A 56,446-nucleotide genomic window follows, 5' to 3' on the forward strand; every position below is an offset into this window, starting at 1 on the left:
CAGCGAGTGCGCAGACGCCTCCTCAGCGCATCGTTGCGCACGAGCATGTCGACGAGGTGGAGGATCGTCACTGAGCCGATGGGTTCGTTCGGGTGCACGCCGCCGACGATGAGCCCGTTCACCGGCTCACCGTTCACGGGTTCAGCGGCCGCTGAGGAGTCCTGGACTGGGTCGACGGAGACGGTGTAGACGAGAATGTCCTCGCCCAGGCGCGAGGTCCCGATTCGTTCGACAGCGACCAGGTCCGGGTGGCGTAGGCGAATCTCGTCGAGGCCGGCGATCAGCTCATCGAGGTCCGGGAAATGCCGCCAAGTCGGCAGATCCGAGCTCAGTTCGAGCACCTCGGCGTCGCTGAGTACGGAGTCGTCGCGGTCATCGGCGATCGAGGACACGTTCACCTTCTCATCTCTGGTCTCGGCCCGGGGCAGATCCGGCCCACTCCCGGCCCAGCCTAGCCGGGCCGAGCAGTCGTCAGCCCATGACCCCCGACACCGACTCGATGACTTGCAAGGCGGCGAGGAAGCCGAAAAGACCGAGACAGATGGTGAGCAGAACGTTCGACCACCAGGTGTTGCGCAGCTGGAGCGGAACCGAATCGCGGTTGAGGATGACAAGCAGCGCAAGAGCGAGAATCGGAAGGATGAAGGCGCTGATCGCCGCATAGACGAGAACGAGTGTGACAGGCTTGCCCATGCTCATGATCACCACCGTCGCGATGGAGAGGTAGACGAGGACTCCGCGGAACTCGATCGAAGTCGCCGACATCTCGTGCTTCACCTCATCCTGGCGCGGGTAGCGTCGGAGCACCCGCAGACAGTCGGCAGTGACGTAGGCGATGCCGGAGAACCCGCCCAGCACACTCGTATAGACCACGGCGAGGAAACTGATGAGGAACACCAACCGCCCGGTCTCACCGATCCGGCCCACCAGGTCATCGGCGATGGCGAACAGCGCATCATTGTCCGAAATCGTGAAGCCCTGCCCGTAGAGGATGAATGCTCCCACGGCGCTCATCGCCACGGCGAAGACGAAGACGAGGCCGTAGCTGATGAACAGGTCGAGGCGGACAACCGGCTTCCAGTCAGGGGTCCGCCACGCCTTCTCACGGATCCAGAACGAGTACGCGAGGATGCCGGTCGCTCCCCCGACCCCGCCGATGAGCGACATCACCGTGATGATCGAAGTGTTCGGGAACGTCGGCACGACCGTCTCTGCGGCGACCGTTTGAGCGTCTTGCCCTTGGAACACAGAGATCGCCAGGGCCAGGATGCCGAAGAACATAATGATTCCGAAACCCATCATGGCCTTTTCGACGATCCCGTACCGGCCGATGCCGACAAGCACTGCAGCAGAGAGCAGCACGACGATGGCGGTCGGCCAGAACGGGAGGACGGGGAAGATCGCCTGCAGAATCGTCGTCGTCACTGCGACGACTCCGGCTCCGAAGAACAGCCCGACGAGCAGCTCCGCGATGAGGAAGAGGATCGGGAACGTCCGCCCGCCGAATCGAGTGAGATGGGAGATCAGGGACCGGTCGCCGCTCATCTGCAGCCGCGACACCGCCTCGGAGAGGACGAACTTGAGGATGATGCCGACCATGAACACCCAGATGAGCGCCAGACCGTATTCGGCACCGGAGTTCATCGTCGTGATCATGTCCGAAGCGCCGACGCTGGCCAGCGCCAACACGATCCCTGGGCCGATGAGGCGGAGGCGTCCAGCCCATGATGTCGGCGCCGAGGCGGCGTTCTTCGTCTGCGATGTCGTTTCGGCGGACATTGGCGGGGTGGGCTCCTTCACGTGGGTTCATCGACACCACCGGAACCGTTCGCACGGGGCATCGTTCGCAAAGGAGAGTATGGCCGAGGTCATCACATTCCGGGACGGAAGTCTCAACACCCGGGAAGGGACTCTGTCTCAATCCGTGCCGCAGCGCTCCGCATCAACCGCTCAAGACCCATTCCAGTCGCTCACTCAGAGGCCGATCCGCAGTCTTCGAGCGTATATTCGACGCCATGGCTGACGCACGCGATGAGGGACCCTTCTTCCATGGCACCCGTGCCGAACTCGCACCGGGAGACTTGCTGACCGCAGGCTTCGCTTCGAACTACCGACCCGAAGTGACGATGAACCACATATACTTCACGGCCCTGCCCGATGGGGCACGATTAGCCGCCGAAGTGGCAGCCCTCGACGGCGGACAACCGCACGTCTACGAGGTCGAACCCCTCGGCGACTATTTCGACGACCCGAACGTCACGGACAAGAAGTTCCCCGGAAACCCCACACGCTCCTTTCGCAGCACCGAACCCCTGCGCATCGTCCGCGAGGCCACCGTCTGGAAACGACTGAGCAAGCAGGACCTGCAGATGTGGCGCGAACGCCTCGCGGCCATCCGCGAGGACGACGACAAAGAGATCATCAACTGACACCGCCGAGGCGACACAGCACATCCCACTGCGCCTGAGAGGAGTCAACCTCGCTTCGCTCCGAAGCCCGCGTGGACTCAGTCCCGCTCGGCCCCGAACACCGGGTGGTCGCTGGCGATGGAGATGCGGTTGAAGGCGTTGATGAGGATGGTCGACCATTCGATCGCTGAGATCTGCTCGGTCGTCAGGTGTTGAGCCACCTCGGCGGCGATCGCATCGCGGTCAGCTGTTTTGTCGAGCACGGTCAGGGATTCGGCCAGGGTCAGCGCCGCGAACTCCTCATCGGTGAAGATCTCCGCCTCATGCCAGCTGGGCAGCACATCGAGCTTGAGCTGGGAGACCCCGGCCTTCCTCGCGGCCGGGGCATGGATGCTCAGGCAGGTGCGGCAGCCGTTGATCTGTGAGACCCGCGTGTTGACGAGTTCGATGAGCCCGTCATCCAGACCCGCAGTGCGTGACGCCTTTCGCGAGGCCGCGGCCGCCTGGGCCAGCGCCTTGTAGTTCTCGGGGTGGATCTTGTCGATGAAGGGTCGACTCGCGTTGCTCATACCCTCACTCACGCCTGTCGCTTGACGATGTCGAAATCTTCACCTGTCGCGCTGCGGAACCTGCCGCCCTGCGCGGCATAGTCATCGCCGGTCTCCTGCAGCTTCTTGACGAAGAGCGGGCACACGGGCACAACCGTCACCCCCCGCTCAAGCGAGTCCTCGAGCGCCTCGGCGACGAGGATCTTCGACAGTCCACGACCGCCGAAATCCTCGTCGACGACCGTGTGGAAGAAGATGCGTTCGGTCTCCGTGTCCGGGCCGGGCAGGAAATAGGCATGGCCGGCGACCGTCCCGTCGTCGACCGAGATGACGTAGGAATGTCCCTGTTCGTCGAGTTCCACGCGCACGGGCGCGCCGGTGGAGTCCTGCAGTTCTTCGCTCATCGTTCTCTCCTCTGTGGTCAGCGGTGCTCAGTGTTGGTCAGTGGTGGTCAGCTGCCGACGATGGCCTCAGCGGTCTTCGGGTCCGCCCTGGACCCGTGGGGGCGGGTTTCTCCGCGCTTTGATCGTGACGTCGGGCAGCCTCGGCGCGGGGAGTCGTCCCATGCCGTCGGCATTGCGTCCGGGTCCGCCATTGCCGACGTACCCGTCGACGACGCCGAAGCGGTCGCCCTCGGCCTGCCATTCCTCTCGGAACTGTGCGATCTCCTCATGGCTGCGACCGACGAAGTTCCACCACATGACGATCTCCTCGCCGAAGGGGACCCCGCCGAGAAGGACGAGTCGTGCCGCGGTGTCGGCACGGTTGCCGATGCGCATCTCGCGCAGTCCGACGCCGGTGTAGCCGATGGCGCCGACGGGCAGCTCGACGTTCTCCACGGTGATGTCACCGGAGTCGACGAGCACGCCGTGTTCGAAGGTCTCGTCGACGGGCAGGTTGATGGTCGCACCCGGATCGAGGCGGATCTCCGCGCCGAGGAGGGGCGAATGCGTCGTCACCGGGGAAGAGGCTCCCCACAGGTGGCCGAGGAAGACGAGCATCTCGCCGCCGTCGAAGCTCGTCACCTCGGGGGCGTAGTGCTCGAACTCGCGTTCGGGCTGGTGACGGGTGGTCTCCGGCAGGGCCAGCCAGAGTTGGACGCCGTGGAGGTTCGTCGTGTCCTCGGTCGAGACCTCGGAGTGGCAGATGCCGGCCCCGGCGGTCATGAGGTTGACCTCCCCGGGCAGGACGAGGCCGGCGTTGCCGCCGGAGTCGATGTGCTGAATGGCGCCGTCGAAGAGCCAGCTCACGGTCTGCAGTCCGGTGTGCGGGTGCGGGGCGACGTCCATGCCGCCGGTGACGGAGACGTCGGCAGGTCCGTAGTGGTCGACGAAGCACCAGGGTCCGATGAGGGAGCGCTGCCGCTGCGGCAGTGTGCGCCGCACCGTCATCGCGCGCGGTCCGCCGAGCGGGACGTCGCGGGCGGTGATGATCTCCACCGGGGCCCTGCCCTGCTGGTCGCAGTTCGGGTCCGGCAGTCCGCCGGGTCGGCAGACGATCTGATCCGGTTTCGTGTCGACGTTGCTCATGCCGGTAGCGTACCCCCGTGTGCAGCAGCCGCCTCGGACGCGGCCTGCGGTCGACGCGGATTGATCTTCGAGACCAAGTCGAACAGCTCCTCCGATTCTCCCTCGCCCAGGCCGGCGAAGGCGGAGAGGATGATCTCGCCGTTCGTCTGCTCGGCCGCGCTGCGCACGGACTCTCCGTCCTCGGTGAGGCTGACGCACACCCCGCGCTGATCATCGGTATCGGCGGACTGCTCGATCAGCCCCCGTGCTTCGAGACGTCCGAGAAGTCGGCTCAGCGCACTGCGGCTGACCACCATGTTCCTCAGCAGGTCGCGGTGGCGCATTCGCTGCCCGGGCGGGATGTTGATGATCGCATCGAATTCGTTGAGAGTCAGTCCATGTCGCTCCCGGAACGCCCGTTCGAACTCCGCCAGCATGGCCGCGTGCTTCTCGAGCATCAGCCTCCACGTGGCGATCTCGATCGGTCCGAGGCGTCGGAGGATGCTGCTGACCGGAGGTGCTTCGCTCATGCTTCGCCTCCACCGGCACCGGCACGACCGTCTCGGCGAGCGCATCCGCCTGGACGAGAGGAGGTGGACAGGGATGAAATACGGGATGAAATACGCGACGGACGAATCCTCACAGTTTGTTGCTTCGACAACATTTTCATAGTATGAATGATCATACCCGGAGACTCATAGACTCCGGGCGCCTCCTCGAGGCCCGGATGCAACCGCGCATCATCCCCGCCGAACCGGCGATGCGGCATCCACGGGCGGACAGCGATGTCCGCCCGGCCCGAGGTCTCGACGGACCGAGGCTCAGGGACACTGAGGCACCGGCCCCTATTTCCCCGCCTTGTCGAGTTCGACCTTGAGCGGGAAGTACCAGTTCATGATCTCCCGGAGGTTGTCGGAGTCCGGACGTGCCCAATTGCGCATGAGCTCGCTTGCGAAGGAGATCGCCGTGATCGGCGACGCGCCGGCGGCGGTCATCCGCTCGAGCGCCCACCGGTGGGAGTCGGGACTGATGCCGCCGACGGCGCCCGCAACCGGGTAGACCTCGAAGCCCTCGGCGAGCATGTCGAGGGTCGGGAAGGCCAGACAGACCTCGGTCCACAGTCCGGCCATGACGATCTTGCGTCGGCCCGTGGCACGCACCGCGGCGCGGAAGTCGGGGTCCTCCCACGAGTTCACTCCGGTGCGGTCGACCTCCTCGACTCCCGGCAGCTCCTTCCGAATCTCCTCGGCGGTTCCGGTGTTGACCCCGAGGTCGACGCCGACGGTCGAGAGGACCACGGGCACCTCGTACTTCGTCGCAGCCTTGCACAGCGCGATGACATTGAGGTCGATGCGCTCCTTCGTCGTCGACTGCACGGTCCGATACTGCTCCGGCTGGTAGTCGATGATGGCCACTGCGCAGTTCTGCGGCGTGAGCAGACGGTCGGACTCGGGATCGCGAATCGATTCAGGCTGTGTCTTGGACATGGTCGGCGCTCCTTGGGAGATGGGATCGGCACCCGCTTTGTTGCATCATCAACAATTCCATAGTTGGATGGACGTGTCCATAGGCTGCCGCGGATGCCGTCCGGCGTCCTCACGGACCGCGAGACCCGAGGAGGGCCGACCCCATGCGCACCCCGATCCCCGACTACCTCACCGAGATCCAGGATTCCCTGCGCGACGACGACCAGGGGGCGGTCGCCGACTACATCCCCGCCCTCGCCGAGGCGGATCCCGACCTCTTCGCGATCGCGCTGACCACAGTCGCCGGCCGTACCTACACCGCCGGGGACTGCGACGTGGAGTTCTCCATCCAGTCGATGTCGAAGCCCTTCGCCTATGCAGCGGCGCTGACGGACCGGGGCGAGGAGTTCGTCGGCGGACGGGTCGGGGTCGAACCCTCGGGCGAGGCCTTCAATGAGCTCTCCCTCGAATCCGACTCCCACCGTCCGAAGAACCCGATGATCAACGCCGGTGCGATCACGACCCATCAGCTGCTCGTCGGCTCGGGAGCGAAACCCGCCGAACGCGTCGAGCGGGCACTCGATCTCTTCTCCGCACTGGCCGGCCGGAGGCTTGCCATCGACGAAGCGGTCCGGGACTCCGAGCTGGAAACCGCCGACCGGAACCTCGCGATCGCCCACATGCTGCGCAACTACGGCATCCTCGAGGACGATCCGCACGAGGTCGTCGCCGGCTACACCGCTCAGTGCTCGATCAGGGTGAGTGTCCGTGATATCGCGGTCATGGCCGCGACCCTGGCCTCCGGCGGGATCCAGCCGGTGACCGGTGAGCAGGTCCTCGACCGGGCCACTGCCCGGAAGACGCTGTCGGTGATGGCCTCGGCCGGTATGTACGACGCTGCGGGGTCCTGGTTCAACGACGTCGGGATCCCCGCAAAGAGCGGCGTCGCCGGCGGCCTCCTCGGTGCCCTGCCCGGTCAGGTGGGGATCGGGTCGTTCTCTCCGCGCCTCGACGCGCACGGCAACAGCGTCCGCGGGATCGAGGTCTTCCGGCGGCTCTCGACCGACATGGGCCTGCACCTCATGGACACGGAGTCCTTCGGCTCTCACGCGCTGCGCGACATCCGCGTCGATGCGGACACCACGTACCTCAGTCTGCAGGGGATCATCGACTTCAACGGCGCCGAGGTCGTCCTCCACCGACTCGACGAAGCGCCGCCGGAGACGCCGACGGTCATCGTCGATGCCAGCCGGGTCGAGCGCTTCAGCGACGTGGGGCGACGCATGGTCATCGAGGGGATGCGGCGCCTCAGCCTCGACGGCATCACCGTCGGCCTCGCCGATCCCGAGGAACGGCTGCCGGACCCCGGCCTCGGCGACGGGACCATGCCGTTCATCGTGCCGGCGCAGCGCACCGAGTCCTAGAGCACCGAGGTGCAGCGGTTCGAGGTACTGCGCCTCTGGGTGCGGGACGCGTCCCCTGCCTGACCGACGGATCCCGGCTAACCGACAGGCCAGAAGCCGCCCGGCCCTTCAGTCCTTCGGGATCTTCCCCTGCCACGGCCACCAGACCGACCGTCCGATGTCGTGGACGAGCGCCGGGACGACCAGCGACCTCACGAGGATCGCGTCGAGCAGCACCCCGAAGGTGACGATGAAGGCGAGCTGAACGAGGAACATCACCGGAATCACCGACAGGGCCGCGAAGGTCGCGGCGAGCACGATCCCGGCCGAGGTGATCACCCCGCCCGTGGCCACGAGTCCCTTGAGCACGCCGGCCCGTGTGCCGGCCCTGAGCGATTCCTCGCGCACCCTGGAAATGAGGAAGATATTGTAGTCGATGCCGAGCGCGACGAGGAAGACGAAGGCGTAGAGCGGCACCGAGGGATCGGCCCCGGGGAAGCCGATGATGTGATTGAACACCAGCGCCGAGACTCCCAACGCGGTGCCGAAGGACAGCACGGTCAGGGCCACGAGCAGCAGCGGCGCGAACAGGGAGCGCAGCAGCAGGATGAGGATGACCGTGATGACGAGCAGGATGATCGGGATCGCCAGACTCCGGTCCGCCTCGGCGGTGGTGTTAGTGTCGAGGTCGACCGCGGTCTCCCCGCCGACGAGCGCATCGGGGTCGACGTCGTGGACGGCATCGCGGATGTCGGTGACGGTCTTCTCCGCGGCCAGGGAATCGGCGGCGTCGTCAAGGGTCAGTTCGAGGAGGACCTGACCGTCCACCTCGGTGGGTTCGATCGTCGCCGATCCGCCGGCACCATCGGACGCACCGCTCGGGCCGCCCTGCGGGGGCTGGAGCTTCCCGTCCTCGTCGATGCCGATCGTTCCGCTCGGGGAATCCTCGGCCGCCACGGTCATCGATCCGACACCGCCGAGGCGGCCGACCGCCTCGGCGGCTGTGCTCAGCTCATCCGCGTCGATCACCACCTGGGTCGGGGTCCCGGACCCACCGGGGTAATGCTCGGCCAGGACGTCCTGACCGTCGCGGGCCTCCGAGTCACCGAGCACGAATTCGCTCTGCGCCACCCCGGAAGCCTTGAACTGCGGGACCGCGATGAGCGGCAGTGCCAAGAGGACGACGAGACCGACCCAGATGAGCCGCGGACGGGCGGCGATCACCTCGGCGATGCGGACCCACAGGCCCTTCTTCATGCTCGCCGAGGCGGTCCCCACCTGAGGTCGGAACGGCCAGAACACGGCGCGACCGATGATGATGAGTGCGGCGGGCAGGAAGGTCAGGGCCGCGAGCATGGCGACGGCGATGCCGATGGCCGCGACCGGCCCGAGCGCACGTGTCGAGGCGAGGTCGGTGAGGAGGAGGACGAGGAGGCCGGCGATGACGGTGCCTCCGGAGGCGGCGATCGGTTCGGCCACGCCCTTGAGCGCGGCGAGCCCGGCGCGCACACGGTCGGGCTCGGTTGTCAGGGCGTCGCGGAAGCGGGCGACGACGAGGAGGGAGTAGTCCGTGGTGGCGCCGACGACGAGGATGAAGAGGATGCCCTGGACTTGGCCGTTGATGAGGAGGATCCCGGCGTCGGCGAGGTGCCAGATAACGAAGATCGACGCGGACAGCGCGGCCACGGAGGTGAAGAGGACGATGACCGGCAGCAGCGGTGAGCGGTAGACGATGACGAGGATGACGAAGACCGCGATGAGGGCGACGAGCAGGAGGATCCCGTCGATGCCGGCGAAGGCTTCGGAGAGGTCAGCCGCGAATCCTGCCGGGCCGGTGACATAGACATCGGCAACCGTGGCCGGGGTCGGGACGTTGCCGGACTCGTCCGGGGTGGCATCGGCGGCGTTGGCGGTCGGGAAGGCGCTGCTGATGAAGTCTCTGATCTTCTCGACGTCATCGCCTGTGGTCTCCGAGGAGACGGGGAGGATGATCTGGAGGGCGTCGCCGTCCTCGGCGGGGATGACCGGTGAGGCGTCGGCGGCGAGCAGACCGTCGTCATCGAGCTTCTTCGCCACCTCGTCGAGGGCTATGGAATCGTCTTCGGTGACGCCGTCGGTGTTATCGAGGACGACGATGGCGGGGACGTAGTCATCGTCGCTGAAGCGGTCGATGATCTCCTGGGCGCGGGTGGATTCGGCGGATTCGGGGAGGAACGAGGAACGGTCGTTCGTGGCCACCTCGGAGATCTTGCCGAAGTAGGGGCCACCGACTCCGGCGATGCCGACCCAGGCGACGAGCAGGATCGCGAAGAGGGTGATGAGGCTGCGGCGGGCGGGGACGGGGGCACGGTGGGTGGGGGCACTTGCCGAGGGGCCTGCAGTTCGATCGTCGTCGGGGCGAGGGGGCTGGGGTGTACGGGTCAGCAGGAAGTGCGGCATGAGTCCAGCCTACGCGGCGGATCGCGGCGCGGGAGAGGAAAACCGGGCGCCGTTCCTGCAGACACCACCTCGCCCCGTTCCGGCTGCCTCTGACCAGGGCGAACACGTAGGACTACGAGCATGAGCTCCTTCGTTCTTCCTGCCTTCGTGGCCGTCCTCGTCGGCTGCGGCATCGCCGTGCTCGCGTTCGTGCCGTTCGTCGCGATCAGCTATCGTCGCCGAGGCGGACTGACGTTCTGGCGCACGCTGATATGGCTGGCCGCCGCGATCTACGCGATGGCGCTTTGGACGTACACGCTGCTGCCGGTCCCACCGGCCGATGAGGTCACCTGCGCGGCCGTGCAGCTGGTCCCGTTCCAGTTCGTCACCGACATCCTCAGCTTCGACACCGGCAGCGTCCGCGCCATGATGACCAACCCTGCGGTCCTGCAGGTGGCCCTCAACGTCATCCTCTTCGTCCCGCTCGGCTGGTTCGTCAGACAGCTCGCCGGACGCGGCATCGTCGTGGCGACGATCACGGGACTGGCCGCCTCGGCGCTCATCGAGGTCACCCAGATCACCGGGATCTGGGGCATCTACTCCTGCGCCTACCGGGTCTTCGACGTCGACGACCTCATGATGAACACGTTCGGTGCATTCCTCGGCTCCTTGGCGAGCCTGCTCCTCCTCCGCAGGCAGGAGGGCCTGCAGGCACCCGATGCTCCCCGACCGCTCACGCTGATCCGTCGGCTGACCGGCATCCTCTGCGACCTGCTCATCTGGGGGCTGTTCGGCTGGACGGTCGCCCTCGCCGTCGGAGTCATCGCGGCCGTCCTCGGCGACGGGACGATCACCGAACCGGGGCAGATCGTCACATTCATCGGCTTCGCCCTGCCCTTCGCCGCGCAGCTTTTCTCCGTCCTCAGCCGGGGAGCCACCCTCGGCGAACGGCTCGTCCTCATCGCGGCCGTGCACGTGCGGGCCCCGGTTGCGGTCGGTCGGGTCCTGCGGTTCCTCTTCGGCATCGGCGGTTACATGCTGCTGTCGCAATGGACGTTCCCGCTGTCCGGACTGCTCCTCTTCTTCCTCGTCGTGGTCTCGGCCGTCATGGTGTTCACCACCCGCCGCCACCGCGGACTGGCATGCGTGGTGTCGGGGACCGAGATCGACGACGTCAGGGCGACGGCCGCATCGGCACCGTGAGGCCGACCTTCGCGGCGTCCATGACGACCTGGGTGCTGAAGCGGCGAATACTGTCGTTGCCGAAGAAGAGCTGCCGGGTCAGCTCCGTGTATTCGGCCATGTCCGTGACAAGGAGGATGAGCACGAAGTCCCATTCGCCGGCCACGTAGTAGCACTGCTGGACCTCCTGACGTTCGACGAGCGAGGCGCGGACCGCATCGAGCCTGTCCAGCTGTTCGCTCTCGACGGCGAGCTGGGCGATGACCCTCACCGGGCGACCGAGGAGTTCCGGGGCCAAGGTCAGAGTGCTGCCGAGGATGATGCCCGCCTCGGTCAGCCGTTTGAGACGCCGGTTGACCGCCGCCGTCGAGAGGCCGACGCGCGAACCCAGCGCGGATTGAGGCAGACGCGCATCGGCCTGCAGGGCTTCGAGCAGTCTCAGGTCGATCTCGTCGAGAGTGGCATCCACTCCCTCAGTCTCAGCGATCCGCGCACTCCACGCAATATTTTTGCGTAAGACCCGGCTGAAACCGACCACTTTGTCAGTCTCAGTTGAACGACTTCACGCCTCTGCAGGAGTCTGAGGACATGACAGCAGACCACATCGACCTCGCCACCCAGTGGCGCAGACACCTCCACCAGATTCCGGGCACCGAATTCGACGTCGCCGAGGCCGCCGACTTCGTCGCCCGCACCTGCACCGACCTCGGCTGGGAGGTCACCACCGGAATCGGCGGCAGCGGCCTCGTCGCCTCCCTCACCCGCGGCACGAGTCCGCGGACGATCGCCCTGCGCGCGGACATGGACGGGCTGCCGATCGAAGAGCGCACCGGCGTGCCTTACTCGTCGAAGAACGTCGGCGCCATGCACGCCTGCGGGCACGACGGGCACATGGCGATGGTGCTCGGAGCCGCCTCGGTGCTGGCGAAGGACATCAGCTTCGACGGAACCGTGCGTCTGTTCTTCCAGCCGGCGGAGGAGCCGGGCACCGGCGCCGAGGCGATGATCGCCGACGGACTCTTCGACCGCTTCCCCACCGACGAGGTCTACGGGCTGCACAACATTCCGGGCCTGCCGGCCGGCGAGGTCCACACCTGCCCCGGACCGCTCATGGCCGCCGAGGACAACTTCGAGATCCGCATCGCCGGCCGCGGCGGGCATGCCTCGGCCCCGCAGCACGTCATCGACCCCATGGTCGTCGGCGCCGAGGTCGTCCTGTCCCTGCAGACGATCGTCGCCCGCAGCGTCGATCCGCTCGACTCGGTCGTCGTCTCCTGCACGGAGCTGACCACCGACGGCGCGCGCAACGCCATCCCTGATCAGGTGGTCATCCGCGGGGATGCGCGGACTTTCACCGATGCCGACAGCGCCCTGGTCGAGACCCGTATCCGGGAGATCGCCGAGGGTGCCGCACTGGCGCATCGTGCTTCGAGCGAGGTCATCTACACCCGCGTGTTCCGCCCGACGATCAACGACGCCGACTGCGTCGCCTATGCCGCCGCCGCGGCCGAGTCCTCGCTCGGAACCGACAAGGTCGACGCCGTCTGCCGCCCGATCACCGCCAGCGAGGACTTCGCCGCCTATGCCCGCGCGGTACCGGCCTGCTTCGCCTTCCTCGGCGCCGGCGAGATCACCGACGGCGGCGCGGCCGGCGGCGGCAATGTCGGAAGTGGCACTGTCGGTGGCGGTACGGCCCCGCTGCACAGCCGCGACTTCGACTTCAACGACGCGATCCTCGGCGCGGGGATCGACTTCTATACCGCACTCGTCACCGCCCGCCTGCCCGAAGGGAACCGCTCATGACCACCACCACCGCCGCCTGGACCGCCAATGACCGTGACCGCTCCTGGTCGGGTCCCGACCAGGACGATGCGGCCCTGGACTTCCACCGCAGCCTGGCCGGGTACGAGCCCACCGCGCTCACCCCGCTGCCGGAGCTCGCCCGCGAGCTCGGGGTCGCCGCGGTCTTCGCCAAGGACGAATCGACCAGGCTGGGCATGCCCGCATTCAAGGCACTCGGTGCCTCGTGGGCGGTTCACCGTGCCCTTGAGGCTGCGCACGCAGACACCGACGCCGAGGTGGTCACCGCCACCGATGGCAACCACGGTCGAGCCGTGGATCGGTTCGACCGGGAGGCGGGACACCCGGCCCGTATCTTCGTGCCGGCTGGCGGCATCCACCCGAGCGCCATTGCCGCGATCCGCAGTGAAGGTGCCGAAGTCGTCGAGCTCGAGGCCAACTACGACCAGACCGTCACAGCGGCCGCCGACTACGCGGCCGCCAACGGCGGGGTGCTCGTCCAGGACACCGCGTGGGAGGGCTACGAAGAGGTCCCCGGATGGATCGTCGACGGCTACTCGACGCTGTTCCGTGAGATCGACGCTCAGCTGAGAGAGGCCGGCCATCACGCGCCCGATCTGGTGTGCGTGCCGACCGGGGTCGGCTCCCTGCTGCAGGCCGCGCTCGCGCACTACCGGCGGGCGAACGCCGGCGGCGATACGGCTGTCGTGTCCGTCGAGACGGAAGCCGCGGCGTGCATGGGGCCGAGTCTCGAATCAGGTCACCCCGTGACGGTGGAGACCGGGAAGACGATCATGTCCGGGCTCAACTGCGGAATCCCCTCCTCGCTGGCGTGGCCCGTGATTCGCAACGGCCTCGACGCCGCGGTGACGGTCGGCGACGCCGCCGCGATCGATGCCGCCCACCGGCTCGCCGATCTCGGGGTGGCCGCGGGACCCTGCGGAGCCGCCTCGTTGGCAGGGGCCCGGGAAGCACTCATCGGCGCGGACGCGGAAACCCGTCGTCGGCACCTGAGGGTGGACGCCGACAGCGTCATCGTCCTCACCATCACGGAGGGGTCCGAAGCCAACCCGGTGCCCGACGCCTGAGGCTCGAAGCCTGAAGTCTGTCGCCTGAGTCGCGCCGGCACCGGGGAGGCTTCGCCGCGATCAGCTCGTCACTGGTCCTCGTCGTCTCGCTCGGAGACCGAGGATCAGATCGATGATGAGGAACACCACGAGGCTGCTTCCCACCATCGGCAGGAACACACCGATGCCGATCGCGGCGAGAACGACCGCCCCGAGTCCCCACCACGGCGCGCCTCGCAGTGCTCCTTGGGGTGGGAGGACCCCGAAGCGCCTCGACGGGTCGTGCTTCGGGCGGCGCTGCCACCACATGAGGTAGCCCCAGACCACCATCGAGGCGATGCCGATGGCGAGGACGAAGAGCACGATCTGGTTGGCCAGTCCGAACAGGGAGCCCATATGCAGGTCGATGCCCCAGCGGGCGAGCTTCGCCGCGATGCCGTAGTCGGCGAAGTCGACGCGATCGGCGACCTCCATCGTTCTCGGGTCGAAGGCGACTGCGTCGACCTTCGTGGGGAAGCTGCGCTGGATCTCATGGACCACCCACGCCGAGTTCGCTTCCGCGGGCGGCAGAATCTCGACCTGACCGGTGTCGATGTTGACCCCGTGCGCCATGGACAGCATCATGTCGAAATCGGCGGGATCGACCTCGGACGCTGCCGACGCAGCGCCGGGTCCCGTGCCGTCCATGTGCCCCTCATGGCCTTCGTGACCGGAATGGCCTTCGTAGCCTTCGTGGCCGGATTGGTCAACGGCACTGCCGGCATCAGCCGAACCCGTAGCCGACTCCCCCGCGAGCTCCGTCGAGACCGCCGGCGTCTCCCAGCTCAGTGCCGCACGCAGCTGCGTGACGTTCTCGCCGCCGAGCTGGGACCAGGTGATTCCGGTAGCGGAGAGGAACAGCATCCCGATCGCCGCCCAGATGCCGACCGAGGCGTGCCAGGAGAAGGTGCGTCGCAGGCCCGTATGCTTTCGGCTCGGGCGCAGCATCTGTCCTGGTCGGCGGGTTCGTCTTGCCCGTTGGATCCAGAGCACGAGACCCGCGGCTGCGACGATCCCCAGCCATGAAGCGGCCAGTTCGCTGTAGAGACGTCCGACATCGCCGAGGTGGAGGCTGCGGTGCAGCTGGTCGATCCACGTCCGCAGCGGCAGGGCTCCCGAGGTTCCATACACGGTGAGGTCACCGACCACCTCGGCGGTGGAAGGGTCGACGAAGATCGCCCGGGATTCGCTCTCCCCCAGGCTGGGGTCGGCGTACATCACCCGGGTGGTGTCTCCGGGCTCGGGGGCCGGGCGCACCGCCGAGGGCTCGGCACCGCCGCCGATCGTCGCGTTCGCGGACTCGATCTGCGCGGCCAGCGGAAGCGGGTGATCGGTCGGGGGAACGCTCAGCTGGTCGGCGTAGACCACCTTTTCCAGTTGCGGACTGATCGCGTAGGCCGCCCCGCTGAGCGCAGCGATGAGGATGAACGGGCCGATGAGGATGCCCGCGTAGAAGTGGAGGCGGCGCAGGAGCGGGCCGAACCATGGAGCGGAGCGCCGGTCCGATTGTCGTTCGTTCCGGCCGTCGGTGAAGGCTTGGCCCGAGTTTTCGGGCATGGTGTCAGAGGGTGTTGTCATGTTGATGCTTTCTGTCGGATCTGCGCTGAGGCAGACCCAGGCGACCAGGGCAGACCTGATCGACCGGGTGCGGTCAGCAGAGATCGCATCGGCTCACGGGAGCCGATGTACGGATGTGATGGGTGTCAGAAAGCAGGCTGTGGTGGGCCCCGCTGCAGTACCGGGGACCGGAGCACGCCGAGGCTGCGCGGCACCACCGGTTCGACGCTGACCTGCGCACGTGGTCCGGATATCGGTGTCCGCAGGAGGATGAGTCGCGGGATGATCGCCCCGATGATGAGGCGGGCGAACTCGCCGAGCATGACCGGCAGCCGCTCGGCCCAGTAGATCATCGCGATCGTCACGATCCCGGCGATGCAGTGGGACAGGAGCATGGCGGGTGAGGCGTGGGAATGCATCGCGTGCTCGGTGGCCATGGTTGTGTCCGTGGTCGGCACTGACGCGTGCGCGGCGTGAGCTCCCTGCATCGAGTGAGCTCCGGGCATCGCCCGACCAACAGCGAGATGGGCCGAATGGCTGCCGAGGAGGCCGCTCAGCCAGCTGCCGGCCCCGGTCGCACCGGTCTGGGCGAACAGGGAGAAGAGCAGGTGGAACAGGGCTTGGCTGACCCCGACCGAAACCGCCAGTCGCGGCAGCGAGAGTCGCCGTCCGGCGAGGAGGACGCAGACGAGACTCGACAGCGCCAGCGGCACGATGATGCCCATCGCAGTCGGGAGGGCTCCCCCGCCGAGCAGGTGCGAGGTCAGCGCGACGAAGGTCGCCGCTGCCGCGGCCAGGATGCCGCGTAGTGTGCGCCGGTGCCTGGCTCTCATCTCCACCGGTTCATTGTCACACAGCGGGCCGTGCACACTCGTTTCCTTTGCCGTGCCGGCTGGACCCTTCCCGGTTGAAAAGGCTCACCCCTCCAGCAGGCCCTTGATGTCCGCGGCCGAGATCACCTCGCTGAACGCGCTGCCCTCGTCCATGAGCGCGGTGAACAGTTCGGCCTTCTTCGTCTGCAGCGCGAGCACCTTCTCTTCGATCGTGTTCTCGGCGACGAGTCGATAGACCATGACCTGCCGGGTCTGTCCGATGCGGTGCGTCCGGTCGACGGCCTGATTCTCGGCCGCGGGATTCCACCACGGGTCGAGCAGGAACACGTAGTCAGCCTCGGTGAGGGTGAGTCCGAATCCGCCGGCCTTGAGGCTGATGAGGAACACGGGAGCGCTGCCCTCACGGAAGGCTTCGATGACCTTCGTCCGATCCGTCGTGGACCCGTCGAGGTAGACGTAGTCGATCCCGTTGTCCTCGAGTTCGGCCGCCACCGCACGTAGGTAGCTCGTGAACTGACTGAACACGAGCGCCCGGTGGCCCTCGTCGCCGACCTCGCGAAGATGGCTCATGAGCACACCGAGTTTACTCGAGGCGATCCCGGAGTCCGCATGCTCGGCGACGATCCCCGGATCGAGCGCGAGCATCCGCAGCAGGGTCAGCGACCGGAAGATCGCGAACCGGTTCTTCTCGAAGTCGCCGAGGAGGCCGAGCACCTGCTTGCGTTCGCGCTGCAGCACCGTGTCGTAGAGTCGCCGGTGCGCGGGTTCGAGTTCGACCGTGAGCACCTGTTCCTGCTTCTCCGGCAGGTCTGCGGCGACGAGGTCCTTGGTCCGGCGCAGCATGAAGGGTCGCAGCCGCGACCGCAGCCGATCCATCCGGCCCGGGGCCTCGCCCGATTCGATCGGCCGGACGAAGTCGTCTCTGAAGCGCTTCGCGTTCGGAAACAGTCCCGGCGAGGTGATCGCGGTCAGCGACCACACATCGGTGAGCGAATTCTCCATCGGCGTGCCCGTGATCGCCAGCCGGAACGGGGCCTCGAGCTGCCGGGCCGCTCGGTGCGTCTTCGCCTGGTGGTTCTTCATGAATTGGGCTTCGTCGAAGATGACGCCTGCCCAGTCGAGGTCGGCGAATTCGTCGATGTCGAGCCTCATCACCGCGTACGAGGTGACGACGATATCTGCGCCGGCGACCGCCTCGGTGACGGGGCTCTTCCGCTTCTTCGCGGTCGCCCCGACCTCGGTCACGCTCAGGTGCGGGGTGAACTTGCGCGCCTCGAGCACCCAGTTCGCCACCACCGAGGTGGGAGCGACGACGAGGAACGGAGCCCGGGTCTCGCGTTCGATCCGATCGTGGTCGATGAGGGCGAGTGTCTGCAGGGTCTTGCCCAGACCCATATCGTCGGCGAGGATCCCGCCGAGGTGGTGCTGACGGAGGAATGCCAACCACCGGAATCCCTCCACCTGGTACGGCCGCAGCTGCGCGTTCACGGTGTCGGGTACGGCCACCTCGGCGATGGTGTCGAGATTGCGCAGCCCGTCGATGAGTTCGGACCACCGAGGATCGTCGGCGACGTCATCGGCGAGGTCCTCGAGCTCGTCGTACAGGGCGGTCTGATAGCGGCTGATCTGCGGGTTCTCCGGCGAGAAGCCGTCGAGGGCGTTCGCCTCGGCGAGCAGTTCGCGCAGTCGGTCGAAGGCGGGGTTGTCCAGGGAGAAGAACGATCCGTCCTCGAGGATGAGGTGCGACTGCTCCTGCGCGAGTGCCGTGAACAGGTCGACGAAGGGGATCTCGCAGCCGTCGACGGAGACGTCGATACCGAGGTCGAACCAGTCCGAGTCATCGGTCGCCTCCGTGCGGACGCTCACCTGCGGGGTCGCATCGAGTTCGCGGAAGTCGGGGGCGTTGTCGCTGTCTGCGTAGGTGACGGTGACGTCGTCGAGCTCGTGGAATCGGGGCAGGACCCGGGTGCTGTAGGTGGCGGCATCGATCCCGGTCAGGGTGGTCGATTCGGTTCGGGCGGCGTCGGGGTCGATGGCGCGCAGCCGGCGGAGCACTGCGTGTTCGAACTTCTGGTCGCGGCCGCGCACTTGGTCGGACAGTTCGCTGTGGTGGGGCACCAAGGGGAACGTCCGTTGCGGCGAATAGTAGGTCCATGACCAGGTCAGACGCATTGTCGGAGTGGCTGGGCTCTGGCCGCGGCCGCGCTTGTCGGAGCCGCGTGTGGCTGGGTCGCGCTTGTCGGGGCCTTCGTAGCTGATGTGGAGATTGAGATGCGGGGACTTCTCGACGGGCAGGTCGACGGATCCGTCGCTGCTGATGACCCGCTGGCCGCCGGAACCGGTGCCGGCTCGGCGATCGTCATTTCCCGGACTCTTGCTCGCCTCGCCCGCCCGGGGACGCCTGCCGCTCTCGCCGCGCCGGTCTGGTGGTGTCCGCAGCAGCGGGAGGACCCGGTCGACGAACTCACTGTGACCTTCCGCCGGGATTCTCGTCGAGGCGGGACCCTCCAGAAGAGTGCGCTGTGCCTCGGTCATCGGTTCGGTCAGCGGTGCGAGCGTGACCACGGCCTTCGACGTGCCCGCCATCTCCAGGCTGTACACGCCGCCGAGCCCGATGGGTCGGACATCGCTGTCCTGCACGGGTTGTCCGTCGATGGCGACGTCGGTTCTCAGGACGAGGCCATCGTCGCTGCGTGTGACGTCGAGGTGGAATTCGGCCCATTGCGCCAGTCGAACCGTGATCTGCTTGTCGGCACTGACGAGGGGAATATCGAGGTCAGCAGCCTGGCCGAGAAGCTCCCACAGGAACGGCGAGCCGAAGTCGTCGAGTCGGATCGTTGCGGCCGACTGCGCATGTCCGAACCCGCCGAGGCCGTCGTCGAGGGTGACCAATCGATAGAACCATTCGAATTGGTCGGGTTCGAATCGAGAGGCATTGATCCGCGATGCGAACCAGTGCCATCCCGCCTGCCCCTTGATCCAGTTGTTCTTCGCGCCTGGAATGAGTGGCCGGATGTGCAGCTGCGGATCGGCTTCGGCGGGAATGTCGGCGGCTTTGATCCTCGATGGTTCCCTGTTGAAATAGCTGCGTTGCGGGGGACGGTGGAGTTCGAAGCCGAGTGCCATGGTCTCGGGCTGCGCGCTCGTCCGTTGCGCGGCCTCAACGATGCGGTCGAGTCGCTGCCTCCACTCCGGCTTCTGGGAACGACGAGCCGGTGGTCGCCCACCGCCGATGATCGCCGAGGTCCGCTGTTCGAGCATCTTCTGATTGTTCACGAGCAGCACGGCGACGCAGTGTTTGCAGTCATCGCCGACCGGGCAGGTGCAGACGGTATCAACGATCTCGCCGGGTTCGTCATCGTCAAAATCGTCAAACGTGATCGTGGTTTCATAGAGCCCGGTCGAGCCCGCGACATCGGCGACGAGCTGCCGGTCGAGTTCGTGCCAGACGATCCGCAGCACCTGGCCCTTCCGCGCGTAGTCGCTGCCACGGGCGAAGGTGCCGGGGTCGACGAGGCTCTTCAGCACTTCTCTCGGGACGACTGTCATGGCGCGATCCATGGCTCCAGTCTTCCATCCGCAGCTGACGCTGAGTTGCCCGGTCCGGCACGTTCGGGCCCAACCGTTCTCAGAAGACGACGTTGATCAGCAGGCGCACCGACAGCGCGCACACCGAGACCACTCCGATAATGCCGAAGACGTTCTGCCACCACTTGTTGCGCAGGTTCTTCATCAGGCTTCTGTCATTGGCCATATAGACGATGAAAATCGCAAGGATCGGGGCCACAAGGACGGTGAGTGCCTGTGCCAGCACGATGAGCTGGACCGGCGACCCCTGGAACAGCATGGCGATCGCCAGCCCGAATGCTAGGACACATCCGCTGGTAATCCGCGCCGTCGTCGTCCCCGCCGAAGCACCCTTTCCGAAAGCGTCGGAGAGCATCGTACCTCCGGCGATCGCATTGGGAATCATGGAGGAGATCGCCGAGCCGCAGAAGCCGAGTGCGAAGATGAATCCGCCGACCGGTCCGGCCAGAGGCTCGAAGACTTTGGCCAGTCCCGCGAAGGAATCGAGTTGGCTGCCGGTCTCGCCGAGCACGGCGGCTGCGACCACGATGACGAGGATGGTCATGATGCCGGGGGCCACGATCCCGGGAATCGTATCGACGGCGGTGACGGTCCTGTACTCTTCAGCGGTCCGCTTCCTCTCCTTAGTCGCATACGAGGCGTAGAAGGCGGCGTTGATCGAGAAGTTCGTTCCGACCAGCGCGATGACGAGGATCCACGCACCGCTCGGCACCGTGGGAATGAGCGAGGACGCCGCCTGGGCCCAATCGGCACCGGAGACGAACGCACTGATCACGAAGCAGATCGCCATGATGGCGATCATCACCACGAGAACCTTCTCTACGACGGCGTACGTGCTCCTGATGAACAGAATCGCTGCAACGAACAGCGTGCAGATGAGCGACCACATCACCGGAGCCGTGCCCGGCACCAGCAGAGACAGCCCGAGTCCTGCGCCGACTGCATTGCCGACGGAGAAGCAGAGTGTGATGAGGAAGACGCCGATGCCGGCGATCATTCCCATTGTCGTACCCAGCCGCTCCTTGATCGAAGTGATCAAGGAGACGGGAGATTGGATTCCGAGGCGCACACTCATATCAGTCAGAAAGATCATGAGGATGGTCGAAACGATGATCACCCAGATGAGGGTGTACTGATAGGCACTGCCGGCCTGCACCGCAGAGGCGAGATTGCCAGGCCCGAACTGCCAAGCCCCCGCAACGAAGGCAGGACCGATCAGTGCAATGGTCTGCCACACAGAGCGTGGTTGCATAGCTGCGGGTGGAGTCTCGGCGGCCATTGTCGGGACGGTGCCCTTCCGGACGGCTTTCTGGGTCATTGCACGCTCCTCCTTTGGAGCAGGACTTCATTGTCTCAACATTCACGTATGTTCAATGACGCCGTCGCCACGGCGCCGGAGTGTTCTCGACGACGACTGCTCGAGAATCACTGCGTTGGGAAGCAGGGCCTGGTGCCAGCGGACCGGTGCCCACCGTCGGCAGACACCGATCCGCTGAAATCGCCGAAGCTCCGAATACTGACGGGAGACCCTCAGGCAGGAACGGCGGCGCGGCCGAGTCCGGCCGAGGCGAATGCCGCAGCGATCTCCTTGTCTGCGCCGTCTTGGAGCGGCAGGAGGGGCTCACGCACCGTGGCGTGATCGAGGATGCCGCGTGCCACGAGCCCCCACTTGAGAGCAACTGTTCCTTCCATGTGCGAACCACGGTGGTAGACATTCTTCGTCACCGGAAGAAGCTTCTCGTGGATGGCATGTGCCCGATCGTAGTCATGCGCCTTTCCTGCCTCGATGAGTTCGACGAGGAGCTCAGGGGCGATGTTGCCGTATCCGACAAGCAGGCCGTCGACGTCGAACATCGTCGGCAGCAGGTACTCGTCGTGGCATGACAGGACCTGGAGTTCAGGATAGGCGGCACGCAGTGCAGGGATCTCCGTGTACCAGCGGCGCATGTTGCGTACGCCGTTCTTCGTCGCGAAGACACCTTCCTGCCCGGCGATGTCGAGCTGGGTGTCCAGATCGTAGGTGGCCTTCGTGTTGTCGGGGTACTGGAAGAGGATCATCGGCAGGCCGCTCTCCTCGTAGATCGCGCGGTAGCGTGTCTGCGGCGCGCCCTGCTGATAGCCGAATCGCAGCCAGCCGTGAGAGGGGTAGATGAGACCGGCGCTGGCACCAGCATCGACGGCTCGCTTGGCCTCTTCGGCGGCGACGGCGTTGCCCTCCTGAGTGATGCCCGCGATGATCGGGATCTCTCTATTCACGGAATCCCGGAAGGCCGTGATGACGTCCGCCTGCTCCTTCTGTGTCAGGAACGTTCCCTCGCCCGCATGTCCGAGAACGACGAGACTTTTGACTCCGTCAATGGAGCCGAGCCATCCGCCGAGGCGCTTGATGGCCGCGAAATCGATCTCGCCGTCTTCGGTGAACGGGGTGACGGGTGCAGGGCTCAGTCCGCGCAGATCCAGTGACATTTCATCCTCCTTGATTGATGTTGCAAACGTTCGCGGGAACGTTTGCAGGAACGATTTCAAGTATGCTGTGGGAGCGAAGAAGATGTCAAGCATCACTTTTTTGGATCGTCGTGATCGTCGCCTCCGCTGAGGCCGATCGCAGGTCCCGGATCGGAGCCCCACATGAGTGCGAATGACCCGTCGGTCGTGACTCTGCGTGACGTGGCAGAGCGTGCGGGAGTCAGCGTGTCAACGGTCAGTCGAGCCTTGGACGAGAGGATGCCGTCGTCGAAGTCTGCCTCTGCATCGAGGATCCGTGAGATCGCGCAGGAGATCGGCTATCGACGCAATGCCTTCGCATCGGGCCTGCGTCGTGGGCAGACAGCGATGCTCGGGGTCGTAGTGCCTCGACTGACCGATGCCGTGATGGCCCTCATGTTCGAAGCCATCGAGCGTGCATCACGCAAGCGGGGGCACTATGCGGTGGTCGCGACCAGCGGGGACGCACCTGATGACGAGCGGCTCGCGGTAGAGCGGCTGCTCGATCGCAATGTCGATGGGCTTATCCTGGCCAATGCGCGAATCGATGATTCGCTGCCCGCAATGCTCAGGACGCAGAAGGTCCGGCATTCGCTTGTCCTGCGCACCGACGGGGTGAGCCCGAGCTCTCTGGGAGATGACGTCCAGGGCGGGTACTTCGCCGTTCGCCACCTCATCGACCTCGGACATCGCGAGATCGCAGTCGTCACCGGCCCGGATTTCACCTCGAGCGCCAACGACCGTGCGTCCGGAGCACGCAGCGCGGCCGCCGAGGCAGGAATCGAGCTGACCGAGGAACGTGTCATATTCGCCGGCTACGGCATCGATGCCGGCATCGCCAGTGGTCGGCGACTACTCGAATCGGAGGTCCCTCCCACCGCGATCTTCGCCGCCAACGATAACCTCGCCATCGGCATATCCACGATCGCCGCGCATGCGGGTCAGATCATCGGACGCGACCTCTCCATCGTCGGCTACAACGACATTCCCCTGGCAGAGAAGCTGCCGGTTCCCCTGACGACGGTGAGGGTACCGTTCGATCAGATCGCCGAGGCAGGTGTCGGGCTCCTGTTCGACGAGAGCTCAGGTGCCGAGATCCGCAAAGCGCTGCCCGTTCTGATACCACGTAGGTCGACTGCCCCGCCGGTTCGCTGAGTCGCCTACCCGGAAGGTCTGCCGCGGTGCCGCCTCAGCCTCACATCTCTTCGTGCGTGAGCGGGTCCCGGTCCTTCATCCGACCGCGCTCGAGTCCGGAGATCGCGGCCACCTCGGCGGGGGTGAGGGAGAACTCGAAGACGTCGGCGTTGTACCGCTGGCGTTCGAAGTTCGCCGACTTCGGGATCGGGATGGAGCCGACCTCGATATGCCAGCGCAGGACCACCTGTGCGGGGGTGACATCGTGGGCGGCGGCCGCCTCGGCGATGGGGGTTTCGTCGAAAAGCCCCTGGTCACGGTAGAGCGGGGACCAGCTCTCGGTCTGCACACCGATGGAGCGGTGGAAGGCGATGAGATCGGCCTGTGGGAAGTACGGGTGGAGTTCGACCTGATTGACGGCGGGGGTGACCCCGGTTGCGTCGATGAGCTCGGTGAGCATGGCCTCGGTGAAGTTCGAGACGCCGATGGACTTCACGAGCCCGCGTTCGCGCAGTTCGATGAGCCCGCGCCACGTGTCGACGTACTTGCCGACGCTGGGATTGGGCCAGTGGATGAGGTGGAGGTCGAGGTAGTCGAGGCCGAGCCGGGCCAGGGATTCCTCGGTGCTCGCGATCGCCTCGTCGAAGCCGTGGTGGCGGCCGGGGATCTTGCTCGTGACGAACAGGTCCTCGCGTGGGGCGCCGGTGTTGACGATGGCTTGGCCGACCTCGCGCTCGTTCTCGTAGTTCACCGCGGTGTCGAGGAGGGTGTAGCCGTTGTCGATGCCCGATTCAATCGCGTCGACGCCCTCCTCGCCCTTCATCGCGTAGATGCCGAGCCCGAGCTGCGGGATCGCGCGCCCGTCGTTGAGGTCGAGGGTGGGGATGATGGCTGGGGTGGTGTAGTCAAAGGAGTTGGCCATGGTTCCACCCTATGTCCGCCGAGGTGGCGCTGACCAGGGTGGTCATGACCGGATTGTGTCTCCTGCGGGTGGATCCACCGCGATATCGACGCCGAATTCGAGATGGATCCACCCGCAGGAGACACCCGGAACAGACTTCCGACAACCGGTCTTGGGATAGCGTGGAGATATGGAGACAACAGCACGAGCTGCGGAGCGGGGGTTCCTTCGCCGTATTCGCAGGCTTTCGCGGTGGCAGGTGGCCTTTCTGCTGCCGAGCGCCGGACTGGTGGTCGCCGCGCTTCTCCACGCTGCCCAGTGGGCGACGTCGTGGGTTTCGACGTCGGTCGCCCACTCGCGGCGTGCCGCCGAGACCTGCTCTGATCTTGTCGACGATTTCGGCGTCGACCCCGATTCGATCACCATCGGCGATCGCACACCATTCGGATTCGCCTGCCAGGCCAAGACCTACGACAGCGGCTCCGCGGTGGTCGAGCACTCCGGAGCCACCTCGGCGCTGTTCATGTTCTCATTGGCAATCGCCGCGGTCTGCGTCGCGGCGCTCCTCGGTGTGCTGATCGCGTTCATGGTGACCCGGTTGCTCGGGCTGTACCGGTCGCCGCTGGCCGAACCGCGTCGAGATCGATGGCCGCTGCTGCTCGTCGGGATCGGGTTTTTCGTTCTGCCGTTGATGATGTTCGGCCAGTACCTGCAGTGGTACTCGAAATCGGACGGCTTTGGAATCTGCCCGGGATCCGTCGGCGGCAACGATGTGCTGGGGTTCTCCGTCACCGCCAGCTACCTGCCGCCGAGCCTGACCTGCAGCGGGGACTCCGTCACTGGTCAGGAGTTCTCGGTCACGCAGTACGGATTCCCCTTCTACGGGTTCCTGGCGGGAGTGATCGTCGCCGTAGTGGGGCTGGTTGTGCTCATCTTTGTGAGGGCGCGGGACCGACGGCGCTGAAACTCAGGCGTCGAGCGCCTTGATCAATCTCGCCGAGGCGGTGTTGCGGTAGGAATCGACGAGCAGTTCTCGGATCTCTCCGTCGTCGAGGTCGGCGAATTCGAGGCCGACCCAACCGGAGGGTCCGAGGTACATGGGGACGAAGCTTCCAGGACGTTCGAGGAGCACCTCGGCGTCGAGGGGGTTGGGTTTGATAATCATCGCGTGGGGCCGTTGTTCCATCTCCTTCGGGCCGATCTTCAGTGTTCCGCCGAAGATGGCGAAGGTCTTCTTCGTGAAGAAGGTGGGCCGTCCGTGGGAGATCTTTTCGGCGGCTTCCGGCAGTGTCAGCGCGATCGTGCGGAACCGCTGCAGCGCCGGATCGTCGTCTTCGAACATCTGTGGGTGCGCCATAGATCCACGGTACTGCCTGTCTCACCTCCGCGGAACCGCACACCTTGGGTGCGCGGATTGCTTCACCCACGGCGTACTGTGCATTCTGTGAGTGAAACGCCATCCCTCCGACTGCGTCAGCGCGGGGTCCGCGCGGTGGCCCTGGTCCTCGCGATCGCGGCTGTCATCGTCGTGGCCGCAGGAGGCCTGACATGGGCTGAACTCGGCGAGCTGTCGACGACCACGGTGCCGGTGCTCGCGTTCGTCCTGGCGATGACCATCGTGGCGGAGCTGGCGAGCGTCGCGGGCGTCTTCACGGTCCTGTCCGGACATCTCGCACTGTGGGGTCGCGGACGCGTGGCGATGCTGTGGGTTCTCGTCCTCGTCATGACCGTGGTCATCACTGCGTTCATGTCCTTGGACACCACGGCGGTCCTCGTCACCCCGATCGTCGTTGTCTTGGCCCGCCGAGTCGGCCTGTCGCCCCTGCCCTTCGCCCTGGCCACCGTGTGGCTGGCGAACACGGCCTCCCTGTTCCTTCCGGTGTCCAATCTGACGAACCTCATCGCCGCCGATACCTTCGGGCCGCACCCGAGTGACTTCATCACCGCCCTGTGGGTGCCGGCCCTGACTGCCGTGCTCATCACCGTCGCTGCGCTATCGATCATCTACCGCCGATCACTGAGAGGTCGGTACCGGTTCGACACCCCCGCCGAGGTGGCCGACCGCCCCCTGCTCATCGTCGCCATGATCGTTGTGGGCCTGCTCGTGCCGCTGCTCGTGTCCGGAATCCCGGTCGCCATCGTTGCCGGTGGGGGCGCCGTGGTGCTGCTCATCGCCTTCGCGGTCCGCAATCGCGGTGAGCTGAGATTCGGCATTGTGCCCTGGCGGACTCTGGTGTTCGCGACGAGCCTCTTCGTCCTCGTCGAGGCCGCCCACGTCCACGGGCTCGGGTCGCTGTTGGCCTCGACCAGCGGCACCGGCAAGGACCTCGGCAGCCTGCTGCAGGTGGCGGCGGTCGGCGCCTTGGGTGCGAATGCGGTGAACAATCTGCCGGCGTTCCTTGCCCTCACCCCAATCGCCGAGTCCCCGTTGCGCATGGCCGCCCTGCTCATCGGGGTCAACCTGGCCCCGCTGATCTCACCGTGGGCGTCCCTTGCGACTCTGCTGTGGCATCAGCGGTTGACGAGTCTCGATGTGGAGATCTCCTGGCGTCGCTATGCCGTGTCAGGGCTGCTTCTCGTCATCATCCTCGTTCCCGTGTGTGTGCTCGCCCTGTGGGTGAGCTGAATTCACTCGGGTTCGAGCGAGGTCACCCGTTCGCCCCCGCCGCCCTGCTAGGGCCTGACTGGCCAGCCACCTCGGCACGCAAGAGGTCTGGGCCGCGGTTGTCCCCGCGTCTGCGGCGAGCAGCCATGACCAAGAGCGCCCCGATCAGCCGGAGTGCCACCGCCAGGAAGACGAGCATTGCCGAGCTGGTCCCGGTTCGCGGCAGGTCTCCGCTCGCTTCGTGGCCTTCGTCGGAACCATTCGATCCGGGGTTCGCCGAGGACCCCACCCTCTCGGCCGAAACGACTCCGATGCTGTCCGCACCGGCCTGGTCGCCCGCATCCTCGGCTGAGCCTTCGGCGCCGTCAGACGGGTCGTCGGAGCCGGCCGGTTCGTCAGCAGCATTGCCGTCAGGCTCTTCTGTCGGCGCAGCAGCGTCGAGAACGATCGAGGCAGAGAAGCGAGAGGATTCGGGATCTTCTACGTGTCCATCGAGGCTCCCGTCGTCATCCACCATCGGGCATTCTCTCCGACCCCGATGGGCTCACCGACGTATTTGGTGTCGTCGGTCCGGAAGCTGATGACGATGCTCTTCGACCAGTCATCACGCAGAGTCGGCTGAACGAGCACATGCACCTCGCCGAGTTCGCTGTCATAGGCCAGGCCCGCAGGACGCCCGCCGATATCTTCGCCGTCGATGACGTGCTTGCCCACAGGCACCGCGAGTGTGTCGATCCACTTTCCGGCGATGGTGCTGTAGCCGGTGATGACGCTCTTGCGTCCCTCCGCGATCCGGATCGTATGATTCGTCGAATCGTAGATCGCACCTTTGACGAGCGGGTAGGCTTCGTCACTGACCGGAATGGTGTCGGAGTTTTCGGTTGTGTCCGGGTCGACGGCGACGAGGCCGTCGTTTGCATTCCGCTGCCAATTCGCAGGCAACCCTCGCTCCCGTCCTGGCTTCGGGCCGGGCGCGTGAACTCCTCGACTCACTGGGAGCATTGATCGATACGACGACAATCGCCCAAGCGGCGGTCCGACTGCGAGTCCATCGCAACACTGTTCGGGCGCACCGCGAGGAGCTCGAAGGGCTCCTGGGGCTCGACCTCGGCAACGGTGCTGACCGCAGCCTATGCGCTCTTGCCCTGGCAGCATCGGGCCGCTGAACTCTTCGCCGGAGGACGAGCGAAGGATGGTGACTGCACACTCGCGCGTCGGGGCACAGTAGTGGCCCTGCCCACCCGGTTCGGGGAGCAGGGCCACGGTCACACGGCAGCAGGCCGCTTCACCTCACCAGGCAGGGTTTCTTCGCGTCGAAGGTCCAGCCCGGGACCAAGTACTGCATGGCCGCCGAATCGTCACGTGAGCCGAGGCCGTGTTCGATGTAGAGTTCGTTGGCCGCGGCCAAGCGGTCTTCGTCGATCGTCACACCGAGACCCGGGGCCCGCGGCACGGCGATCTGCCCGTCGACGATCTGCAACGGATCGGTCGTGAGCTCCTGGCCGTCCTGCCAGATCCAGTGGGTGTCAAGTGCGGTGATCTCACCGGGCGCGGCCGCACCGACGTGAGTGAACATCGCCAGAGAGATGTCAAAATGGTTGTTCGAGTGCGAGCCCCAGGTCAGACCGAAGTCGTGACACATCTGCGAGACTCGGTGGGAACCCGACATCGTCCAGAAGTGCGGGTCGGCCAGCGGAATGTCGACGGAAGCTTCGCGGATTGCGTGGGCCATTTCCCGCCAGTCGGTGGCGATCATGTTCGTCGCGGTCCGCAGACCCGTGGTGCGACGGAACTCGGCCATGACCTCACGCCCGGAGAATCGCCCTTCAGCACCGACGGGATCCTCGGCATAGGCGACGACTCCGTGCATCGCCTTGCCGTATTCGACCGCGTCTTCGAGCAGCCATCCGCCGTTCGGGTCGAGGGTGATCCTCGCGTCCGGGAACGCCGCGGCGAGCGCCGTGACGGTCTCGACCTCGGCCTCGCCGGCGAGGACGCCGCCCTTGAGCTTGAAGTCCTTGAACCCGTACTTCGCCGAGGCGGCGCGCGCCAGTTCGACGATCGACTCCGGCGTCAGGGCCTCCTCCCGGCGCAGCCGATCCCACCCATCCGTCGAGGGCTCGCGCAGGTAGTCGAGATCCGTGGCATCGGGATTGCCGACATAGAAGAGGTACCCGAGCATCGGCACGGCGTCCCTCTGCTGGCCCGCGGCCAGGAGGTCGGCCACAGGCAGACCGAGGAACTGGCCATGCAGATCGAGCAGAGCCGATTCGATCGCGGCAGTCGCATGAACACCGACCCGCAGATCGAAGGTCTGGTTGCCTCGCCCACCGGCATCGACGGCGGCGAACCGCTGGTGCAGTTCGGAGACGATGCGATTGACCTGGGCGACGCGGCGCCCGGCGAGCTCACGACCAGCCTCTTCGATGGCGACTTTGATGTTCTCGCCACCAGGCACTTCACCGAGGCCGGTCCGCCCGTCGCTGTCGGTGACGAGGACGATGTTGCGGGTGAAGTAGGGCCCGTGCGCGCCGGAGAGGTTGAGCAGCATCGAATCACGCCCGGCGACCGGCACGACGCGGATGGCTTCAATGCGTGGAGTCCTCGCGTCACTCATTTCTTCAGTCCTTCGATCGTGCCGTCGATGCGGCGATTGAGACCCCAGGGGTTAGAGTCCTGCAACGGTGCAGGAAGCAGCTCTTCGAAGAAGCTCTGGTAGGCGACCGGACGGAGGAAACGGTCGATCGCCAGACTTCCCACCGAGGTGGTCGCCCCATTCGTCGTCGCCGGGAACGGCCCGCCGTGGACCATCGCGTGGCCGACTTCGACTCCGGTGGGCCACCCTCCGATGAGAATGCGGCCGACCTTGAGCTCGAGCTCCCGCACGAGGGCCCGAGCAACCTCGTCGTCTCCCTCACCCAGTTGGATCGTACCGGTGAGCTGACCTTCCAATGCCGCCGTCGCCGATACGAGCTCTTCGGTCGAGTCGTAGCGGACGACGAGCGAGAATGCACCGAAGACCTCTTCCCCGAGTTCCTCATTGGCCGAGAAATTCGCGATGGTGGTGGTGAGCAGCGTCGGCTCCGGAGCGTTTTCAGTCTCCCCTACTGTGCCCGATGCGAGCGGCTCGACACCCTGCTGCCGTGCGACGGAGGCCTTTCCCTCTGCCCACGACTGTGCGATTCCGGGAGTGAGCATGGTCTGCCCGGCTGCCTCGGCGAAGGACTTCCGCACCTGCTCGATGAAGGCGTCGCCTGCCTCACCGGTCGGGACGAAGATCAGTCCCGGAGCCGTGCAGAGCTGCCCGGATGAGCCTGTAACGGAACCGAGGAACCCTTCGGCAAGTGCCTGTGTGTCCCCGGCGAGTGCGCCGGGAAGGACGAAGACCGGGTTGATAGCACTCATCTCGGCATACACAGGAATCGGGATTCGCCGCTTCGCCGCCGTGTCCTGCAGTGACAGGCCGGCAGTCCGCGAACCGGTGAAGCCGATGGCTGCTATGCGCGGATCAGAGGCGAGCTGCTGCCCGATCTCCGATCCCCGCCCGTAGACGATCGAAAAGACGCCCGGATCGACGTCTGAGGCTGAGATCGCTCGAGTGATCGCCTGCCCGACGAGTCGCCCGGTTCCCGGGTGAGCATTGTGCGCCTTGAAGACCACCGTGCAACCCGCCGCCAGCGCCGAGGCGGTGTCACCACCGGCGGTAGAGAACGCGAGCGGGAAGTTACTCGCTCCGAATACGGCAACAGGGCCCAACGGGACCTGCCGCTGACGGATGTCGGCCCTCGGCGCCGGGGTGCGATCCGGCAGAGCCGGATCGATGCGGACCCCGTTGAAGTCTCCCTGACGAACCACGTTCGCGAAGAGCCTCAGCTGATTTGCTGTACGCCCGACCTCACCGGTCAATCGTGCCTGCGGAAGACCAGTTTCCTGCATGGCGGTGGCGATGATCTCTTCGGCATCGGCTTCGATCTCGGCTGCGATAGCATCGAGCAGCGCTGAGCGCGACTCGGGGGTGGTGTCCCGATACGTGTCGAAGGCAGTCGCGGCAGCCTTGGTCGCCTCCTCTACCTGGGAAGAGCTGAGGAATGAGAACTCAGGGCCGAAGGCAGCGCCGGTGGCGGGATTGATCGCTCGGGTGGCACCTTCTGTGCCGGCAACTTCGCGGCCGGCTATGATCGATGTTCCTGTCGTCATGTCTGTCGTCCTTTCAGCGTGAGGCCGGAACGATGCCGGCGGTGTTGATGAGGTCCTCGAGCGCCTGCTGTTCCTGCTCGAAGAGGTTGCGTAAAGGTGGACGCACCATTCCGCAGTCGCGTCCGACCGCCTTGAGACCGGCTTTGACGATCGAGACGCCGTATCCCTCGCCACGATCCCTGATCTCAAGGTAAGGCAGGACGAAGCGACGCAGCTTCTCCATCACCGCCGCATGGTTCTGAGCGCGAACGTCAGCGTAGAACTCGAGCGCGAAGTCGGGAACGAAGTTGTAGATCGCCGAGGAGTAGGTGCTCAATCCGAGCTGGAGCAGCGGCAGGGCATAGGTCTCGGCGGTAGGCAGACCGCCGAGGTAGAAGAGACGATCGCCGTTGCGGGCGTAGACCTTGGCGAGCTGCTCGATGTTGCCGATCGCGTCCTTGAACCCGATGAAGTTCTCGTGCGCGTCGGCGAGGCGTTCGACAGTCTCGGCACTGTAGATGGCGTTGGACCGGTTGTACACGATGACACCGATCGACGTCGCGCTGCAGATCGCCGAAACGTGGTCGAAAAGACCCTCCTGGGTGCACTCGCTGAGGTAGGGAGGCAGCGCCAGAACACCTTCAGCTCCCGATGCTTCGGCATCCCTGACATTGGTCACCGCCTGCCAGGTGGCACCACTCGCAGACCCGAGCACGGGTACGTTCGGATCGGATTCAGCGACGGCGATTTCGAGAACGCGACGGTGCTCGTCCGGACTGAGGCTGAAGCCCTCACCGGTGCCGCCGGCAGCGAAGAGCCCTGCGACGCCCTTCGACGACTGCCAGGCGATGTGCTCGCCATAGGTCTTCTCATCGAGTGACAGGTCGTCGTTGAATGCGGTTGCGGGGAAAGAGAGCAGTCCGTCTTTGAGTACGTCTGCCAGTTCCTGAGGGGTGCGTTGCGCCATGATTGTCTCCTCGTCGTTGGGGGTTGATTACCGTCAGTCTAAGAACGGCAAATGATTCCCGTCCAAGACCGAAAAAGTAACTTCCGATACTGTGCCGGCATCATTGAGAAAGTCGCCCGACGACGACCGGAACAAGAAGTCAGATGCCCCTGGGGTATCGTTCCATGCGCAATGAGTCTTGGACGTGCGACTTGGCTCACCTCTAGAGTCACAGACAGTGAGCTCGGGCTCGATGGTCGATCCCCGAGCGAATGCTCAACTTCTTGAATGCCAGGACAACGCTGTCGGTCCATATACGGGGCCGCATGATCGGAGCCATAGATGCCTTTGCTGATCGTTGCACTCTCCGTCGCACTTCTTCTGTTCATGATGATGCGGCTCAAACTCAACGGGTTCGTCGCCCTCACCGTCGTCTCCGTACTCGTCGCCCTGTGGGCTGTGGCGACGGGTGTACTCACCTACGAGGACGCGCCCGCCGGCCTTGCCGAGATCCCTAAGATCATCGGCGACGGAATCGGCGGACAACTGTCCGAGACCCTTACAGTGATCGGCTTCGGTGCAATGATCGGTCGCGTCATGGGCGACGCCGGTGCCGCTCAGCAGATCGCCACTTCGATCACCAAGGTCTTCGGTACTCGAGGAGTCCAATGGGCGATGGTCGCATCGTCCATGCTGCTGGGGATCACAATGTTCTACGAGTCGGCATTCGTCATCATCGTTCCGGTGGCATTCACGCTCGTTCGTGCGACGAAGACCAACCTCCTCTGGGTCGGTCTGCCGATGTCGATCGCGCTGTCGACGATGCATTCCTTCCTGCCGCCGCACCCCGGGCCCACAGCGGTCGCGGGACTCTACAACGCTTCGGTGGGCCTGACTCTGGCCTACGGTCTCATCATCGCCATTCCTGTCGGTGCTTCGATCGCCATGGTCTGGCCGCGACTCCCGTTCGTCCGCCGCCTCGACCCGCAGATCCCCAAAGGACTCGTCAACGAAGACCCCATTCCCGACGATCGCCTCCCATCTCGAGCTCTCTCGTTCTCCGTAACCCTGCTGCCCATTGTCCTCATCGCCGGCGCCGAGGTGATTCTCATGACGAATCCTTCGAACGAAGCGCTCATCTCGACGCTCAAGTTCGTCGGCGCCACTCCGATCGCGCTCCTCATCACCCTTCTCGTGGCCATCTTCACCTTCGGCCCCGGTCTCGGCCGCCCTCTGTCCGAGGTTGCCGACTCGATGAGCGGAGCTGCGAAGGCCATGGCGATGATCCTCATGGTCATCGCTGCCGGCGGGGCCTTCAAGGAAGTCCTCACCTCTGCGGGAGTCGCCGACTACATCGCCGACATCACCCAGTCATGGCACATGAACCCGATCGTCCTGGCCTGGGTGATCGCCGCCATCCTGCGCATCGCGCTGGGATCTGCCACCGTGGCTGTTGCGACCGCAGGCGGCATCGCTGCCCCTCTCATCGCCGCGACCGGGGTGTCCCCCGAGTTGATGGTCCTCGCTACCGCATGCGGATCGATTGCTTTCAGCCATGTCAACGACCCCGGCTTCTGGATGTTCAAGGAATACTTCAACCTCAAGGTCGGAGAGGCCATCAAGGTCCGCACCACCTATACGACGACTCTTGCGGTCATCGGTCTGATCGGAGTGCTCCTGCTCAGCCTCTTCATCACCACTTGAGCACCACGACGACGATCAGGCCGGGACTGAGCGCGACCTGATTCTCGACCGGCCCACCATCCACTTGCAGATACGACCGTCTGCACTCCACGCGAAAAGGATAAGAACACAGCCATGTACACCGCTGACACCATCACCGAAGTCACCCTGTCGACAGCAACCCTCCCCCTCACGACCCCGATCTCCGACGCCAAGGTCTTCACCGGACGTCAGAAGCCGATGTCGGAAGTCGTGTTCCTCTTCGCCGAGATCAAGAGCGAGCAGGGCTACGAAGGACTCGGATTCAGCTACTCGAAGAGGGCGGGAGGTCCCGCCCAGTACGCCCATGCCAAGGAGGTTGCCGATGTCCTCATCGGCAAGGACCCCAACGACATCGCGAAGAACTACGTGTCCCTGCTATGGGCCGGCGCTTCGGTGGGCCGATCCGGCGTCGCCACTCAGGCCCTCGCCGCGCTCGATATTGCGCTCTATGACTTGAAGTCAAAGCGGGCCGGGCTCCCCCTGGCGAAATTCCTCGGTGCCCACCGTGATTCCGTCCGCACCTACAACACGTCTGGTGGATTCCTCAACGCCTCCATAGAGGAGGTTAAGGCTGCAGCCAGTCGATCCATCGAAAGCGGTATCGGCGGAATCAAGATCAAGGTCGGCCTGCCCGATACTGCCGAAGACATCCGCCGTGTGAATGCGGTGCGCGAGCACATCGGGGACGTCCCCCTCATGGTCGACGCAAATCAGCAGTGGGACCGCTCAACGGCACTGCGCATGGGCAGGGCCTTCGAGGATCTCGACTTGGTCTGGATCGAAGAACCCCTCGATGCCTACGACGCGGAAGGCCACGCCCGTCTGACGCAGGCCCTCGACACCCCGATCGCCACCGGAGAGATGCTCAGTTCGGTCGCTGAGCACAAGAACCTCATCGCCAAGCGCGCCTGCGACATCATCCAGCCTGATGCCCCGCGAGTCGGCGGAATCACGAACTTCATGCAGCTCCTCACTCTCGCTGACGAAGCCGGGCTTGATCTGGCTCCTCATTTCGCCATGGAGATCCACGTTCATCTTGCGGCGTGCTACCCGCGCGAACCCTGGGTCGAACACTTCGACTGGCTCGATCCCCTCTTCAACGAGAGCCTCGAGACGGAAGGCGGACGGATGCTCATTCCGAATCGTCCAGGTCTGGGATTCAGCCTTTCGGACCAGGCACGCGCCTGGACCACCGAGACCGTGACGATCCGAGGCTGAGACCGTGGCCCGAGCAACGACCATCGCCGACATCCGGATCACCCCGGTCGCCTTCGCCGACCCGCCGCTCCTCAACTCCGTCGGAGTCCATGAACCCTACGCTCTGCGTTCAGTGATCGAAGTCGAAACAGTAGGCGGCACGATCGGTCTCGGCGAGTCCTACGGCGATGCCAAGCACCTGCACCGGCTGGAGTTGGCCGCCGATGCCCTCCTCGGTCTCGACATCGACAACATCGCGGTTCTTCGCCGAGCCGTGTCCATCGCACTGGAGAACGACACCACCGAAGGCGGCCACGGCATGGCCGGAATGGTGACGACCTCATCCACCCTCGACCGTGTATTCTCTCCCTTCGACGTGGCCGCACTCGACGTCCAAGGACAGAACTTCGGGGTTCCGATCTCCACACTGTTGGGAGGCCGAGTGCGGGACTCAGTGCCCTTCAGCGGGTATCTCTTCTACAAATGGGCGGGCCACCCCGGCCGGCCCGAGGATTCGTGGGGCGCCGCTCTCGACCCGGCCGGAATCGTCAGTCAGGCGGAGAGGATGGTCGCCGACTACGGTTTCTCCGCTCTCAAGCTCAAGGGTGGAGTATTCGCTCCCGGTGAGGAAGCCGAGGCCATCGAAGCTCTGTCCGAACGTTTCCCCGGTATGCCGCTGCGCATCGATCCGAATGGGGTATGGACGGTCGACACCTCGATTTCGGTCGCCGAGCGACTGGGAAGCAGGCTTGAGTACCTCGAAGATCCGACTCCCGGCCTGGACGGGATGGCGGAAGTCCGATCGTGTGTTCCCCAGCCGCTGGCGACGAACATGTATGTGGTCGCCTTTGACCAGATTCCCGAATCCGCAGCGCGAGGGTCCGTGGACATCGTCCTTTCTGACCATCATTTCTGGGGCGGTCTGCATCGCTCGAAGCTGTTGGCGGGAATTGCTGAGACCTTCTCGATGAGTCTGTCGATGCATTCGAACTCTCACCTGGGCGTCAGCCTCGCAGCGATGCTCCACCTCGGCGGGTCGACTCCGAACATCGACTATGCGTGCGACACCCACTGGCCATGGAAAAACACAGAAGACGACGTCGTGGCCGGATCGCCCTTCGAATTCGTCGACGGTTCCGTCCAGGTTCCTACTTCACCAGGGCTAGGCGTCACTCTCGACCGGGCGCGTCTCGCTCGGCTGCATCAGCAGTATCTCGACTGCGGCCTGCGCGAGAGGAACGACACCGAATACATGCGCCGCTTCAATCCGGACTTCGATGCTTCTCTCGCTCGCTGGTAGGGCGCGTGCATCGGCCGGGCGCTCTCACTGAGTGCCCCGGTCGATACACTGCAGAGGATCAGGATCATCGTCCCGAGTAGGAATTGAGCGATCGATGAAGTTCACACTGGCGCAGATCCTCAGCTTCATAGCTGTGGCCGAGAATCTCCATTTCGGCAAGGCGGCGGAAGAGCTGAACATGACTCAGCCGCCGCTCAGCCGACAGATCCAGAAGCTCGAGAAGTCCATCGGCGTTCAGCTGTTCGAGCGCAACAACCGCAACGTCACTCTCACCCCGGCCGGAGAGTCCTTCCTCGCCGAAGCCTATGGTCTGCTCGCCTCGGTCGAGAGAGCTCCGCGGCGAGCACAGAAGATCGCCGAGGGAGCATGGGGCCAGATCACAATCGGATGCACCGCGGTCTCGAGCTTCGGGGTTCTCGGCGACCTCCTCTCGCGCATGGCAGATAGGCTGCCCGGGGTGAGCGTCGAAATCGCCGAAATGGTCACGGCCGAAGAGGTCAAGGCACTGTCGGAAGGTCTCATCGACATCGGTCTGGGCCGACCGGATCGCGTTCCGTCCATCGTGGAGACGACCCAGATCCATTCCGAGCGCCTTGTCGTCGCCGTTCCAGCTCACCACGAGTTCGCTGGTCGAACCTCCGTCGCTTCTTCTGAGATTGCGAACCAGACGCTGATCATGCATTCCCCGACCAAGGCTCGATACTTCTACGATCTGACCGTTCGCTACATCGACGTCGGCGCCAACGAGATCGCACATTCGCTCAGCCAGATCCTCACAATCGTCAACCTCGTGGCGGCCGGACGAGGGATCGCTATCGTCTCCGAGTCTGCCTCGTCGCTGCGCGTCGACGGGGTGTCATACATTCCCTTGAGCGACGTTCCCGACGACGTCGTCGAACTCCACGCCATCTGGAACCCCGAGTCCCGCAACCCCGCCCTCCGCCAGGTTATCGATCTCATCCGGAACGAGAACCTCTCCGCGTAATGGTGCGGCGCTGGTGCACGTGACCGGTTGAGAAACTCCGCGCTGCCGTACCGAGCTCCCTTCACTCCCGACGAACACCCGTGGCGACGTGAGATATTGACATTGTGAGCCAGGACTCATAATGTGAGTCCGCTAGGACTTTCACTTGCGCCAACACAGAGGAGTGTTGATGTCCGACGTCGCCATCATCGTCAATACAGCGATCGCGGTGGTCGCCACTGTCGTGCTCATCGTCCGTTTCAAGGTCAATCCCGTCGTCTCCCTCGTCATCGGCTCGCTCTACCTGGGTCTGATCACAGGGATGGGTGTGAAGAAGACCGTCGAGACGATCACCTCGGGCTTCGGCGACATCATGGTCGACCTCGGTCTTCTCATCGCCTTCGGCATCCTCATGGGTTCGATCCTCAACGCCACGGGAGCGATCTCCCGCCTCGTCGACGGCCTCCTTCGCATATTCGGAGCACGCGGCATCCCCTACGCTCTCGGAACTGCCGTCGGCACCGTGCTCCAGTCGATCTTCGTCGACGTCCTCCTCGTCATCTCCGCTCCCCTCGCTCACCGAGTGGGACAGCGGATCGGTCGCTTCGGCACCCCGAAGATGGCCGTGGCGATGGCCGTCGGCCTCGAATGCGGCATCGTCTTCACCGTTCCCGGTGTCGGCGCACTCGCGCTGGCCGGACTCCTCCATGTTCCGCTGGGCAAGATGCTCGTCTTCGGAGTCCTCGTCGTCGTTCCCACGATCCTCGCCACGATCGCCATCACTTCATTCCTCTTCAGCCGCGGCTGGTGGAAGGAGGACCGCGACGAGCGCAATCTCAGCGAGGATTCCGCCGAGGCGGCTGCCACCACCGCAGAATCCGCAAGCACTGCAGACGCTTCCGGCACTGAGGCGATCGGCGCCCTCGACCGCACGCCGCAGTCGGTCACCGCCTCCGCAGGCGGTTCGACGACACCCGTCGGCACGCACGGACACCCTGCTCACCGATCCGCGAACGCCGAATCCGGTCCGACCGCCTCGGCGCGCACCTCTACCGCACGTGTAATGCCTCTGTGGGTGCTCTTCGGACCGCTCCTGGCCTCCCTGCTCTTCATCGCCGGCGGTGCCGTCGCCGATATCGCCGGCTTCACCCCCGGTTGGGTCCTCTTCCTCGGCGAACCCACCATCGCCCTCCTCATCGGCCTGATCGGCACGATGCTCGTCGCCTACTTCTGCATCGGCTCCGATGGCATTGAGGACGCCATCACCAGCGGGTTCAGGGAGAGCGGCCAGATCCTCCTCCTCACCGGCGTCGGCGGTTCGCTGGCAGCCGTCGTCACCGCGGCCGGCATGGGCGACATCCTCGGCGAGTTCTTCTCGGCAAGCACCGTCGCCCCACTCCTCGTGGTTTGGGGAATCGCCGCCATCCTCCACATCGCCGTCGGCTCAGTGACACTCTCGGCGATCACCGCCGCCGGACTCCTCGCCCCCGTCGCGCCGAGCATCGGTCTCGACCCCGTGCTCATCGCCCTCGCCGCAGGCGCCGGTTCCCTCTTCATCATCCACGTCACTTCGAACACCTTCTGGCTGCTGCAGACCCTGCTCGGTCAGACGGTACGCGGAGCACTCAAGACCGTCACAGTCGGACTCTCCATCGCCTCGGTCATCGCCCTACTCTGCATCCTCGTCATCAGCCTGTTCATGTGATTCGTCGAAAGGACGACATTGACCCCGCACTCCTTCCCAACCGCTGCCTCATCCGACTCGTCCGCTGACCGAGCCCTGCCTCTGGCAGGCGTCCGCGTCATCGAACTCGGCAATTACATCGCCGCCCCGACCACGGGGCGCCTGCTCGCGGACTTCGGCGCCGAGGTGATCAAGATCGAACGCCCGCACACGGGTGACGAACTGCGCAATTGGAGACTGAAGAAGGGCAGTGTCTCCATGCTCTACCGCACCATCAACCGCAACAAGAAGTCCGTCGAACTCGATCTGCGCTCTGAACTCGGCCGCCAAGCGATCCTCGATCTCGTCCGCGACTCCGACGTCCTGCTCGAGAACTTCCGGCCGGGCACCCTCGAGAAGTGGGGGCTCGGCCCCGACGTCCTCACGCAGGTCAATCCCGACATCGTCATCACCCGCATCTCTGCCTTCGGCCAGACCGGACCGCTGTCCGAACGCCCGGGTTTCGCCGCCGTCGCCGAGGCGTTCAGCGGTTTCCGCAACCTCGTCGGCGACCCCGACCGCGCGCCGGTGAGAGTGGGTGTCTCGATCGGAGATTCGATCGCCGGTCTCTACGCCGCCTTCGGCACCGCCATCTCCCTGTTCCAGAAGCTCGCCCTCCGCAACGCAAGACGCGAAGTCGGGCGCGAGGTGAAGGAGCCATCCTCGGAGTCGACCCCGGCCCCGAAGGTCATCGATGTCGCCCTCCACGAGGCGATGTTCTCGATGCTCGAGTCCCTCATTCCCGACTACGGTGCCTACGGCGACGAACGCCAGCGCACAGGCGGACGGATGGAGGGCATCGCCCCGTCGAACGCCTACCGCTGCGGCGACGGCGGCTCGATCGTCGTCGCCGGCAACGGGGACGGCATCTTCCGCCGCTACATGGAGGCCATCGGCCGGCCCGACCTCGGCGCAGACCCTGACCTCCAGACCAACGCCGGACGATGGGACCGCCGCGACGAACTCGATGCCGCGATCGAAGCATGGAGCCTCACGCTCAGCGTTCCCGAGGCACTCGCAGTCCTCGACGAGGCGGGGGTTCCGGCCGGGGCGATCCACACCGCCGCCGACATCGTCGACGAACCTCAGTTCGCCGCCCGCGACATGATCCAGTATCGGGACGTCTCAACCGGCGAGGAGACGCTTGAGCACGTCGGCTTCCCGGGGATCGTCCCGCTCATCGGCGAGAAATCGCTGCCCATCCGCAACCTCGGCCCAGACCTCGGCGCCGACACCGAAGAGATCCTGGGACAGCGCCTCGGCCTGAGCGCCGACGACATCCGCACGGCCACGAAGAAGAGCTGAAAGGCCCCACCATGACCATAGCTTCCACGACTCCCGCTCCCATCCTCCGCGACGTGACCCTTCGCGATGGCCTCCAGCTGACCGGCAAAATGCTCGGCACCGAGCGCAAGGTCGCCATCGTCCGCGCACTGCTGGCCGCCGGGATTCAGGAGATCGAACTCGGGTCCATGGCCCGCCCCGATCTCGTCCCGCCCATGGCGAACACGCTCGAGGTCGCCGAACAGCTCACCGACACCGAACGTGCCGCCTGCTGGATCTGGGTCGCCACACCCCGCCAGGTGGAGCGGGCGATCGCTGCCGGGATCACGAACATCCAGTACTGTCTCTCGGTCTCCGACGCCCACAATCAGGCGAACATCGGTCGCGACACCGAGACGAGCATGGCCGCCTTCCCTGCCGCCCTCGAACTCGTCCGTGCCGCCGGAGGACGGATCCAACTGTGCCTGGCGACGTCCTTCACCTGCCCGTTCGACGGTGAGATCGCCCCTGACCGAGTTCTCACCCTCGCCCGCGACTCCCGCGCGATCGATGCCGACGACATCGTCCTCTGCGACACGCTCGGCCAGGCGATCCCCTCCCAAGTTGCGACCCTCACCGAGGCGGCTGCCGCGACGAACCCCGACCGTCGAGTCATCTTCCATGGGCATGACACGTGGGGCCTGGGCGTGGCCAACTCCCTCGCCGCCGCGGAATCCGGCGCTTCGGTTCTCGACGGGGCACTCGGTGGACTGGGCGGCTGCCCGTTCGCCCCCGGCGCGAGCGGCAACACCTCGTCGGAGGATCTGCTCTTCGCAACTCGTCCCGAGTGGCTGACTCCGAGTACCTTCGCCGACCTCGTCGAACTCTCCGAGTCGATCACGTCAGAACTCGGCGAGACGCCGCGGTCGAAAGCCGCTCAAGGAGCACGGTCGAAGGCGGAGGTGTTCCCGTGGGTGATCGGCGGGAACGCAGAATCCGCCTCTGCTTGAGAACGCAGTAGCCGTCTCTGCTTGAGTTCAGGCCTCGGCGGCTTCCCCCGGGAAGCGCCCGCCGAGCAGGCGCGTGATGCGTTCGGCGGCATCGACGAGCGGTTCGACCCACTCTTCGCAGACCTCACGCGGCATCCGGAACACCGGCCCGTTGATCGACACCGCCGAGATGATCCTGGCTCGTGCGTCAAAGACCGGTGCGGAGAGCCCAGAGGCCCCGGACTCCCGCTCGCCGATGGTGATCGCGAACCCGTCGGCCTTCGTCTGAGCGACCACGTGGCGCAGCTCGTCCGGTGAGGTGATCGTCGCCTCGGTGAGGGGATCAAGAGGGTCGACGAGGAGTTCCTCGACCGACTCCGGGTCCCACGCCAGGAGCACACGAGATGCCGAGCCCACATGCAGTGGCATCATCTTCCCGACGTGCATCTCCCGGCGCAGTGCGTGCCGAGTCTCAGCGAGTCCGACGCAGACCCGATACCGGCCTTCGCGGCGGAACAGAATCGCCGATTCTCCGGTGAGATCTCGCAGTTCCTTGAGGACCGGGTCGACGACATCGTGCTCGCTGCGACCCGCCGTCGCCGGGGCCGCCCAGAACGCCATCCTGATGCCGATCCGGTACCGATCGTCGTCCTTTTCGAGGAAACCCTGGTCGACGAGGTTGGCCACGAGTCGCTGGACGGTCGACGTCGGCAGACCGGTGGTCGCTCGGATGTCTGCGAGCGTGCGTTCGGGCTCGCGCAGCGAGAAGGCGTCGAGGATCGAAGAGATCTTCCCGAGCACGAGCAGCTGATTCTGCCGCCCGGGTTGCTTGTCCACATCGTCCATATCGCTCAGCTTAGTCGGCAAACCACCATCACCCTCCCATAACTACCCGACGGCGGCCCAGCAACTTCGCGCGAGGTATCTGGGCCGCCGTCGGGTAGTAATAGAGGTCAACTTCGGGCGGTCTCCAGATCCTCTCGGAAGGCTCGGCCCGCGGCTCCGAGGTCGCCGCATGAGGTGATGAAGCGGAAACCCTGTTCCTTGCGCAGCTTGGCCTCGGCACCGTCGCCGCAGTGGATTCCCGGGACGATGCCCGCGGCATCGGCAGCCGTGCGGATGCGCACGAGAGCCTCGGCGTGGGCCTCGTTGTGCTGACCCGGCAGCGCACCGACGGCGAACGCGAGGTCCGAGGGTCCGACATAGACCCCGTCGATGCCGGGCACCGCGCAGATGTCCTCGACGTTGGCAAGGCCGTCCTCGTTCTCGATCATGACGAAGAGCAGCGGGCGCTCGGCCGTGGTGTCCTGCACGGCATTGTGCATGATCTCCGCGGCCGGCCCCCATGATCGATCCCCGCCCCGCGAGGGATAGTCGAGGGCACTGACAGCAGCTTCGGCCTCAGCGACCGAGGACACGAGCGGGACGATGATCGCTTCGACGCCGGCGTCGGCGAGCGCCCCGATCTCCGTGAACCGGTTCGCCGCGACCCGCGCCGTCACGAGCGCATCCCCGCTGGCGCGCACCGCATCGGTCAATCGCAGCACATCGGTGGGCCGGATCAGCCCGTGCTGCAGATCCAGGCAGACATAGTCGAATCCGGACGATGATCCGATCTTCGCAAGCTCCGGACTCGTCGACATCATCCACAGTCCGTTGTAGGTCTCCCCCGCGCGCAGGCGGGCCCGATGATTCTCAATCGCAGCAGTCATGCCTGCATCGAATCACGGAATCCGACGCGGCACCAGGGGTGCCCGATATCCGGATGGCCTTCGCCGAGGTGGCCCCACCGTCCCCGCGAAACCGGGCCCCGCCTCGGTGCAGGGAATCATCCCGCCGAGGCGGCTCAGCCGTCTTCGAGGAGCGGGCCGATCACCCGGTGGCGGGCGATGACGAAGGGATCGCTGTGCCCGACTTCGAGGAGTTCGAGGTCGAGGCGGCGCGGCAGCAGGGGACGGCCCCTGCCGAGGACGACGGGAGCGGTGAAGGTGATGATCTCGTCGAGGAATCCCTCGTCGGCGAACTGACCGGCGAGGTCTCCCCCGCCCATCACCCACAGGTCGTGGTCGCCGGTGGCCGTGCACATCTCGAAGTAGTGGTCGGCGATCGAGCCCTGCGCGAAGCGAATGTCAGGTGTCTTCCCCTCCTTGCCCGCCTCGGGCAGTGCGAGCTTGCGGTGCGTCATCACCCACGCGGGAGCGCTGTAGGGCCAAGGTCCGTCGAGGTTGCGCAGCACCCACTCGTAGGTTGTCGCGCCCATGACGAGCGCGCCGACACCGTCGATGAAGCCGTCGTCCGGCGGCTCCTCGGTCTGCCGCAGCAGCCACTCGAGGGAGTCGTTCGGGTCCGCAATGAACCCGTCGAGCGTGGTCGCGGTGTAATAGACGGTGCGTGGCACAGGCGGCCTTTCCTCCCGAGCCTGCGGCGGTCGTGGTGAGTCTTCTGCCCGCCGAGGCTGCGTCGATGTCGGTCTCTGGCATCCTACTTGCCGCCACCTGGCCTGCGCGGGAGCTCTTCGCTTCACCTGCGTAGGCGTCTTACGACATCGGCTCGGTGAAGCAACACCAGCTTGGTGCATAGACCGAGCTGGTGTTGTTTCACCGAGCCGATGGATCGGAACGAACCCGCGGGACCGCTGAGTCGCCCGGCGCCGAGTCGCCCGGCGGCCGTCGTGGCCGCCGGGTCACTCTCGCCGGTCTCAGACCTCCCCGGTCCACAGCTGTTCGGCGATGTATTCGGCCTGGCGGATGGCGAGCGCGACGATGGTCAGCGTCGGATTCGCCGCCGCACCTGTCGTGAACACCGAGCCGTCGGAGATGAAGAGATTCTTCACATCGTGCGTGCGGCCCCACTTGTCGACGACACCGTCCTCAGGGCGTTCGCTCATCCGCGCGGTGCCGAGGTTGTGCGTCGACGGGTACGGCGGGGTGTGGTGTGACGTCTGCGCTCCGACCGCCTCGTAGACACTCTGGCCCGCAGCATATGCGTGTTCGCGCATCGCCAGGTCGTTGACGTGGTCATCGTAGTGGACGTTGGGAACGGGCAGCCCGTGCTGGTCTTTCACCGTCGTATTGAGCGTGACACGGTTCGACTCCTGCGGCATGTCCTCGCCGACGATCCACATACCAGCGGTATTGAGGTACCGGTCGAGCAGCTCCGCGAAGTCCGGGCCCCAGCCGCCGGGTTCGACGAACGAGGCCATGAACGCCGGACCCAGCGAGATCGTCTCCATGTAGTACCCGCCCGAGAATCCGCGATCCGGGTCGTGGATCGACTCGTCGGCGATGACCCCGGCCATCGTCTCCCCGCGATACATCCGGACCGGCTTGTCGAAGTGACCCCACACCGTGCCGGTGAGGTGGCGCATATAGTTCCTGCCCACTTGTCCCGAGGAGTTCGCCAGCCCGTCGGGGAAGGACGGGGTGCCGGAGAGGAGGAGCAGCCTCGGCGTCTCGATCGAGTTGCCGGCCACGCAGACGAGCTTCGCCGCCTGCCGATGAAGGTTGCCGTCCCGATCGAGGTAGAGCACGGCGTCTGCTCGGCCATTCGCATCGTGGGTGATCTGCACGGCCTGCGACTCCGGGCGCAGGTCGAGCAGACCGGTGTCCGCTGCCCTCGGCAGCTCTCTGACCAGGGTCGACCACTTCGACTTGTTCTTATCACCTTGGAAGTTGAAGCCGTCCTGGATCGAGGCGGGCCTGCCGTCGTACTCTTCGGCGTTCGTCGCGTACGGGCCGGTGGCATAGAACTTGTAGCCGACCTCTTTCGCGCCGTTCGCGAAGACCTTGTAGTTGTTGTTCGCCGGCAGCGGCGGGCGACCGTGGACGTGGGTCGAGCCCATCGCCTTCTCCGCCCGGTCATAGTAGGGCGCCATCTCCTCGAGCGTGATCGGCCAGTCGAGGAGGTTCGCCCCGTCGATGCGGCCGTAGGTGGATCGCGCCTTGAACTCGTGGTTCTTGAACCTCGGGGTCGCGCCCGACCAGTGGGTCGTCGTCCCGCCGACGGCCTTGACGATCCAGGCCGGAAGGTTCGGGAAGTCCCTAGCGATCCGCCAGGACCCGGTCGTCGTCCTCGGATCGAGCCAGGCCATCTGGTTGAAGGCCTCCCACTCGTTGTTGACGTAGTCCTCGTTGCGCAGGTACGGCCCGGCCTCGAGGACGACGACGGGGATTCCCTTGGCGGTGAGCTCGTAGGCAAGCGTGCCTCCGCCGGCACCGGAGCCGACGATGACCACAGCCTCCTCGTCGGGGTCGATGCTGAATCCGGTCACGCTGGCTCCTGCCTGGGGTCCTGCGGTGCCTATTCCTGCGGTTCCTGCGTTCTGCTGGGCGCTCATCACTTCTTCACCTCACCCATGTCGGCGGCTTGCGGGGACGGCTGGTTGGTCGAGTGGTCTCTGGCGGTGCCTCCGGCCGGTGCGCCCGCCTTCGCTCCTTCGCCGAGCTCGGGCAGCGGCTCGTCCTCGGGGTAGACGATGCTCGGTTCGGGCAGCCAGTCGAGGTCGTCGAAGCCGCGATTGATGTAGCCGCCCTTGTCGAACGAGGGTCCTTCGTAGCCGAGGGTCTCCCACACCTCGGCGTCGTCGTAGAGGTTGAGCACGGCGGTGCGGCGGACGAAGCCGAAGAACTCGGTGGACTCGACGCGGCGCAGCACCTTCAGCGCTGACTCGTCGTCGAGTCCGCAGAAGTCACCGTCGGAGAGCTGATCGAGGGAGAGCAGCCCCTGGATGAGGGCGACTCGAAACCAGGTCTCCTCATCGGCGGCGGTGATGAGGGTGTCCGCGGTGCGCTCGTAGGGACCGTCGGGGAAATCGGCGTGCGGGAATGCCACACGCAGAACACGGATGAGGGTCTGGCGTGCCTCATCGGTCATCTCCATCGCGTTGAGCGACGGATATTTGGCGGGGAATGCCATCGGATGCTCCTTTGCTCCTGCTCGCGCGCCCAGCCGTCCGGACTCACCGAGGCGGTCCGACCGGGCGCCGTTGCCGTTCCGGTCACAAGAAACTTATGTGAAGCAGAGCACATGCGACTATCCTCATTCTCACGACGTGAAAAAGTCAGGAGACCCCTTGTCGAACAGTGCCGTGATCCAGCGAGTCTTCTCCGTCCTCGAGGCGGTCGCCGCCACCGGGAGTGCCTCGGCGAAGACCGTCTCCGACCGCTTAGAGATCCCGCTGCCCACCGTCTACCGGCTCCTCCACGAGCTCGAGACCGGCGGCTACCTCGTCTATCTCAAGGACCCGAAACGCTTCGAACTCGGGCCGAAATGCTTCGAACTCGGCCTGTCCTTCCAGCAGCGCCTCGTCGCCCCGTTCCCGATCCGCCAGATCACCGACCAGCTCCACCGCACGCTGGGCACCGCAGCGTACTTCGCGATCTATCGCGGCTCCGACATCATCCTCACCTACTGCTCCGACTGCGAGAAGCACCCGCGGCTGCGACCGCTGCGCTTCGGCTTCCACGAGGCCGCCCACGCGACCGCCTTCGGCAAGATCCTCCTGGCCGCCATGCCTGCGCTCCAGCGCACCGACTACCTCGAGGCGCGGGGGATGACGGTGCTCACCCCGCAGACGATCATCAACCGCGATGACCTCGACGACCACCTCGCCGAGGTGGCCCTGCGCGGCATCGCGTGGGAGCACGACGAGTTCCTCCCGCGCCAGACCTGTGCCGCGGTCCCGGTGCGCAACGGCACGGGCGTGCAGGTCGGGGCGATCGCGGTGAGCACCCCGTCGACGAAGGCGCACGGGCGGATGAAGGAGATCGAATCGACGCTGCGCGACCACGCGGGACTCGCTTCGAGCTACCTGCGCGGCGGGGCCGAACTCATCCCCACCGCGGCACCCGAGCGGTGACGACGGAATCTGAGCGTTGACGACGACACCTGAGCGTTGACGACCGGCCACGGCAACCTCGGCGGGGATCTCGGAATTCTCACCACACGAGAACGATCATGTTCCCGGCCGACACCGCGTGGAAAGAATGAGCGTGCTCACTCAAGGACGAGACATCAAGGAGTAGATATGAGCACGAGCACCAGCGTCGCTGTGGTCACGGGATCCGGGCGCGGCATCGGACAAGGCATCGCGACTCGGCTCGGCGCGGACGGCCATCACGTCATCGTCGCCGACCTCCCGACCATGCAGGACGGAGTCGCCGAGACCATCGAGACGATCGAAAAGGCAGGTGGGAAGGCCAGCGGCGCCGAGGTGGACGTCACCGACGAGGAATCGCTGAGCCGCCTCGTCGAGGTGGCCGTGGAGGCGGGCGGCAAACTCGACGTCTTCGTCGCGAACGCCGGAATCGCTCAGGTGGAACCGCTCATCGAGTATTCGAAGGCCGATTTCGAGAAGATCGTCGACGTCAATCTCACCGGCGTCTTCCTGTCCTATCAGGCGGCGGCGAAGCAGATGATCAAGCAGGGCAACGGCGGGAAGATCATCGGCGCAGCCTCGATCGTCGCGTTCCGCCCTTTCGCCCTCCTCTCCCCGTATTCGGCGACGAAGTGGGCCGTCCGCGGCCTCACCCAGGGCGCGGCGATGGAGTGGGCCAAGCACGGCATCACCGTCAACGCGTACGGCCCGGGCATCGTCGGCACCGCGATGTGGGACCTCATCGATGAGAAGCTCGCCGCCGAGGAGGGGCTGGCCAAGGGGGAGGCGATCAAGAAATACGCCGGTGACATCCTCCTCGGCCGGGTGTCCGTGCCGGAGGACGTCGCCAACCTCGTGTCGTTCCTCGCCGGCGAGGACTCCGACTACATCACCGGACAGACCATGCTCGTCGACGGCGGCATGCAGTTCTCCTAGGCTGGACCTGTACCGGTTGCACCGACTGTCCGAGACTGACCACCTCAGATCGATCATTTGAGTAAGACCACCGAAGAAAGAAGGAAGAAGCCATGATCTTCATCGTCGTGAAGTTCCCCGTCAAGCCCGAGTTGGCCGAGCAGTGGCCCGAGATCACCCGCGAATTCACCGAGGCGACCCGTGCCGAACCCGGAAACAAGTGGTTCGACTGGTCGCGCAGCCTCGATGACCCGAATGAGTACGTCCTCGTTGAGGCCTTCGACGACGACGCCGCCGAGGCGCATGTGAAGTCCGACCACTTCCAGGCCGCGACCGCCGATGGCGGGCCGATGCACTCCGCGCTGGCAGCGACCCCGAAGATCATCTCCCGTCAGATCGACGGTGACGATTGGGATGCGATGGGCGAGCTGCAGATCGACTGAACCCCACCGAGGCGGCCGTCCCTGATCGGGACGACCTCATTCGCCGAGACAGCCGCGCGGGTCCGCTGATGCGTTCAGCGGACCCGCGCCCTATTCACCGTCACCCTCGCTGCAGCTCGGTTGAGTCTATTCCCATGCCGCACACCGGTTGATAAGATTGTCTTATGAGCTTCGTCGACGAGTACCGCCACGCGCAACGCTGTGAAGACATTGCGCGACTGCGCCGTGCACTCGCACTCCGAGCCATGCTCGCCACTGGCATGAGTCAGCGAGAGATCGCGTATGAGCTTGGAATCTCGCAGCCTGCCGTGAGTCAGCAGCTCAAATTCGCCCCCGCTCTTGATCTGGTTCATCCGGAGATCCTCCTGGAAGCCGCTGTTCCGATTCTCATGAAACTAGCCTCGGATCACGGCTATGAGAACTTGGCTGTCTTCGGTTCCGCTGCGCGCCGTGAAGCTCGAATGGACTCCGATATCGACTTGCTCGTCGACGCTCCGGAAGGCACTTCGTCTTTCGCCTTCATCCGTTTCAAACAACTTATCGAGAAGGTTCTCGGCAGAGAGATCGACTTGGTCGACTATGGCGGACTGAAGCCGGGGGTAGACGATGACATCCGCCGAGAAGCGGTGTCACTGTGATGGATCGCAGAATTGCTAAGGAACTGCTCCACATCGAAGCGTGGCTAGATCGTGTCGATGACATCGTCTCCCGAGGGAAAGACGCTTACCTCCGAGACGAGCTGCTTCAGGAAGCCGGAGATTCCCTGATGATGAAGCTCGGCGAAGCCGCAAATCGGCTGTCGCGCATGGAAGCGCGTTCGCCAGCGGGAATAGATTGGGCTCTGGCCACCGCCAATCGCAATTTCATCATCCATCAGTACGACGCAATCAATCGCTCCGTCACCTGGCTGACCCTGTCCGTCGACCTCGGCGAGTGGAAACAGGCGCTTCTGCCCTCGTTCAGAGCGGCGCAATCGTCACTGCAGACGCCCTCTGAACAGACCGACTGACTCTCGGCACCGGCCAGCTCTCCAGCGTGGTGAACCTGCAATAGCTCGGCCCCCTGCACTAAGCCGCTGCAGGTTCACCAAGCTGAAGGCTCATCTCTGCGGCAGGTACGCCTTCTGGCTGTCGACCCATTCGTCGAGCACGTTTTCGCGGTCATCGAATTTTGCGGTCGGGAACGCCAGACCTTTCGTCGGCACGCTGGCGCCGAGTTCGACGAGCAGCGGACGCAGGGTCGTCTCCACAGCAAGCGTGTGCGCCGGGGACCCGATCGTGAAGACCGGGATCGTGGTCAGCCCGTGCAGACCGCCAGCGTCGTAGCGGTCGAGGAAGGCTTTGAGCAGTCCGGTGTAGCTGGCCTTGTAGGTCGGCGTGGCGATGACGGCGTAGTCGGCGGTGGCCAGTCGTTCGGTGAGTGTGTTGAGGCGGTCGGACTTCCATTCGAAGATCTCGTCGGTCACCTCGGCGAGTTCGATGGTTTCGTCGATCTCGGATCCGGTCACCTCGGCGATCTTGGCGGCGAGGTCTTCGGCCACTTGGCGGGTTCGCGAATTTGGGCTCGGGTTGCCGACGACGACGGCGATGCGTGTGGTCATAAGGGGGTCCTCCCATTGGTGCGGTGCGCTCTTGTCCGGGTCCCGCGCTCGGCGGCTCCGTCTGCGCTCCACACTATGCGTCGGCTGATGGACCGAGCCTGATGAATGACATATCCGTTCTCATCCCCAATCTGGACCGATGCCATTCCACCGCTGCGCATCCTTGGTTATCATGAAGTACCGCCGATCTTCGGCGAACCTCCCGCACCTCACCTGCAACCGCCGTCAGATCATCGACGACCTCCGAGGAGCTTCCATGACCACCCCCGACTCCAGTCGCCCCACCGAAGACCAGGTCCTCGCCGCGCAGGCCGACGCCGTCGACCGCGGGCTCAACATCACCGTCGAGGGCGACACCCAGCACACGGTCCAGACGCTGAGCCAGACCTATCCGACCACCGTCGCCGACCTCTGGGAAGCCTGCACCGATCCGGTCCGGCTCGAGCGCTGGTTCGCCCCGGTCGGCGGCGACCTCGAACTCGGCGGTCGCTACCAGATCGAAGGCAATGCCTCCGGCACGATCGAGAGCTGCGAACCGCCCCACTTCTATTCGCTGACCTGGGAATTCGCGGGAGGAATCAGCCACGTCACCATCCGCATCGCCGAAGCAGACGCCGGCGCACGCCTGACCCTCGAGCACTCCCACACAGGTGAGGCGAACGCCGATTTCTGGGTGCAGTTCGGACCCGGCGCCACCGGAGTCGGGTGGGACATCTCCCTCCTCGGTCTCGCCAACCATCTCGTGGCCGGCACTGGACACTCGGAAAAAGAGAATGAAGGGGTCGCCTCGGCGCAGGCCCAGGACTTCGTCCGCACCTCCAGCACCCGCTGGGGCGAGGCCTCGGCGGCGGCAGGCACACCCGTCGATCAGGCGCGCGCCGCAGCCGAACGCACCACCGACTTCTACCTCGGCCACCCTCCGGCCGAGTGACCTTCGTCCGCCGACTGAGCCAACGGCGGAATGGTCCTGCCCATTCCCTCCCTACTCCCCAGCCTGCTTCCGGGCCCCCAGCGCCAGCCGGGCGATATCGCGCAGCACTTCGAGTTCCTCGCTGCCGTCGAGCAGCGCCCGCAGCTCGACGGCGGCCCGGCTGAGCAGGCTGCGATAGGCGCCGGCGACGTTGTCCGGTTCCCGCGTCAGCGGGTAGGACACACAGAGGGCGAACACGATCGCATCGACGGTGAAGGCCACACTCGCCGAAGCGGTCCCGGCCACCCGTGCCTGCTTCGTCGCGTAGAACTCCGCCGGATTTCCCGGCCCGCACAGCGCCAGGGCAGCCGAGCCGCCGTCGACGAGCGGGAGCACCGCCCCGACTCCACGCGAGACGCGCAGCTCATGATCGGCTTCGACGTTGCGCACGCACACGCGATCCTCACCGACGCGGACCCACAGCTGCACGGATTCCCCGGTCATCGTCCGCAGATGGTCGAGCACCGAGTTCGTCGTGGCGATATTGCGCCTGCCCGGGAAGGGCCCCAACCGCAGCAGCCCCGAGGAGTCACGGACGATGAACTTGTGCGCCCGCAGGTCGGTCAGCAGCCGATACGTCGTCGACTTCGAATAGCCGAGGCGGCGGCACACCTCCGCAGCCGTCATCGGCGAGTCCTGGAGGACTTCGAGGATGGCCGCACTGCGGTCGATGACTCCGATCTCCGCCGGCGCCTGGTCAGAACTCTTCATCCCCATTCCTCACGACACCGTCACATCGGCGAGCAGCTTCCGCCGGGACACCCACCACCGGAAGACGACGGGTCCGATGATGCCGAGCACCATGAGGATGATGATCGACAGCGACACCGGCCTGGTGACCAGGGGTGCGAACGAGCCGCCGGAGATCTGCAGCATGCGCCGGAAGTTGTCCTCGAGCAGCGGCACGAGCACGAGCGCCAGGATCGCCGGAGCCAAGGGGATGCCGCCCTTCTCCATGAGGTAGCCGATGACTCCGAAGATGCCGAGCATCATCAGCCCGAACAGGCTGAATTCGATGGCGTAGGCGCCGATGACCACAAGCACGAGGATGGACGAGAAGAGGATCTCCTTGGGCATCTTCAAAAGCTTCACGAATACCCCGACCAGCGGCAGGTTGAGGATGATGAGCGCGATATTGCCGATGTACATGCTGGCGATGATCGTCCAGATCAGACCGGTCTCGTCCCGGAAGATCAGCGGTCCGGGCTGCAGGCCGTACATCGTGAACACGAAGAGCAGCAGCGCCGTCGTCGCCGAACCCGGGATGCCGAGGCTGAACAGCGGAATCATCGCACCGCCCACACCGGCATTGTTCGACGCTTCGGGACCGGCCACGCCCTCGATGGCGCCGTGACCGAACTCGTCCTTCCGCTTCGAGATCCGCTTCTCCATGATGTAGGACATGAACGAGGCCAGCGACGGACCGACTCCTGGCAGGATGCCGATGATGAAGCCGACCACGGAACCGCGGGCCCACGGGCCGGCCGACCGCTGCCAGTCTTCCTTCGTCATCCATTTGTCGTCTCCGAAGCTCTGGATCTCATCCTTGGCCCCACGTCCGAGCGCGAGATTGCGGATCGCCTCGGGGATGGCGAAGAGCGCCATCGCGAAGATCGTGAAGTCGATCCCGTCGGAGAGCAGGTCCATGCCGAAGGTCTGCCGGGGCAGTCCGGTCTGGAAGTCGAGTCCGATGAGGCCGACGGCCAGGCCGATGAAGATCGAGATGAGCGCCTTGGCCCGCGAACCCGCCGACATCGTCGAGGCGAGCAGCAGGGCCGTGGCCATGAGCAGGAAGTATTCGGTGGCGCCGAAGACGTTCGCGAGTTTGACGAGGACGGGTGAGAGGAACGTCAGTCCGATGATCGCCAGGGTGCCGGCGAGGAACGATCCGATCGCCGCGGTCGCCAGTGCGGCCTTGCCCCGACCTCGGCGGGCCATTTCGTAGCCCTCGATCGCGGTCACCGCGCTGGCGACCTCACCAGGGGTTTTGATGAGCGTAGCGGTGATCGAGCCGCCGTACATCGAACCGTAGTAGATTCCGCACAGCAGGATGAGACCGTGCACCGGCTCCATCCCGAAGGAGACCGGGATGAGGATCGCGATCGCAGAGATGGGTCCGATTCCCGGCAGCACTCCGACGACGGTGCCCAGCAGCACGCCGAGGAGGGCGAAGGCGAGGCTGACCGGCTCGAGCGCCGAGGCGAAGCCGCCTCCCAGATCGATGAGAGTGTCCATGCCCGCCCCTAACCCAGGATCCCGACCGGCAGGTACACGGCGAGTCCGTAGACGAACGCCGTGTACACCACGACCGCGAAGAGGACGGAGAAGATGAGGTTGCGGATCCACTTCTCCGGCGCGTAGATGCTGGTCAGCCCCATCAGGAACGCCGCAGTCGCCAGCAGGAACCCGACCGGGATGAGAATCGCCAGATAGACGAAGAAGAGCGCGAACTGGAACACGACCTTGCGCACCTGCGGCTCCGGCGGGGCTTCGAGGACGATCCCGCCAACCCCCTCCTGACCGGAGGATCGGTCGGCGGTTTCAACGGATGATTCCCCCGCCGAGGCGGCTGCACCGTCCCCATCCCCCGCCGCGGTCGAGTGCGCTGATCCCGCGGACCCGGGAGCCGCCTCGGAGAGGGTGTCCTTCCGGTGCCGGACGACCGCCTGGCCGGCGAGGAAGAGGCCGAGCACGATGAGTCCGATCCCCACGATGGCGGGGAAGGTGCGCGGGGTGACGATGTTCGCGGTCTCCTGGATGGAGAACGTCGCGATGTAGTACACCGCGCCGATGACGGCGATGGCGCCGCCGGTGATGAGGTCGGTGCGGAAAGCGGTCATTTGCTGTTGCCCAGGTCGGTCTCCTTGACGCCTTCGGCGACCGTCTTCGCCGCGTCGTCGACGTAGGCCTGGGCGTCGTCGCCGGTGTGGAACTCGGTGGCCCACTGGTTGTTCTTCAGCGTCTCCTGCCAGGCATCGGACTTGCTCACGTCTTCGAGCGCCTTGGCCCAGAAGTCCACGGCTTCCTGCGGCATCTCGGCGGGTCCGTAGACTCCGCGCCAGTTGCCCAGGGTCACGTCGTAGCCGGAGTCCTTCGCGGTGGGCACCTTGTCGAAGGGCGCTGCCAGCGGTTCCTGGGCGAAGGTGACGAGCGGTTCGATGTCACCGGCTTCGATGACGGAGCGGAATTCGCTCAGGCCGGCGATGGCGACCTTCGCGTCCCCGTTGAGCATGGCGGTCGTCTGCTCGCCGCCGCCGTCGTAGTTGACGAAGTTGATGTCGGCCGGGTCGACGCCGGCTTCCTTCGCGAACAGGGCGAACGGCAGAGTGTCGTCTCCGGCGGCTGCGACGGTGACCTTCTGCGGGTCGTCCTTGAGCGCCTTGACCAGGGCGTCGAGGTCCTTGAAGTCACCGTCCTTCGGGGTCACGACCATGAAGTCCTCGACGTAGAGGGTGGCGATGAGCGTCGTGTCCTCGGGACCGAATTCGCAGAGGTTGCGCGCCTTCATCGTCTGGCTGGCCAGGGAGGTGATGGCGATCTGATCGTCCTTGCCCTTCTCCTGCTGCATCATCGACGTCAGCCACGAGCAGCCGGTGCCGCCGGGCTTGTTCTGCACGGGCAGCGTCGAGGAGACGATGTCTTCCTTCTGCAGCGCCTCGACGAGGGCGCGTGCCGTGGTGTCCCAGCCGGATCCGGGTTCAGCCGGAGCGGTGACCGAGACCGGTCCCTTCGGATAGTCCCCGCCCTCGCCCGGGGGCTGCGCCTTGTTCCCACAGGCAGTGACGACGAAGGCGACCGAAGCGAGCACGGCCCCGATCTTCGCCGCGCGCTTGCGGGTACTCGTCGACCCTTCCTTCGCCGAGGCGGCCGTCCGTGTGCGTGTGATCGTCGTTGATCGCATGAGCTGTCCCCTTGTGTGTTCGGTTCTCGATATTCAGTGGTGTGCTTGGTGGTGCCGCTGGCTGAGTTGTCAGTCCAGGCGGTTTTCGTCGGGCTGGGGTCCGTCGACCGGTGGGCCCGTCGGCACTGCGGGGCCGTCCCGGTAATGGCTGTTGTGGCGGCCGGGTTCGGGCACATCGCTGCGCAGCCCGAGCCGGTTCCCGTCGAAGGTCAGCGGCAGCAGCGGCACATCCACGCTTGCACCTGTCGGCAGCCCGGTGTGGGCGAGCGCTCCGGAGGCCACAAGGTGCGGGTCGTCGGTGAGGTCGGCCGGGGTGTTGAGCGGAGAGACGGGCAGGCCGCGCCGGGTGCACTTGTCTTCGATCTCGGCCAGGCTCAGCTGTGACAGTGCCTGCTGGAGCTCGCGATGAATACGGTCGCGCTGGTCGACTCGGCCTTGGTTGGTCAGCATGTCCGGGTCGGCGGCCAGCCCCGTCAGTCCGAATTCGTCGCAGAGGTCGCGCCACTGCCCGTCGGAGACGGCGGCGACGAAGACCTGGTTGTCGTCGGCATCGCGGAAGATGTCGTAGACGGCCCAGGTTGCTTGCCGGGTCGGCATCGGGCGGGGTGGTTCGCCGCTGATCTGGGATTGTGCCATGTGCGTGCCGACGAGGAACGCGTTGTTCTCGAACAGTGCGGAGTTGATGAGTTTTCCGCGGCCGGTGGTTTCGCGCACCCGCAGTGCCGACTGGATGCCGATGACTCCGAACATTCCGCCCATGATGTCGTTGACGCTGGCACCGGCGCGCAGCGGCTGGCCGGGCGGGCCGGTCATATACGCTAATCCCCCGAGCATCTGGACGACCTCGTCGAGGGCGGCGCGGTTCCCGTAGGGCCCGGAGAGGAATCCCTTGAGTGAGCAGTAGATGAGTCCGGGGTTGCGGGCCGAGAGCTCCTCGTATCCGAAGCCGATCGATTCCATCTTCCCGACGCGGAAGTTCTCGAGCAGGACATCGGCGGAATCGATGAGGTCGAGGACGCGGTCACGGTCGGCCGCCTCGGCGATATCGAGTTGGACGCTGTGCTTATTGCGGTTGAAAGCGGGGAACAGCCCGGATCCGGACCCGGGCAGGTAGCGGGTCTTGTCGCCGGCGCCGCGGGGTTCGACCTTGATGACCTCGGCGCCGAGGTCGGCGAGGATCATCCCGCAGCTGGGGCCCATGACCATGTGGGAGAACTCGATGACGCGGATGCCTTCGAGCGGCAGCGGTTCGGGGGTTGTGGCGGGCGTCTGTGCGGTGGCCATGTGGGAAGTCATTTCAGACCTTCGCCGAGGCGGCCGCGAACCGGTCGTCGAAGACCGCGGGGGTCGCGGGGATGTCCGACAGGCTCGAGGTGAGGTCGTGTCCGACGGCGGCGATGAGGGGGTCGCGCACCTCGGTGAGCGCCTCGACGTCGACGCCGGTGGCCACGCCTTCACGGTGGAGGAGGTGGACGAGGTCGTCGGTGCCGATGTTGCCGGCAGCGCCCGGGGCGAAGG

Annotated in this window: 55 protein-coding genes (2 of these 55 cut by a window edge); 22 read left to right on the plus strand and 33 right to left on the minus strand. The window is 65.4% G+C overall.

The window, feature by feature from the left end; translation table 11 throughout:
• Both HK401_RS07270 and HK401_RS07275 read right to left on the minus strand, forming a co-directional pair.
• Positions 1-392, minus strand: partial view of a M14 family zinc carboxypeptidase gene (locus HK401_RS07270; RefSeq protein ID WP_181274005.1) — the start only. The gene continues 1,084 nt to the left of window position 1, outside the view; only the first 392 of its 1,476 coding nucleotides appear in the window; its start codon is at positions 390-392; the stop codon falls past the left edge of the window.
• Between the two features lie 79 nt (positions 393-471).
• Positions 472-1,779: an Nramp family divalent metal transporter gene (locus tag HK401_RS07275; RefSeq protein WP_181274006.1), complete on the minus strand. Its 1,308-nt coding sequence runs from the start codon at positions 1,777-1,779 to the stop codon at positions 472-474.
• 236 nt (positions 1,780-2,015) lie between these two features.
• Between HK401_RS07275 and arr the strand changes: the two genes are divergently transcribed.
• Complete coding sequence (gene arr, locus HK401_RS07280) at positions 2,016-2,429, plus strand: NAD(+)--rifampin ADP-ribosyltransferase (protein ID WP_181274007.1); 414 nt, start codon at positions 2,016-2,018, stop codon at positions 2,427-2,429.
• A 77-nt stretch (positions 2,430-2,506) separates the two neighbouring features.
• Here arr and HK401_RS07285 read toward each other — a convergent pair whose 3' ends face one another.
• The 5 genes from HK401_RS07285 to HK401_RS07305 all read right to left on the minus strand — a co-directional run bounded on the left by HK401_RS07285 (position 2,507) and on the right by HK401_RS07305 (position 5,951).
• Entirely contained in the window at positions 2,507-2,977 is a 471-nt protein-coding gene (locus HK401_RS07285; RefSeq protein ID WP_181274008.1) for a carboxymuconolactone decarboxylase family protein, read from the minus strand.
• Positions 2,978-2,985: 8 nt separating this feature from the next.
• Positions 2,986-3,360 (minus strand): GNAT family N-acetyltransferase, encoded by a 375-nt coding sequence (locus HK401_RS07290; RefSeq protein WP_181274009.1) that lies wholly within the window; start codon positions 3,358-3,360, stop codon positions 2,986-2,988.
• A gap of 66 nt (positions 3,361-3,426) precedes the next feature.
• Positions 3,427-4,485 carry a pirin family protein gene (locus tag HK401_RS07295; protein WP_181274010.1) on the minus strand — a complete coding sequence of 353 codons (1,059 nt, stop codon included), beginning with the start codon at positions 4,483-4,485 and terminating at the stop codon, positions 3,427-3,429.
• Positions 4,482-4,994, minus strand: a complete 513-nt coding sequence (locus HK401_RS07300) for a MarR family winged helix-turn-helix transcriptional regulator (RefSeq protein WP_181274011.1) — start codon at positions 4,992-4,994, stop codon at positions 4,482-4,484. The genes HK401_RS07295 and HK401_RS07300 overlap by 4 nt, the downstream gene beginning before the upstream one ends.
• 315 nt (positions 4,995-5,309) lie before the next feature.
• Entirely contained in the window at positions 5,310-5,951 is a 642-nt protein-coding gene (locus HK401_RS07305; protein ID WP_181274012.1) for an isochorismatase family protein, read from the minus strand.
• 143 nt (positions 5,952-6,094) lie between these two features.
• On the opposite strand from HK401_RS07305, the gene HK401_RS07310 reads away from it, so the two are divergent.
• Entirely contained in the window at positions 6,095-7,354 is a 1,260-nt protein-coding gene (locus HK401_RS07310) for a glutaminase (protein WP_181274013.1), read from the plus strand.
• A 108-nt stretch (positions 7,355-7,462) separates the two neighbouring features.
• Here the strand turns inward: HK401_RS07310 and HK401_RS07315 are convergent, their stop codons facing one another.
• Positions 7,463-9,772 (minus strand): MMPL family transporter, encoded by a 2,310-nt coding sequence (locus tag HK401_RS07315; RefSeq protein ID WP_181274014.1) that lies wholly within the window; start codon positions 9,770-9,772, stop codon positions 7,463-7,465.
• A gap of 120 nt (positions 9,773-9,892) precedes the next feature.
• Between HK401_RS07315 and HK401_RS07320 the strand changes: the two genes are divergently transcribed.
• Positions 9,893-10,954 carry a VanZ family protein gene (locus HK401_RS07320; protein ID WP_181274015.1) on the plus strand — a complete coding sequence of 354 codons (1,062 nt, stop codon included), beginning with the start codon at positions 9,893-9,895 and terminating at the stop codon, positions 10,952-10,954.
• On the opposite strand, the gene HK401_RS21025 is transcribed toward HK401_RS07320, so the two are convergent.
• Positions 10,926-11,402 (minus strand): Lrp/AsnC family transcriptional regulator, encoded by a 477-nt coding sequence (locus HK401_RS21025; protein WP_181274016.1) that lies wholly within the window; start codon positions 11,400-11,402, stop codon positions 10,926-10,928. The genes HK401_RS07320 and HK401_RS21025 overlap by 29 nt on opposite strands.
• 119 nt (positions 11,403-11,521) lie before the next feature.
• Between HK401_RS21025 and HK401_RS07330 the strand changes: the two genes are divergently transcribed.
• Positions 11,522-12,736, plus strand: coding sequence for an amidohydrolase (locus HK401_RS07330; protein WP_181274017.1), 1,215 nt, complete (start codon positions 11,522-11,524; stop codon positions 12,734-12,736).
• Positions 12,733-13,821, plus strand: coding sequence for a pyridoxal-phosphate dependent enzyme (locus HK401_RS07335; protein WP_181274018.1), 1,089 nt, complete (start codon positions 12,733-12,735; stop codon positions 13,819-13,821). The genes HK401_RS07330 and HK401_RS07335 overlap by 4 nt, the downstream gene beginning before the upstream one ends.
• A 60-nt stretch (positions 13,822-13,881) precedes the next feature.
• Here HK401_RS07335 and HK401_RS07340 read toward each other — a convergent pair whose 3' ends face one another.
• The 5 genes from HK401_RS07340 to HK401_RS07360 all read right to left on the minus strand — a co-directional run bounded on the left by HK401_RS07340 (position 13,882) and on the right by HK401_RS07360 (position 22,283).
• On the minus strand, positions 13,882-15,417 hold the full coding sequence (locus HK401_RS07340) for a PepSY-associated TM helix domain-containing protein (RefSeq protein WP_181274019.1): 1,536 nt from the start codon (positions 15,415-15,417) through the stop codon (positions 13,882-13,884).
• Between the two features lie 125 nt (positions 15,418-15,542).
• Positions 15,543-16,229 carry a hypothetical protein gene (locus HK401_RS07345; RefSeq protein ID WP_181274020.1) on the minus strand — a complete coding sequence of 229 codons (687 nt, stop codon included), beginning with the start codon at positions 16,227-16,229 and terminating at the stop codon, positions 15,543-15,545.
• 84 nt (positions 16,230-16,313) lie between these two features.
• Positions 16,314-19,778, minus strand: coding sequence for a DEAD/DEAH box helicase (locus HK401_RS07350; protein ID WP_181274021.1), 3,465 nt, complete (start codon positions 19,776-19,778; stop codon positions 16,314-16,316).
• 79 nt (positions 19,779-19,857) lie between these two features.
• Positions 19,858-21,135 carry an Nramp family divalent metal transporter gene (locus tag HK401_RS07355; RefSeq protein ID WP_219921793.1) on the minus strand — a complete coding sequence of 426 codons (1,278 nt, stop codon included), beginning with the start codon at positions 21,133-21,135 and terminating at the stop codon, positions 19,858-19,860.
• A 212-nt stretch (positions 21,136-21,347) separates the two neighbouring features.
• Positions 21,348-22,283, minus strand: coding sequence for a dihydrodipicolinate synthase family protein (locus HK401_RS07360; RefSeq protein ID WP_181274022.1), 936 nt, complete (start codon positions 22,281-22,283; stop codon positions 21,348-21,350).
• Positions 22,284-22,445: 162 nt separating this feature from the next.
• Here HK401_RS07360 and HK401_RS07365 point away from each other — a divergent pair, with 162 nt between their 5' ends.
• Positions 22,446-23,456, plus strand: coding sequence for a LacI family DNA-binding transcriptional regulator (locus HK401_RS07365; protein WP_181274023.1), 1,011 nt, complete (start codon positions 22,446-22,448; stop codon positions 23,454-23,456).
• A gap of 40 nt (positions 23,457-23,496) precedes the next feature.
• Here HK401_RS07365 and HK401_RS07370 read toward each other — a convergent pair whose 3' ends face one another.
• A complete protein-coding gene (locus HK401_RS07370; protein WP_181274024.1) occupies positions 23,497-24,357 on the minus strand; it encodes an aldo/keto reductase in 861 nt (286 codons plus the stop codon).
• Between the two features lie 169 nt (positions 24,358-24,526).
• On the opposite strand from HK401_RS07370, the gene HK401_RS07375 reads away from it, so the two are divergent.
• Positions 24,527-25,300, plus strand: a complete 774-nt coding sequence (locus HK401_RS07375; RefSeq protein WP_181274025.1) for a hypothetical protein — start codon at positions 24,527-24,529, stop codon at positions 25,298-25,300.
• A gap of 3 nt (positions 25,301-25,303) precedes the next feature.
• Here HK401_RS07375 and HK401_RS07380 read toward each other — a convergent pair whose 3' ends face one another.
• A complete protein-coding gene (locus HK401_RS07380; protein WP_181274026.1) occupies positions 25,304-25,693 on the minus strand; it encodes an MmcQ/YjbR family DNA-binding protein in 390 nt (129 codons plus the stop codon).
• Positions 25,694-25,780: 87 nt separating this feature from the next.
• Here HK401_RS07380 and HK401_RS07385 point away from each other — a divergent pair, with 87 nt between their 5' ends.
• Positions 25,781-26,962 (plus strand): ArsB/NhaD family transporter, encoded by a 1,182-nt coding sequence (locus HK401_RS07385; RefSeq protein WP_309135929.1) that lies wholly within the window; start codon positions 25,781-25,783, stop codon positions 26,960-26,962.
• A 22-nt stretch (positions 26,963-26,984) separates the two neighbouring features.
• Here HK401_RS07385 and HK401_RS07390 read toward each other — a convergent pair whose 3' ends face one another.
• Together HK401_RS07390 and HK401_RS07395 are read right to left on the minus strand one after the other, a co-directional pair.
• Entirely contained in the window at positions 26,985-27,458 is a 474-nt protein-coding gene (locus HK401_RS07390) for an LPXTG cell wall anchor domain-containing protein (protein ID WP_181274027.1), read from the minus strand.
• Positions 27,422-27,883: a hypothetical protein gene (locus tag HK401_RS07395; RefSeq protein ID WP_181274028.1), complete on the minus strand. Its 462-nt coding sequence runs from the start codon at positions 27,881-27,883 to the stop codon at positions 27,422-27,424. The genes HK401_RS07390 and HK401_RS07395 overlap by 37 nt, the downstream gene beginning before the upstream one ends.
• Here HK401_RS07395 and HK401_RS21150 point away from each other — a divergent pair.
• Positions 27,856-28,107, plus strand: coding sequence for a helix-turn-helix domain-containing protein (locus HK401_RS21150; protein ID WP_373563642.1), 252 nt, complete (start codon positions 27,856-27,858; stop codon positions 28,105-28,107). The two genes, HK401_RS07395 and HK401_RS21150, sit on opposite strands and share 28 nt — an antisense overlap.
• Positions 28,108-28,226: 119 nt before the next feature.
• Here HK401_RS21150 and HK401_RS07405 read toward each other — a convergent pair whose 3' ends face one another.
• From HK401_RS07405 to HK401_RS07415, 3 genes are read right to left on the minus strand one after another with little or no spacing between them, the layout of a single operon-like run.
• The gene (locus HK401_RS07405) at positions 28,227-29,558 is read right to left on the minus strand and encodes an enolase C-terminal domain-like protein (RefSeq protein WP_181274030.1); all 1,332 of its coding nucleotides are present in this window, start codon (positions 29,556-29,558) and stop codon (positions 28,227-28,229) included.
• On the minus strand, positions 29,555-31,138 hold the full coding sequence (locus tag HK401_RS07410) for an aldehyde dehydrogenase (NADP(+)) (protein WP_181274031.1): 1,584 nt from the start codon (positions 31,136-31,138) through the stop codon (positions 29,555-29,557). The genes HK401_RS07405 and HK401_RS07410 overlap by 4 nt, the downstream gene beginning before the upstream one ends.
• A 13-nt stretch (positions 31,139-31,151) precedes the next feature.
• Positions 31,152-32,084 carry a 5-dehydro-4-deoxyglucarate dehydratase gene (locus HK401_RS07415; protein ID WP_181274032.1) on the minus strand — a complete coding sequence of 311 codons (933 nt, stop codon included), beginning with the start codon at positions 32,082-32,084 and terminating at the stop codon, positions 31,152-31,154.
• A gap of 321 nt (positions 32,085-32,405) precedes the next feature.
• Between HK401_RS07415 and HK401_RS07420 the strand changes: the two genes are divergently transcribed.
• The 7 genes from HK401_RS07420 (at position 32,406) to HK401_RS07450 (ending at position 41,245) form a co-directional block, all read left to right on the plus strand.
• The gene (locus HK401_RS07420) at positions 32,406-33,767 is read left to right on the plus strand and encodes a gluconate:H+ symporter (RefSeq protein ID WP_181274033.1); all 1,362 of its coding nucleotides are present in this window, start codon (positions 32,406-32,408) and stop codon (positions 33,765-33,767) included.
• Positions 33,768-33,881: 114 nt separating this feature from the next.
• Positions 33,882-35,006, plus strand: a complete 1,125-nt coding sequence (locus HK401_RS07425) for an L-talarate/galactarate dehydratase (RefSeq protein ID WP_181274034.1) — start codon at positions 33,882-33,884, stop codon at positions 35,004-35,006.
• A gap of 4 nt (positions 35,007-35,010) precedes the next feature.
• On the plus strand, positions 35,011-36,285 hold the full coding sequence (locus HK401_RS07430) for a glucarate dehydratase family protein (protein WP_181274035.1): 1,275 nt from the start codon (positions 35,011-35,013) through the stop codon (positions 36,283-36,285).
• Between the two features lie 94 nt (positions 36,286-36,379).
• Entirely contained in the window at positions 36,380-37,270 is an 891-nt protein-coding gene (locus tag HK401_RS07435; RefSeq protein ID WP_181274036.1) for a LysR family transcriptional regulator, read from the plus strand.
• A gap of 169 nt (positions 37,271-37,439) precedes the next feature.
• Positions 37,440-38,954 carry a GntP family permease gene (locus tag HK401_RS07440; protein WP_181274037.1) on the plus strand — a complete coding sequence of 505 codons (1,515 nt, stop codon included), beginning with the start codon at positions 37,440-37,442 and terminating at the stop codon, positions 38,952-38,954.
• Between the two features lie 18 nt (positions 38,955-38,972).
• A complete protein-coding gene (locus HK401_RS07445) occupies positions 38,973-40,277 on the plus strand; it encodes a CaiB/BaiF CoA transferase family protein (RefSeq protein ID WP_258234066.1) in 1,305 nt (434 codons plus the stop codon).
• An 11-nt stretch (positions 40,278-40,288) separates the two neighbouring features.
• A complete protein-coding gene (locus HK401_RS07450; RefSeq protein WP_181274038.1) occupies positions 40,289-41,245 on the plus strand; it encodes a hydroxymethylglutaryl-CoA lyase-like TIM-barrel protein in 957 nt (318 codons plus the stop codon).
• Positions 41,246-41,272: 27 nt separating this feature from the next.
• Here the strand turns inward: HK401_RS07450 and HK401_RS07455 are convergent, their stop codons facing one another.
• The 5 genes from HK401_RS07455 to HK401_RS07475 form a co-directional block, all read right to left on the minus strand.
• The gene (locus HK401_RS07455; RefSeq protein ID WP_181274039.1) at positions 41,273-42,070 is read right to left on the minus strand and encodes an IclR family transcriptional regulator; all 798 of its coding nucleotides are present in this window, start codon (positions 42,068-42,070) and stop codon (positions 41,273-41,275) included.
• A 107-nt stretch (positions 42,071-42,177) separates the two neighbouring features.
• Positions 42,178-42,936, minus strand: a complete 759-nt coding sequence (locus HK401_RS07460) for an HpcH/HpaI aldolase family protein (RefSeq protein WP_181274040.1) — start codon at positions 42,934-42,936, stop codon at positions 42,178-42,180.
• A gap of 134 nt (positions 42,937-43,070) precedes the next feature.
• On the minus strand, positions 43,071-43,622 hold the full coding sequence (locus HK401_RS07465; protein ID WP_181274041.1) for a dihydrofolate reductase family protein: 552 nt from the start codon (positions 43,620-43,622) through the stop codon (positions 43,071-43,073).
• Between the two features lie 300 nt (positions 43,623-43,922).
• Entirely contained in the window at positions 43,923-45,560 is a 1,638-nt protein-coding gene (locus tag HK401_RS07470) for a GMC family oxidoreductase (RefSeq protein ID WP_219921795.1), read from the minus strand.
• Positions 45,560-46,138: a hypothetical protein gene (locus tag HK401_RS07475; protein WP_181274042.1), complete on the minus strand. Its 579-nt coding sequence runs from the start codon at positions 46,136-46,138 to the stop codon at positions 45,560-45,562. The genes HK401_RS07470 and HK401_RS07475 overlap by 1 nt, the downstream gene beginning before the upstream one ends.
• Positions 46,139-46,295: 157 nt before the next feature.
• On the opposite strand from HK401_RS07475, the gene HK401_RS07480 reads away from it, so the two are divergent.
• The 5 genes from HK401_RS07480 to HK401_RS07500 all read left to right on the plus strand — a co-directional run bounded on the left by HK401_RS07480 (position 46,296) and on the right by HK401_RS07500 (position 49,466).
• The gene (locus tag HK401_RS07480) at positions 46,296-47,081 is read left to right on the plus strand and encodes an IclR family transcriptional regulator (protein WP_181274043.1); all 786 of its coding nucleotides are present in this window, start codon (positions 46,296-46,298) and stop codon (positions 47,079-47,081) included.
• 168 nt (positions 47,082-47,249) lie between these two features.
• Positions 47,250-48,035 carry an acetoin reductase gene (locus HK401_RS07485; RefSeq protein ID WP_181274044.1) on the plus strand — a complete coding sequence of 262 codons (786 nt, stop codon included), beginning with the start codon at positions 47,250-47,252 and terminating at the stop codon, positions 48,033-48,035.
• A 92-nt stretch (positions 48,036-48,127) separates the two neighbouring features.
• A complete protein-coding gene (locus HK401_RS07490; protein ID WP_181274045.1) occupies positions 48,128-48,457 on the plus strand; it encodes a putative quinol monooxygenase in 330 nt (109 codons plus the stop codon).
• Positions 48,458-48,621: 164 nt separating this feature from the next.
• Positions 48,622-49,095 carry a nucleotidyltransferase domain-containing protein gene (locus tag HK401_RS07495; RefSeq protein ID WP_181274046.1) on the plus strand — a complete coding sequence of 158 codons (474 nt, stop codon included), beginning with the start codon at positions 48,622-48,624 and terminating at the stop codon, positions 49,093-49,095.
• Positions 49,095-49,466, plus strand: a complete 372-nt coding sequence (locus tag HK401_RS07500; RefSeq protein ID WP_181274047.1) for a HepT-like ribonuclease domain-containing protein — start codon at positions 49,095-49,097, stop codon at positions 49,464-49,466. The genes HK401_RS07495 and HK401_RS07500 overlap by 1 nt, the downstream gene beginning before the upstream one ends.
• A 90-nt stretch (positions 49,467-49,556) precedes the next feature.
• On the opposite strand, the gene HK401_RS07505 is transcribed toward HK401_RS07500, so the two are convergent.
• A complete protein-coding gene (locus HK401_RS07505; RefSeq protein WP_181274048.1) occupies positions 49,557-50,057 on the minus strand; it encodes an NADPH-dependent FMN reductase in 501 nt (166 codons plus the stop codon).
• 256 nt (positions 50,058-50,313) lie between these two features.
• Here HK401_RS07505 and HK401_RS07510 point away from each other — a divergent pair, with 256 nt between their 5' ends.
• A complete protein-coding gene (locus tag HK401_RS07510) occupies positions 50,314-50,988 on the plus strand; it encodes an SRPBCC family protein (RefSeq protein WP_181274049.1) in 675 nt (224 codons plus the stop codon).
• Positions 50,989-51,039: 51 nt separating this feature from the next.
• On the opposite strand, the gene HK401_RS07515 is transcribed toward HK401_RS07510, so the two are convergent.
• From HK401_RS07515 to HK401_RS07540, 6 genes are all read right to left on the minus strand, one after another.
• Positions 51,040-51,738, minus strand: coding sequence for a helix-turn-helix domain-containing protein (locus tag HK401_RS07515; RefSeq protein ID WP_258234067.1), 699 nt, complete (start codon positions 51,736-51,738; stop codon positions 51,040-51,042).
• A gap of 9 nt (positions 51,739-51,747) precedes the next feature.
• Complete coding sequence (locus tag HK401_RS07520; RefSeq protein WP_181274051.1) at positions 51,748-53,262, minus strand: tripartite tricarboxylate transporter permease; 1,515 nt, start codon at positions 53,260-53,262, stop codon at positions 51,748-51,750.
• A gap of 8 nt (positions 53,263-53,270) precedes the next feature.
• The gene (locus HK401_RS07525; RefSeq protein ID WP_181274052.1) at positions 53,271-53,867 is read right to left on the minus strand and encodes a tripartite tricarboxylate transporter TctB family protein; all 597 of its coding nucleotides are present in this window, start codon (positions 53,865-53,867) and stop codon (positions 53,271-53,273) included.
• Positions 53,864-54,928 carry a Bug family tripartite tricarboxylate transporter substrate binding protein gene (locus HK401_RS07530; protein ID WP_181274053.1) on the minus strand — a complete coding sequence of 355 codons (1,065 nt, stop codon included), beginning with the start codon at positions 54,926-54,928 and terminating at the stop codon, positions 53,864-53,866. The genes HK401_RS07525 and HK401_RS07530 overlap by 4 nt, the downstream gene beginning before the upstream one ends.
• Before the next feature lie 69 nt (positions 54,929-54,997).
• The gene (locus HK401_RS07535; protein WP_258234068.1) at positions 54,998-56,224 is read right to left on the minus strand and encodes a CaiB/BaiF CoA transferase family protein; all 1,227 of its coding nucleotides are present in this window, start codon (positions 56,222-56,224) and stop codon (positions 54,998-55,000) included.
• 1 nt (position 56,225) lies between these two features.
• Positions 56,226-56,446, minus strand: the final stretch of a protein-coding gene (locus HK401_RS07540; RefSeq protein WP_181274054.1) for a hydroxymethylglutaryl-CoA lyase. Its footprint extends 727 nt past the window's final position; only the last 221 of its 948 coding nucleotides appear in the window; the start codon falls outside the window, past its right edge — the gene reads right to left on this strand; it ends in the stop codon at positions 56,226-56,228.

This window comes from Brevibacterium oceani (assembly GCF_013623835.1).
Classification (GTDB): Bacteria; Actinomycetota; Actinomycetes; order Actinomycetales; family Brevibacteriaceae; genus Brevibacterium; species Brevibacterium oceani.

Bases quoted from the DNA above. Each gene is read 5' to 3' on its own strand.
- HK401_RS07275 (WP_181274006.1), bottom strand. From the start codon at position 1,779: ATGTCCGCCGAAACGACATCGCAGACGAAGAACGCCGCCTCGGCGCCG.
- arr (WP_181274007.1), top strand. From the start codon at position 2,016: ATGGCTGACGCACGCGATGAGGGACCCTTCTTCCATGGCACCCGTGCC.
- HK401_RS07285 (WP_181274008.1), bottom strand. From the start codon at position 2,977: ATGAGCAACGCGAGTCGACCCTTCATCGACAAGATCCACCCCGAGAAC.
- HK401_RS07290 (WP_181274009.1), bottom strand. From the start codon at position 3,360: ATGAGCGAAGAACTGCAGGACTCCACCGGCGCGCCCGTGCGCGTGGAA.
- HK401_RS07295 (WP_181274010.1), bottom strand. From the start codon at position 4,485: ATGAGCAACGTCGACACGAAACCGGATCAGATCGTCTGCCGACCCGGC.
- HK401_RS07300 (WP_181274011.1), bottom strand. From the start codon at position 4,994: ATGAGCGAAGCACCTCCGGTCAGCAGCATCCTCCGACGCCTCGGACCG.
- HK401_RS07305 (WP_181274012.1), bottom strand. From the start codon at position 5,951: ATGTCCAAGACACAGCCTGAATCGATTCGCGATCCCGAGTCCGACCGT.
- HK401_RS07310 (WP_181274013.1), top strand. From the start codon at position 6,095: ATGCGCACCCCGATCCCCGACTACCTCACCGAGATCCAGGATTCCCTG.
- HK401_RS07315 (WP_181274014.1), bottom strand. From the start codon at position 9,772: ATGCCGCACTTCCTGCTGACCCGTACACCCCAGCCCCCTCGCCCCGAC.
- HK401_RS07320 (WP_181274015.1), top strand. From the start codon at position 9,893: ATGAGCTCCTTCGTTCTTCCTGCCTTCGTGGCCGTCCTCGTCGGCTGC.
- HK401_RS07330 (WP_181274017.1), top strand. From the start codon at position 11,522: ATGACAGCAGACCACATCGACCTCGCCACCCAGTGGCGCAGACACCTC.
- HK401_RS07335 (WP_181274018.1), top strand. From the start codon at position 12,733: ATGACCACCACCACCGCCGCCTGGACCGCCAATGACCGTGACCGCTCC.
- HK401_RS07340 (WP_181274019.1), bottom strand. From the start codon at position 15,417: ATGACAACACCCTCTGACACCATGCCCGAAAACTCGGGCCAAGCCTTC.
- HK401_RS07345 (WP_181274020.1), bottom strand. From the start codon at position 16,229: ATGAGAGCCAGGCACCGGCGCACACTACGCGGCATCCTGGCCGCGGCA.
- HK401_RS07350 (WP_181274021.1), bottom strand. From the start codon at position 19,778: ATGACAGTCGTCCCGAGAGAAGTGCTGAAGAGCCTCGTCGACCCCGGC.
- HK401_RS07355 (WP_219921793.1), bottom strand. From the start codon at position 21,135: ATGACCCAGAAAGCCGTCCGGAAGGGCACCGTCCCGACAATGGCCGCC.
- HK401_RS07360 (WP_181274022.1), bottom strand. From the start codon at position 22,283: ATGTCACTGGATCTGCGCGGACTGAGCCCTGCACCCGTCACCCCGTTC.
- HK401_RS07365 (WP_181274023.1), top strand. From the start codon at position 22,446: ATGAGTGCGAATGACCCGTCGGTCGTGACTCTGCGTGACGTGGCAGAG.
- HK401_RS07370 (WP_181274024.1), bottom strand. From the start codon at position 24,357: ATGGCCAACTCCTTTGACTACACCACCCCAGCCATCATCCCCACCCTC.
- HK401_RS07375 (WP_181274025.1), top strand. From the start codon at position 24,527: ATGGAGACAACAGCACGAGCTGCGGAGCGGGGGTTCCTTCGCCGTATT.
- HK401_RS07380 (WP_181274026.1), bottom strand. From the start codon at position 25,693: ATGGCGCACCCACAGATGTTCGAAGACGACGATCCGGCGCTGCAGCGG.
- HK401_RS07390 (WP_181274027.1), bottom strand. From the start codon at position 27,458: ATGGTGGATGACGACGGGAGCCTCGATGGACACGTAGAAGATCCCGAA.
- HK401_RS07405 (WP_181274030.1), bottom strand. From the start codon at position 29,558: ATGAGTGACGCGAGGACTCCACGCATTGAAGCCATCCGCGTCGTGCCG.
- HK401_RS07410 (WP_181274031.1), bottom strand. From the start codon at position 31,138: ATGACGACAGGAACATCGATCATAGCCGGCCGCGAAGTTGCCGGCACA.
- HK401_RS07415 (WP_181274032.1), bottom strand. From the start codon at position 32,084: ATGGCGCAACGCACCCCTCAGGAACTGGCAGACGTACTCAAAGACGGA.
- HK401_RS07420 (WP_181274033.1), top strand. From the start codon at position 32,406: ATGCCTTTGCTGATCGTTGCACTCTCCGTCGCACTTCTTCTGTTCATG.
- HK401_RS07425 (WP_181274034.1), top strand. From the start codon at position 33,882: ATGTACACCGCTGACACCATCACCGAAGTCACCCTGTCGACAGCAACC.
- HK401_RS07435 (WP_181274036.1), top strand. From the start codon at position 36,380: ATGAAGTTCACACTGGCGCAGATCCTCAGCTTCATAGCTGTGGCCGAG.
- HK401_RS07440 (WP_181274037.1), top strand. From the start codon at position 37,440: ATGTCCGACGTCGCCATCATCGTCAATACAGCGATCGCGGTGGTCGCC.
- HK401_RS07450 (WP_181274038.1), top strand. From the start codon at position 40,289: ATGACCATAGCTTCCACGACTCCCGCTCCCATCCTCCGCGACGTGACC.
- HK401_RS07455 (WP_181274039.1), bottom strand. From the start codon at position 42,070: ATGGACGATGTGGACAAGCAACCCGGGCGGCAGAATCAGCTGCTCGTG.
- HK401_RS07460 (WP_181274040.1), bottom strand. From the start codon at position 42,936: ATGACTGCTGCGATTGAGAATCATCGGGCCCGCCTGCGCGCGGGGGAG.
- HK401_RS07470 (WP_219921795.1), bottom strand. From the start codon at position 45,560: ATGAGCGCCCAGCAGAACGCAGGAACCGCAGGAATAGGCACCGCAGGA.
- HK401_RS07475 (WP_181274042.1), bottom strand. From the start codon at position 46,138: ATGGCATTCCCCGCCAAATATCCGTCGCTCAACGCGATGGAGATGACC.
- HK401_RS07485 (WP_181274044.1), top strand. From the start codon at position 47,250: ATGAGCACGAGCACCAGCGTCGCTGTGGTCACGGGATCCGGGCGCGGC.
- HK401_RS07490 (WP_181274045.1), top strand. From the start codon at position 48,128: ATGATCTTCATCGTCGTGAAGTTCCCCGTCAAGCCCGAGTTGGCCGAG.
- HK401_RS07495 (WP_181274046.1), top strand. From the start codon at position 48,622: ATGAGCTTCGTCGACGAGTACCGCCACGCGCAACGCTGTGAAGACATT.
- HK401_RS07500 (WP_181274047.1), top strand. From the start codon at position 49,095: ATGGATCGCAGAATTGCTAAGGAACTGCTCCACATCGAAGCGTGGCTA.
- HK401_RS07505 (WP_181274048.1), bottom strand. From the start codon at position 50,057: ATGACCACACGCATCGCCGTCGTCGTCGGCAACCCGAGCCCAAATTCG.
- HK401_RS07510 (WP_181274049.1), top strand. From the start codon at position 50,314: ATGACCACCCCCGACTCCAGTCGCCCCACCGAAGACCAGGTCCTCGCC.
- HK401_RS07515 (WP_258234067.1), bottom strand. From the start codon at position 51,738: ATGAAGAGTTCTGACCAGGCGCCGGCGGAGATCGGAGTCATCGACCGC.
- HK401_RS07520 (WP_181274051.1), bottom strand. From the start codon at position 53,262: ATGGACACTCTCATCGATCTGGGAGGCGGCTTCGCCTCGGCGCTCGAG.
- HK401_RS07525 (WP_181274052.1), bottom strand. From the start codon at position 53,867: ATGACCGCTTTCCGCACCGACCTCATCACCGGCGGCGCCATCGCCGTC.
- HK401_RS07530 (WP_181274053.1), bottom strand. From the start codon at position 54,928: ATGCGATCAACGACGATCACACGCACACGGACGGCCGCCTCGGCGAAG.
- HK401_RS07535 (WP_258234068.1), bottom strand. From the start codon at position 56,224: ATGACTTCCCACATGGCCACCGCACAGACGCCCGCCACAACCCCCGAA.